This is a genomic window from Pyxidicoccus sp. M15 (assembly GCF_056858435.1).
In genome coordinates this window covers 12869887-12924637 of the sequence record NZ_CM166495.1, presented here as the reverse complement: position 1 = coordinate 12924637, position 54751 = coordinate 12869887, and the positions used below count along the sequence as shown (strand labels likewise).

At 70.9% G+C, this 54751-nt stretch carries 58 protein-coding genes (2 of these 58 running past the window's edge); 34 read left to right on the top strand and 24 right to left on the bottom strand.

Features of this window, described 5'->3' with window-relative positions; translation table 11 throughout:
* Positions 1–231: the beginning of a molybdopterin molybdotransferase MoeA gene (locus ACX9TP_RS48415; RefSeq protein ID WP_482977534.1), read on the bottom strand. 1032 nt of this gene lie to the left of the window's left edge; only the first 231 of its 1263 coding nucleotides appear in the window; it begins with the start codon at positions 229–231; the stop codon falls past the left edge of the window.
* A gap of 95 nt (positions 232–326) precedes the next feature.
* Entirely contained in the window at positions 327–584 is a 258-nt protein-coding gene (locus ACX9TP_RS48410; RefSeq protein ID WP_482977533.1) for a hypothetical protein, read from the bottom strand.
* Positions 585–744: 160 nt separating this feature from the next.
* On the opposite strand from ACX9TP_RS48410, the gene mobA reads away from it, so the two are divergent.
* A complete protein-coding gene (gene mobA, locus ACX9TP_RS48405; RefSeq protein WP_482977532.1) occupies positions 745–1359 on the top strand; it encodes a molybdenum cofactor guanylyltransferase in 615 nt (204 codons plus the stop codon).
* 6 nt (positions 1360–1365) lie between these two features.
* Here mobA and ACX9TP_RS48400 read toward each other — a convergent pair whose 3' ends face one another.
* The 4 genes from ACX9TP_RS48400 to ACX9TP_RS48385 all read right to left on the bottom strand — a co-directional run bounded on the left by ACX9TP_RS48400 (position 1366) and on the right by ACX9TP_RS48385 (position 5567).
* On the bottom strand, positions 1366–1587 hold the full coding sequence (locus tag ACX9TP_RS48400) for a hypothetical protein (protein WP_482977531.1): 222 nt from the start codon (positions 1585–1587) through the stop codon (positions 1366–1368).
* 1164 nt (positions 1588–2751) lie between these two features.
* Positions 2752–3840 (bottom strand): AmmeMemoRadiSam system radical SAM enzyme, encoded by a 1089-nt coding sequence (gene amrS / locus ACX9TP_RS48395; protein ID WP_482977530.1) that lies wholly within the window; start codon positions 3838–3840, stop codon positions 2752–2754.
* 108 nt (positions 3841–3948) lie between these two features.
* Positions 3949–5010 (bottom strand): hypothetical protein, encoded by a 1062-nt coding sequence (locus tag ACX9TP_RS48390; RefSeq protein ID WP_482977529.1) that lies wholly within the window; start codon positions 5008–5010, stop codon positions 3949–3951.
* Between the two features lie 149 nt (positions 5011–5159).
* Entirely contained in the window at positions 5160–5567 is a 408-nt protein-coding gene (locus ACX9TP_RS48385) for a hypothetical protein (RefSeq protein WP_482977528.1), read from the bottom strand.
* Between the two features lie 164 nt (positions 5568–5731).
* Between ACX9TP_RS48385 and ACX9TP_RS48380 the strand changes: the two genes are divergently transcribed.
* Positions 5732–6049, top strand: coding sequence for a DUF3817 domain-containing protein (locus tag ACX9TP_RS48380; RefSeq protein WP_482977527.1), 318 nt, complete (start codon positions 5732–5734; stop codon positions 6047–6049).
* A gap of 127 nt (positions 6050–6176) precedes the next feature.
* A complete protein-coding gene (locus tag ACX9TP_RS48375; protein WP_482977526.1) occupies positions 6177–6791 on the top strand; it encodes a TIGR02265 family protein in 615 nt (204 codons plus the stop codon).
* A 12-nt stretch (positions 6792–6803) separates the two neighbouring features.
* Here ACX9TP_RS48375 and ACX9TP_RS48370 read toward each other — a convergent pair whose 3' ends face one another.
* Positions 6804–8093 carry a PQQ-dependent sugar dehydrogenase gene (locus ACX9TP_RS48370; protein ID WP_482977525.1) on the bottom strand — a complete coding sequence of 430 codons (1290 nt, stop codon included), beginning with the start codon at positions 8091–8093 and terminating at the stop codon, positions 6804–6806.
* A gap of 346 nt (positions 8094–8439) precedes the next feature.
* Entirely contained in the window at positions 8440–9255 is an 816-nt protein-coding gene (amrB, locus tag ACX9TP_RS48365; protein WP_482977524.1) for an AmmeMemoRadiSam system protein B, read from the bottom strand.
* A 586-nt stretch (positions 9256–9841) separates the two neighbouring features.
* On the opposite strand from amrB, the gene ACX9TP_RS48360 reads away from it, so the two are divergent.
* Both ACX9TP_RS48360 and ACX9TP_RS48355 read left to right on the top strand, forming a co-directional pair.
* Positions 9842–10840 carry an SDR family NAD(P)-dependent oxidoreductase gene (locus tag ACX9TP_RS48360; protein WP_482977523.1) on the top strand — a complete coding sequence of 333 codons (999 nt, stop codon included), beginning with the start codon at positions 9842–9844 and terminating at the stop codon, positions 10838–10840.
* Positions 10841–10957: 117 nt separating this feature from the next.
* A complete protein-coding gene (locus tag ACX9TP_RS48355) occupies positions 10958–11527 on the top strand; it encodes a hypothetical protein (protein ID WP_482977522.1) in 570 nt (189 codons plus the stop codon).
* A gap of 196 nt (positions 11528–11723) precedes the next feature.
* On the opposite strand, the gene ACX9TP_RS48350 is transcribed toward ACX9TP_RS48355, so the two are convergent.
* The 8 genes from ACX9TP_RS48350 to ACX9TP_RS48315 all read right to left on the bottom strand — a co-directional run bounded on the left by ACX9TP_RS48350 (position 11724) and on the right by ACX9TP_RS48315 (position 18815).
* Entirely contained in the window at positions 11724–12596 is an 873-nt protein-coding gene (locus tag ACX9TP_RS48350) for a hypothetical protein (RefSeq protein ID WP_482977521.1), read from the bottom strand.
* A 535-nt stretch (positions 12597–13131) separates the two neighbouring features.
* Positions 13132–13578, bottom strand: coding sequence for a hypothetical protein (locus tag ACX9TP_RS48345; protein ID WP_482977520.1), 447 nt, complete (start codon positions 13576–13578; stop codon positions 13132–13134).
* A gap of 176 nt (positions 13579–13754) precedes the next feature.
* Positions 13755–14429 (bottom strand): O-methyltransferase, encoded by a 675-nt coding sequence (locus ACX9TP_RS48340; RefSeq protein WP_482977519.1) that lies wholly within the window; start codon positions 14427–14429, stop codon positions 13755–13757.
* A gap of 132 nt (positions 14430–14561) precedes the next feature.
* On the bottom strand, positions 14562–15452 hold the full coding sequence (locus ACX9TP_RS48335; protein ID WP_482977518.1) for a hypothetical protein: 891 nt from the start codon (positions 15450–15452) through the stop codon (positions 14562–14564).
* 113 nt (positions 15453–15565) lie between these two features.
* Positions 15566–16222: a TlpA family protein disulfide reductase gene (locus ACX9TP_RS48330; RefSeq protein ID WP_482977517.1), complete on the bottom strand. Its 657-nt coding sequence runs from the start codon at positions 16220–16222 to the stop codon at positions 15566–15568.
* 36 nt (positions 16223–16258) lie between these two features.
* On the bottom strand, positions 16259–17197 hold the full coding sequence (locus tag ACX9TP_RS48325; RefSeq protein ID WP_482977516.1) for a proline dehydrogenase family protein: 939 nt from the start codon (positions 17195–17197) through the stop codon (positions 16259–16261).
* A gap of 24 nt (positions 17198–17221) precedes the next feature.
* The gene (locus tag ACX9TP_RS48320) at positions 17222–18100 is read right to left on the bottom strand and encodes an alpha/beta fold hydrolase (RefSeq protein ID WP_482977515.1); all 879 of its coding nucleotides are present in this window, start codon (positions 18098–18100) and stop codon (positions 17222–17224) included.
* A complete protein-coding gene (locus ACX9TP_RS48315) occupies positions 18093–18815 on the bottom strand; it encodes a lysophospholipid acyltransferase family protein (protein ID WP_482977514.1) in 723 nt (240 codons plus the stop codon). The genes ACX9TP_RS48320 and ACX9TP_RS48315 overlap by 8 nt, the downstream gene beginning before the upstream one ends.
* A gap of 190 nt (positions 18816–19005) precedes the next feature.
* Here ACX9TP_RS48315 and ACX9TP_RS48310 point away from each other — a divergent pair, with 190 nt between their 5' ends.
* The 18 genes from ACX9TP_RS48310 (at position 19006) to ACX9TP_RS48225 (ending at position 36494) form a co-directional block, all read left to right on the top strand.
* Positions 19006–19503, top strand: a complete 498-nt coding sequence (locus ACX9TP_RS48310; RefSeq protein WP_482977513.1) for a hemerythrin domain-containing protein — start codon at positions 19006–19008, stop codon at positions 19501–19503.
* A gap of 192 nt (positions 19504–19695) precedes the next feature.
* Entirely contained in the window at positions 19696–20217 is a 522-nt protein-coding gene (locus ACX9TP_RS48305; RefSeq protein ID WP_482977512.1) for a cell wall protein, read from the top strand.
* Positions 20218–20351: 134 nt separating this feature from the next.
* Positions 20352–21230 carry a tryptophan 2,3-dioxygenase gene (locus ACX9TP_RS48300; RefSeq protein ID WP_163999135.1) on the top strand — a complete coding sequence of 293 codons (879 nt, stop codon included), beginning with the start codon at positions 20352–20354 and terminating at the stop codon, positions 21228–21230.
* A 67-nt stretch (positions 21231–21297) separates the two neighbouring features.
* Complete coding sequence (locus ACX9TP_RS48295; RefSeq protein ID WP_482977511.1) at positions 21298–22677, top strand: AAA family ATPase; 1380 nt, start codon at positions 21298–21300, stop codon at positions 22675–22677.
* Complete coding sequence (locus ACX9TP_RS48290; protein ID WP_482977510.1) at positions 22674–23204, top strand: hypothetical protein; 531 nt, start codon at positions 22674–22676, stop codon at positions 23202–23204. Before ACX9TP_RS48295 ends, ACX9TP_RS48290 begins: the two co-directional genes overlap by 4 nt.
* Complete coding sequence (locus ACX9TP_RS48285) at positions 23204–23893, top strand: RNA ligase family protein (RefSeq protein WP_482977509.1); 690 nt, start codon at positions 23204–23206, stop codon at positions 23891–23893. The genes ACX9TP_RS48290 and ACX9TP_RS48285 overlap by 1 nt, the downstream gene beginning before the upstream one ends.
* Positions 23894–24015: 122 nt before the next feature.
* On the top strand, positions 24016–24192 hold the full coding sequence (locus tag ACX9TP_RS48280; RefSeq protein WP_267858036.1) for a hypothetical protein: 177 nt from the start codon (positions 24016–24018) through the stop codon (positions 24190–24192).
* Positions 24193–24321: 129 nt separating this feature from the next.
* A complete protein-coding gene (locus ACX9TP_RS48275; RefSeq protein WP_482977508.1) occupies positions 24322–24876 on the top strand; it encodes a Uma2 family endonuclease in 555 nt (184 codons plus the stop codon).
* 20 nt (positions 24877–24896) lie between these two features.
* Positions 24897–26018 (top strand): hypothetical protein, encoded by a 1122-nt coding sequence (locus tag ACX9TP_RS48270; protein WP_482977507.1) that lies wholly within the window; start codon positions 24897–24899, stop codon positions 26016–26018.
* Between the two features lie 117 nt (positions 26019–26135).
* The gene (locus ACX9TP_RS48265; RefSeq protein WP_482977506.1) at positions 26136–29141 is read left to right on the top strand and encodes a sensor histidine kinase; all 3006 of its coding nucleotides are present in this window, start codon (positions 26136–26138) and stop codon (positions 29139–29141) included.
* 74 nt (positions 29142–29215) lie between these two features.
* A complete protein-coding gene (locus ACX9TP_RS48260) occupies positions 29216–30235 on the top strand; it encodes an OmpA family protein (RefSeq protein WP_482977505.1) in 1020 nt (339 codons plus the stop codon).
* A gap of 80 nt (positions 30236–30315) precedes the next feature.
* A complete protein-coding gene (locus tag ACX9TP_RS48255) occupies positions 30316–31776 on the top strand; it encodes an adenylate/guanylate cyclase domain-containing protein (protein WP_482977504.1) in 1461 nt (486 codons plus the stop codon).
* Positions 31777–31784: 8 nt separating this feature from the next.
* Entirely contained in the window at positions 31785–32198 is a 414-nt protein-coding gene (locus ACX9TP_RS48250) for a type II secretion system protein GspG (protein ID WP_482977503.1), read from the top strand.
* Positions 32199–32319: 121 nt separating this feature from the next.
* The gene (locus ACX9TP_RS48245; protein WP_482977502.1) at positions 32320–33681 is read left to right on the top strand and encodes a universal stress protein; all 1362 of its coding nucleotides are present in this window, start codon (positions 32320–32322) and stop codon (positions 33679–33681) included.
* A 159-nt stretch (positions 33682–33840) separates the two neighbouring features.
* Entirely contained in the window at positions 33841–34425 is a 585-nt protein-coding gene (locus tag ACX9TP_RS48240) for a P-loop NTPase family protein (RefSeq protein ID WP_482977501.1), read from the top strand.
* Positions 34426–34856: 431 nt separating this feature from the next.
* A complete protein-coding gene (locus ACX9TP_RS48235) occupies positions 34857–35390 on the top strand; it encodes an O-acetyl-ADP-ribose deacetylase (protein WP_482977500.1) in 534 nt (177 codons plus the stop codon).
* A 61-nt stretch (positions 35391–35451) separates the two neighbouring features.
* Complete coding sequence (locus tag ACX9TP_RS48230; protein ID WP_482977499.1) at positions 35452–35907, top strand: hypothetical protein; 456 nt, start codon at positions 35452–35454, stop codon at positions 35905–35907.
* A gap of 146 nt (positions 35908–36053) precedes the next feature.
* Positions 36054–36494: a hypothetical protein gene (locus ACX9TP_RS48225; protein ID WP_482977498.1), complete on the top strand. Its 441-nt coding sequence runs from the start codon at positions 36054–36056 to the stop codon at positions 36492–36494.
* 725 nt (positions 36495–37219) lie between these two features.
* On the opposite strand, the gene ACX9TP_RS48220 is transcribed toward ACX9TP_RS48225, so the two are convergent.
* Entirely contained in the window at positions 37220–37879 is a 660-nt protein-coding gene (locus ACX9TP_RS48220) for an SCO family protein (protein ID WP_482977497.1), read from the bottom strand.
* Positions 37880–38221: 342 nt separating this feature from the next.
* Between ACX9TP_RS48220 and ACX9TP_RS48215 the strand changes: the two genes are divergently transcribed.
* The 7 genes from ACX9TP_RS48215 to ACX9TP_RS48185 all read left to right on the top strand — a co-directional run bounded on the left by ACX9TP_RS48215 (position 38222) and on the right by ACX9TP_RS48185 (position 45899).
* Positions 38222–38488 (top strand): hypothetical protein, encoded by a 267-nt coding sequence (locus tag ACX9TP_RS48215; RefSeq protein WP_482977496.1) that lies wholly within the window; start codon positions 38222–38224, stop codon positions 38486–38488.
* 374 nt (positions 38489–38862) lie between these two features.
* Positions 38863–39603, top strand: coding sequence for a cytochrome c oxidase subunit II (locus ACX9TP_RS48210; RefSeq protein ID WP_482977495.1), 741 nt, complete (start codon positions 38863–38865; stop codon positions 39601–39603).
* On the top strand, positions 39600–41354 hold the full coding sequence (locus tag ACX9TP_RS48205; RefSeq protein ID WP_482977494.1) for a cytochrome c oxidase subunit I: 1755 nt from the start codon (positions 39600–39602) through the stop codon (positions 41352–41354). The genes ACX9TP_RS48210 and ACX9TP_RS48205 overlap by 4 nt, the downstream gene beginning before the upstream one ends.
* A 5-nt stretch (positions 41355–41359) precedes the next feature.
* Positions 41360–41923, top strand: a complete 564-nt coding sequence (locus ACX9TP_RS48200) for a cytochrome c oxidase subunit 3 (RefSeq protein ID WP_482982337.1) — start codon at positions 41360–41362, stop codon at positions 41921–41923.
* Positions 41920–42912 (top strand): c-type cytochrome, encoded by a 993-nt coding sequence (locus ACX9TP_RS48195; protein WP_482977493.1) that lies wholly within the window; start codon positions 41920–41922, stop codon positions 42910–42912. Before ACX9TP_RS48200 ends, ACX9TP_RS48195 begins: the two co-directional genes overlap by 4 nt.
* 110 nt (positions 42913–43022) lie before the next feature.
* Entirely contained in the window at positions 43023–44132 is a 1110-nt protein-coding gene (locus tag ACX9TP_RS48190) for a glycoside hydrolase family 19 protein (RefSeq protein ID WP_482977492.1), read from the top strand.
* Between the two features lie 294 nt (positions 44133–44426).
* Positions 44427–45899, top strand: coding sequence for a hypothetical protein (locus tag ACX9TP_RS48185; RefSeq protein ID WP_482977491.1), 1473 nt, complete (start codon positions 44427–44429; stop codon positions 45897–45899).
* A gap of 9 nt (positions 45900–45908) precedes the next feature.
* On the opposite strand, the gene ACX9TP_RS48180 is transcribed toward ACX9TP_RS48185, so the two are convergent.
* Entirely contained in the window at positions 45909–46415 is a 507-nt protein-coding gene (locus tag ACX9TP_RS48180) for an arsinothricin resistance N-acetyltransferase ArsN1 family A (protein ID WP_482977490.1), read from the bottom strand.
* Positions 46412–47107, bottom strand: a complete 696-nt coding sequence (locus ACX9TP_RS48175; RefSeq protein ID WP_482977489.1) for a hypothetical protein — start codon at positions 47105–47107, stop codon at positions 46412–46414. The genes ACX9TP_RS48180 and ACX9TP_RS48175 overlap by 4 nt, the downstream gene beginning before the upstream one ends.
* Positions 47108–47384: 277 nt before the next feature.
* Here ACX9TP_RS48175 and ACX9TP_RS48170 point away from each other — a divergent pair, with 277 nt between their 5' ends.
* The gene (locus ACX9TP_RS48170; RefSeq protein WP_482977488.1) at positions 47385–47810 is read left to right on the top strand and encodes a nuclear transport factor 2 family protein; all 426 of its coding nucleotides are present in this window, start codon (positions 47385–47387) and stop codon (positions 47808–47810) included.
* 7 nt (positions 47811–47817) lie between these two features.
* Here ACX9TP_RS48170 and ACX9TP_RS48165 read toward each other — a convergent pair whose 3' ends face one another.
* On the bottom strand, positions 47818–49614 hold the full coding sequence (locus ACX9TP_RS48165; protein ID WP_482977487.1) for a sensor histidine kinase: 1797 nt from the start codon (positions 49612–49614) through the stop codon (positions 47818–47820).
* Between the two features lie 477 nt (positions 49615–50091).
* Here ACX9TP_RS48165 and ACX9TP_RS48160 point away from each other — a divergent pair, with 477 nt between their 5' ends.
* From ACX9TP_RS48160 to ACX9TP_RS48150, 3 genes are all read left to right on the top strand, one after another.
* Positions 50092–50880: a hypothetical protein gene (locus ACX9TP_RS48160; RefSeq protein WP_482977486.1), complete on the top strand. Its 789-nt coding sequence runs from the start codon at positions 50092–50094 to the stop codon at positions 50878–50880.
* A 64-nt stretch (positions 50881–50944) separates the two neighbouring features.
* Positions 50945–51547: a YceI family protein gene (locus tag ACX9TP_RS48155; RefSeq protein ID WP_482977485.1), complete on the top strand. Its 603-nt coding sequence runs from the start codon at positions 50945–50947 to the stop codon at positions 51545–51547.
* Positions 51544–52362, top strand: a complete 819-nt coding sequence (locus ACX9TP_RS48150; protein ID WP_482977484.1) for a QcrA and Rieske domain-containing protein — start codon at positions 51544–51546, stop codon at positions 52360–52362. The genes ACX9TP_RS48155 and ACX9TP_RS48150 overlap by 4 nt, the downstream gene beginning before the upstream one ends.
* A 59-nt stretch (positions 52363–52421) precedes the next feature.
* On the opposite strand, the gene ACX9TP_RS48145 is transcribed toward ACX9TP_RS48150, so the two are convergent.
* The 4 genes from ACX9TP_RS48145 to ACX9TP_RS48130 form a co-directional block, all read right to left on the bottom strand.
* Entirely contained in the window at positions 52422–53537 is a 1116-nt protein-coding gene (locus ACX9TP_RS48145) for a CBS domain-containing protein (RefSeq protein WP_482977483.1), read from the bottom strand.
* 321 nt (positions 53538–53858) lie between these two features.
* Positions 53859–54029 carry a hypothetical protein gene (locus ACX9TP_RS48140; RefSeq protein WP_482977482.1) on the bottom strand — a complete coding sequence of 57 codons (171 nt, stop codon included), beginning with the start codon at positions 54027–54029 and terminating at the stop codon, positions 53859–53861.
* 213 nt (positions 54030–54242) lie between these two features.
* Entirely contained in the window at positions 54243–54422 is a 180-nt protein-coding gene (locus tag ACX9TP_RS48135) for a hypothetical protein (protein WP_482977481.1), read from the bottom strand.
* 90 nt (positions 54423–54512) lie between these two features.
* A protein-coding gene (locus ACX9TP_RS48130) for an ArsA family ATPase (RefSeq protein WP_482977480.1) crosses the window boundary here: on the bottom strand, positions 54513–54751 show its 3' end. 886 nt of this gene lie beyond the right edge of the window; only the last 239 of its 1125 coding nucleotides appear in the window; its start codon lies beyond the right edge, outside the window; it ends in the stop codon at positions 54513–54515.

Below are 54751 nucleotides of genomic sequence, written 5' to 3'. Positions count from 1 at the left end.
GACGATGCGCAGGCGCGCGGGGCGGTCGCGGTTGGCGCCCCGGGTCTCCTCGGCGCGCACGGCCCACCCGTCCATGGCGGAGTTGTCGCAGCCGGGCAGCGAGCGCGCCGCGGTGACGGCGGCCGCGAGGAAGCGGCCGTGAGCGTCGAGCAGGGACACACGCTCCGGTGCCGCCGGGACCACGGCGTCGAGCGCGACCTGTCGGGCGGTGGGGAGCGGCGTGAGCGGCATGCGGGGCGGCACAGCCTACGCCGTGGGCCCTGGCCGTTGTCCACGGGCCCCCTCCGTCCGTCCGCCTGCTGCCCTCGCGAGGAAGCGACAGGCCGTCAGGCGCTCCTGTGCTCTCCGCGAAGCCCCATGACGAGCAGGGCCACGCCGCCCGCCACGGGCCCGGTGAACAGGCCGAGGAAGAAGCCCAGGTAGGACAGGCGAATCTGGACCCAGCCTGCCGGCGAGGCTCCAAAGAGGAGGTCGAGCACGAATCCCGCCAGGGGAGGAAGCAGCAGGCCGACGAGGATGGCGATGAAGCCGACACGAGCGGCCGTGAGAGGAGGCGAGCGGCGGGGCTTGGACGGTTTGCTCATGGTGGACCGTGTCATGGCAACCCGCGTGCCCGCGGGGACGCGCCGGCATGCGGAGCGGAGGTGGACGGACTCTGGCACAGGAGGTGTGTGTCCGGGCTCATGACACCACGGCGTCCCGGAAGAGGGTACGGTACCCACTTCACGAACAGGAGCGCGCGCGATGGACGCAGCCGGACCTGGGTTCCCCGACGTGACGCTGGCCATCATCGCGGGAGGCCAGGGGCGCAGGCTGTCCGGCGTGCCGAAGGGGCTGCTGACGGTGCAGGGCCGCACGGTGCTGGAGCGGTTGCTGTCGCAGGCGCCGCACTTCGGGGACGTGCTGCTGGTGGCGAACGTGCCGGAGCCCTATGCGCGCTTCGGGCTGCGCACGGTGGCGGACGTGGTACCGGGCAAGGGCGCGCCAGGGGGCGTCCACGCGGCGCTGGTGGCGGCGCGCACGCCGTGGGTGATGGCGGTGGCGTGTGACATGCCCTTCGTCTCGATGGAGGTGCTGCGCGTGCTGCTGGAAGCGCGGGATGAAGCGGTGGACGCGGTGTGCTTCGAGGTCGTGGGCCGGCTGGAGCCGTTGCTCGCGGCCTACCGGACGACGCTTGCGGCCGGGTGGGGTGAGTCGCTGCGGGAGGACCCGTCGCTGCGGCAGCTCCTGTTCCATGCCCGCGCGCGGCTGTTGCCCGAGGAGGCACTGCGCGTGGTGGACCCGAGGCTGCGCTCCCTCGTGAATGTGAACACGCCGGAGGACCTGGCGCGGCACGGTGTCACGCTGCCTCGGGGGTGACGCGATTCAGGGCATGTACGGATAGCGCTCCAGGCGGCCATCTGGGGAGTAGGCGTAGAGCTCGAACCAGTCGAATTCCGCTGTGAAGCCAGGCCCGAACCCAGGGCACTTGTCCACGTGGTGGTTGACCCGGATGAAGTACCACCCAGCCTGGTAGCCGATGATGAGCTCCAGGGCTTTGGGAGAGAAGGCGCACTGTCGCGTGTACTCCTTGGGAAAGCGCTTCATTACCTGCTGTAGCGCGGCGTGTGCGGCGAGGATGGCGGGCCCATCCAGTGTGGCCAGCGGAGCGAACTCCTCTTCCGGCCATGGGACTGCTGATGAGGTACTGGGTTTGGGTGCAGCAGTTCCCGCGTCCGGCGCCTTGCTGCTGGAGGGGAGCGCCGCGGTTCCCGCGTCAGGGCTGGTGGGGCTGCGCTGGACAGGAACGGTGCCGCCATCGGCCATCAGAGCTACGAGAAGGAGCAAGGGGTGCGGACTCAGCATGAGTACTTGACGCCTCTCATTGAAATGACTCTGGGGCACATTTCGGCGGGGACCCCTGAGGCCTGAAAACACTGGGCGACCCGGGGCGGCAGGTTGCCGTGAACCTCCAATGCTGCCTGACGGCATCCCACTTGAATACTTCACCCGCCCGGTTCCATTTGTAGAACCGGGGTGCGCTTCGCTGCCCCGTGGCAAGCCAGCCCCAGGCTGGGACCAACGCACCTTGGGAGTCCCGGGCCAGGCGTCCGCCGGGAGTTGCTCCGTATGTGACCATCACCCAGGCCCCTTCACCCGTTTTCACCGCGGGCCACGCAGTCAGGTCCTTGCTGCTGAGATTGCCAGCGCAGGGGTGATTGTGGGCAAAGCCGAATACAGGCAGGTCCCTCCCGAAGTCCGCATCATCCACGCCGCCATAGGGGGGCCAGCACGAAGCGGATGCACCGGCCACGTTGCGAATGGGCCAGGACACTCGCCAATCCTCGGGCGTTCGATAAACAGCAACGCAGTATTCAGCAGCATCCGGGCGAGGGCGACCGGTGTTCGGGTCGCATGCCTCTGATGCACCGGGGAGGTCCATCAAGGCCGTGAGGGTGGGCAGCACCAGGTCGTCCGGCATGCTGGCCGCATCCGCAATGACAGCGGGCACCTGCGGCCACGGCCCGGGGGCCACGGCCAGAAGCGAGTTGTCCTCCAGGCTCAGCAACTCCGCATGAGCGTAGTATCGGCGGGGGCCCGAGCACGCGAGGGCAAGACCCAATGTGAACAGGTACAACCGGCCACACTTCATCAGTCCCCCCGCGGAGAAGGTGGCACCGGATGGAGGCGTTTCTCTCCACCGACGAGCACTCCGCAGGGCCGAAACGCTATAGGCCGTGCTCGGGACACGTCTACCTGTTGTGTGAAGGGTCAGGAGCCCGCGGCGCCTGAAGGAACCCGCACCGGAACCCGCCGTGCCCCGAACGCTCCCGGCGCCGCGTCGAACCGTCCGGGCACCTCCGCTCCACAGTCCGGACACCGTCCCTCCGGCGTCACGCGGTAGGACAGCAACCGGTACCAGTCCCGGACGATGAGCGCCGTGCCACACCCGGCGCACAGCGTGGTGTCGCCCTCCGCATCGTGCACGTTGCCCGTGTACACGTGGTGCAGCCCCGTGCGTCGCGCAATCCCCCGCGCGCGGCTCAGCGTCTGGGGCGGCGTCGGCGGCACGTCGAGCATCTTGAAGTCCGGATGGAACGCGGTGAAGTGCAGCGGCACGTCCGGGCCCAGGTGCTCCAGCATCCACTCCGACAGCCGTGCCACCTCCGCCTCCGAGTCGTTCTGCCCCGGAATCAGCAGCGTCGTCACCTCGAACCAGACGCGCGTCTCGTGCTTCAGGTACTCCAGCGTCTCCAGCACCGGCTGCAGGTGCGCGAAGGTGACGCGCCGGTAGAAGTCCTCCGTGAAGGCCTTCAGGTCCACGTTGGCCGCGTCCATCTTCGCGTAGAACTCCCGCCGCGGCTCCGCGTGGATGTACCCCGCCGTGACGGCCACCGTCTCCACCCCGAGCGCATGGCACGCATCCGCCACGTCCATGGCGTACTCGGCGAAGATGACCGGGTCGTTGTACGTGAAGGCCACGCTCCGGCAGCCCAGCCGCGCCGCGTACTTCGCAATCGCTTCCGGCGAGGCCTCGTCCGCCAGCGTGTCCTGCTCGCGCGACTTGGAGATGTCCCAGTTCTGGCAGAAGCGGCAGCCCAGGTTGCAGCCAGCCGTGCCGAAAGACAGCACGCTGCTCCCCGGGTGGAAGTGGTTGAGCGGCTTCTTCTCAATCGGGTCCACGCAGAAGCCCGACGAGCGTCCGTACGTGTCCAGCACCATCCCCTCGCCCACGCGCTGGCGCACGAAGCAGAAGCCGCGCTGTCCCTCGTTCAGCTTGCAGTCGCGCGGGCACAAATCACACTGCACACGCCCGTCCTCCAGCCTGTGCCACCAGCGAGCGGGAAACGCGGTGCTCATGGTGATGTCCTCCCCCCGGCCCCCGGCGGGGCCTCGAAGGACAATCGCTAACGCACGTTGCCCCATCGCGCCCGAGCGGCCCGGCCGGCCGCGCGGCGAGCGGACGGGTCACCCCGGCGGCTTCGGCAGCGGCTGGAGCAGCGTCGGCAGGTCAGCGAAGTTCACCGTGAGGCTCGGGTGTATCTGGCCCAGCGCATCGCTCAGGTCCTCTCCGGTGCCCTGCACTCCGAGCCCCACCGTCCAGTTGTCCGCCAGCACGATTCGCGTGGCCGCGATGACGCTCGCGCGCTTCGTGTCCGTGTCCTCCAGCTTCGCGAAGGACTGCGTCGCCTCCACTCGCAGCAGGAAGCGCGGTGAGGCGATGCCCACCGAGAAGCCCACGTCCAGCCACTTGCTCATCGGCACTCCAGGGCTCTGCCGCTCGTACAGCGCTCGCAATTGGAGCGCCGCCTCCACGCTGGCGTCGCCGCTGGACAGCAGCTCCAGCGTGGCCGCGCCGAAGCCGCGCTGGATGGCCACGCCGTCGCCCTCCTGCGCCTTGAGCCCCGGTGTCACCCACCTGCCACCCACCGAGAGGAACAGGGCGCTCGAGGACGCGCGCGCCTGCTTCGTGCACGCGCTCAGGCCCTGTCGAATCTTCTGGATGCCCGCCTGTTTCACGCGCTCCATCTCCGCAGCGGCTTCCACTTTTGCCTTCTGGAACGCCTCGTCGCTGCTGAACTCGGCTGGCAGCGGTTCGTCGGGGAGTTCTTGAGAGATGGAATCATCATTGAGCACCTTGTAGAGGCACTTGCTGTACGCCTCGCCGTAGATGCTCCGCTCGCCGAAGACGTCCACGGACGCGCCGGCCATTACCGTGGCGAAGCGGCCCTCGTCGAAGGTGAGCCCCTCGTACGGCGTCCCGTCCGCAATCGCGAGGGTGAGGGCGCTGTCCTGCAGGTACCGGTTGAGGCGCTGCTTCCGCGCCTCGAGCGCCTCGTTGTAGAGCTGCTCGTAGCCCTTCGTGAGGAGATAGGGATTGAACTGCACCACGAAGGACGTCTGCGTGCCCTCCAGCACGGCGCCCGCGTTGCGCAGGCTGGCCACCAGCGCGGCGGGGTTGGATGGGTGCACCACCTCGCCGGCGGTGGCGATGTCCAGGCCCGCGGCGGCCTCAGAGCCGCCGCGCAAGAAGCTGGGGAAGTCCAGCTCGGCCGTGCCAGCGTCGGGAGTCGTCGTGCTGGGCGTCTTGGGGCCGGGAGTCCCAGAGTTGGGAGTCCCCGCGTCCTGTGCCCGCGCCGCTGTGCAGCAGAGAAGAAGTAGGACCGCGAGCGCTGCTCTCATTCGATTACCGTCCAGGCCAGGTTGATGTAGTCCACCTGCGCGCCCGCGGGCAGGTTGAACTCGTCCCAGAGCTGCTCCTGCTGCCCGTTGGGAAGCACCAGCGTGCCCTTCTGCACGAACGTCGCGCCCAGGCCCGTTGGGTCCGCCACGGTGAAGGTAGCCCGCACCCAGCCCTGCTCGGCGGTGGGCAGGAAGTCGTCGGGCAGCGTGACGGTCTCTTGTTGGCCCGAAAAGATGGCGCTGTGGAACTGCCGACGCGTCTGGCCCAACATCTTCCCGCTCACCGCCAATCGTATGGCGGCGGTGTTGAGCGTCCCCTGCGGCCGTTCCAGCACCAGCTTCGCGCCCTTCCGGTCCGCCCGGGCCACCTTGAGAGTCACCGCCAGCTTGTCGTTGTCCGCCATTGTGTTCCCCCCTCCGTGAGTGGAGTCGCGGGCTTCACTGTCCGCGTGGGCCCAGCATACCGTGAGCGGACACGCATGCCCGAAGAGCATTCGAGCCGGCGGGTGCGTCACCCTGACGCATGGACCCCGGACGCCAGGGGTGAGAAGCAGGGTGGGGAGAGCCCATGCTCAAGACACCCCTTGGACGTTTCCGTGCGGTGGCCCTGCTGGAGGGCCTGTCCTTCCTCCTCCTCCTCTTCGTCGCGATGCCGCTGAAGTACCTCGCGGGCATGCCCCTGGCGGTGCGGGTGGTGGGGATGGCGCACGGGCTGCTCTTCGTGCTGTTCCTCTTCGCGCTCATGGAGGTGGCCATCGCGTACCGCTGGTCGCTCGTGCGCGTGGTGGGCGCGTTCGTCTCGTCGCTGGTGCCCTTCGGCACCTTCGTGCTGGACGCACGGCTCAAGCGCGAGGAGGCCGAGGCCTCCGTCCAGGCCGCGCCCTGAAACACCAGACGTGCTGCATCGGGCCCACCCGGGCGGACCTGTCGGGCCAGGGCCCGCCAGGAGTTCGCACGGGCACGGAAGCCGTGCGAGATTCCGCCCCCGGACATCGCACCGGGGGCTGACGACCATGGAGCGCGGAAGGTGGGAAACGCCGGAGGACGTGGAGCGTGAGCTGAGCTCGCGGCTGGGCCTCGTGGAGCCCACGGAGGGCATTCGCGGCATGCACTTCGCGGCGGTGCTCGACACCGTCCGGTTCCTCGGCGGCGAGCAGGCGGTGGCGCGCATCGTCGAGGGCGGTGACTTCCCGGCCGACATGGACGTCACCGAGCTGTACCCGGTGCCGCCCTTCATGCGCCTGTTCTTCGCGGCGGCGCGGCACCTGGCGCCGCAGCTCGGAGGCTTCGAGGAGGCGATGCGGCAGCTGGGCGTGCAGGGCACGCTGGCCTTCATCAACTCCATGTTCGGCGCCGAGGTGCGGCAGCAGGTGGGCGGAGAGCCGAAGCGGCTCGTGGAGATGCTGCCCGAGGCGTACCGCATGGCCATCAACTTCGGCGAGCTGCAGGTGGCGTGGACCGGCCCGCGCGCCGGCCGCATCCACATGCGGCGCATCTTCACCCCCGTCGCCTACAACGAGGGCATGCTCGAGGGCGCCCTGCAGGCCGTGGGCGCCCAGGACATCCAGGTGCGCGGGTGGCAGACGTCGCTGCTCGACAGCGAGTACACGCTGGCCTGGGACAGCTGAGGCTCGCGCGGGCTACTTCGCGTCGTGGCGCACGCGGTAGATGCGCCCGTTGCCGTCCTCCGTCACGAGCAGGCTCCCGTCCGGCAGCTCCAGCAGGCCCACGGGCCGGCCCCACGTCGTGGGCCCCTTGGGGTCCGAGAGGAAGCCGGTGAGGAAGTCCTCGTAGCTACCCGTCGGCCGGCCCTGCGCGTCGAAGGGGACGAAGACGATTTTGTAGCCGGTGCCCTCGGAGCGGTTCCAGCTGCCGCGCAGGGCCACGAAGGCGCCGGTGCGGTAGCGCTCGGGGAAGGCCGAGCCCCGGTAGAAGGTGACGCCCAGCGCGGCCGAGTGCGAGGTGAAGAGCACGTCCGGCGTCACCGTCTTCGCGGCGAGCTCGGGCGCCTCGCTCTTCCCGTTCTTCAGGCGGCGCGGGTCCAGGTTCTTGGGCGACAGGTACGCGTAGGGCCAGCCGTAGAAGGCACCCTGCTGCACGCGGGTGAAGTAGTCCGGCACCAGGTCGTCCCCCAGGCCGTCGCGCTCGTTGATGGCGGAGTAGGGCTCGCCGGTGCGCGGGTGGAAGTCCAGGCCCACCGGGTTGCGCAGGCCGCTGGCGAAGACCTGCCGCCCGGAGCCGTCCAGCCCCATGACGAGCACCGAGGCGCGCGGTGACTCCTCCACATTCACGTTGCTCTCGCTGCCCACGGTGACGAAGAGGCGCTTGCCGTCCGGCGCCACGCGCACGTTGCGCGTCCAGTGCTGGTTGTAGCCGAGCCCCGGCAGCTTCGTGACTTCCTCGCCCTTGCCGGTGAGCCGGCCCTGCCCGCGCTGGTACGGGTAGCGGCGCACGCCGTTGGTGTTGCCCACGAAGAAGTGCGTGGTGCTGAAGGCCATGCCGAAGGGGAGGTTGAGGGCGTTGGACGTGTCGGCGAAGACTTCACGCGACTCGGCGACGCCGTCACCGTCCGCGTCGCGCAGGCGGTGGATGCGGTTGGCGCGGCTCTCCACGACGAGCACGTCGCCCTCGGGGGTGAGCGTCATCCACCGGGGCTCCTCCAGGCTGTCCGCGTAGAGGTTGACGGCGAAGCCGTCGGGCACGCGCAGGGTGGCGTCCGCGGGCACGGGGATGACGTCCGGGCTCTTGCTCGCGCTCCGCGTGGCGAAGGGCTTCGGCAGGGCGCTCAGCTTGAGGTGGATGGGCGTGGGCTTCAGCGGCTCGGTGCGCAGGCGCGACGCGGGGGGCGGCTCGCGCGAGGCCGTGGGCTGCGGCGTCGACGGCGCGGAGGTACGTGCCGGCGTCGCGGGGGCGGACCGCGCCAGCATCATCGACGGAGGCGCATGCGGTGCGGCCGATGGCTCGGACGCGTGTGCCGGCGCTGTGGGGGCGGACCGCGCCAGCATCATCGACGGAGGCGCATGCGGTGCGGTCGATGGCTCGGATGCGTGTGCCGGCGTCGCGGGGGCGGGCTGCGACGCCTGGGCGAAGGTGGCGCCAGGAAGAATGACGGTGAGGAGCAGGGCGGGCAGCGTCGCGCGGCGGAGCAAGCAGGGCGTCCTTTCAGCACTGGCGGCGGAAGCCGCCAGGGTGGGCGCCCTCGTCATGCGAGGGATGCACCCGGCTCGCAATGACTTGCGTGGCGGAGTGCCCGGGTGTGCACATCTCCCGGAAGGCTCAGGACGGCGCGCCGGAGGAGCCCTCGCCGGGCGGATAGAACGCGAACGCGCCGTAGCCCACCACCTCGTCCTGTCGGCCGGCCGTGTCGCCCGAGCTGCGCAAATCCAGCAGCCGGGGACGGAGGCCACGCTTGCGCGCCGCCAGCATCAACCCGCTGATGGCCGCCGCGCCGCAGGCGCTCCCCGCGTCCAGCGGCCCGTCGAGCGTGAGCACGCGCTCGGCCGTCTCGAGGTCCGCCTCCCGAGCGTCCTGGTAGGGCAGGTAGTGCGACAGGTCCGAGCTGACGACGGGCAACACGTCGGCGTCCCAGAGCGCATCGAGCACCTCCTGCACCTCCTCGCCCCGCGCGCTGCCCACCACCAGGGGAAGCACCCGGAAGCGCCCCAGCACGCGCTGCAGGAAGGGAAGCTGCACCTCCAGCGAGTGCTCCGTCTCATGGGCCTCCGTGGAGGCCGTCACCTGCCGGAGCGCCGCCGCGCGCCGCCGCAGGTCCTCGTCCACCGGCACCTCGCCCAGCGGCGTACACAACACGTCCACGTCTGGATATGCGAGCCCTCGCAGCGGGAGGAAGTGACACGGCCCCAGCAGCAGCACGCGCGGCACCCGGCCCTGATACGCGCGCAGCGTGGCATAGGCGGTCGCCGCCACCGGGCCCGAGTACACATAGCCCGCATGCGGAACCACGAGCGCCGAGGGCCGCTCCGGCGCGGCGACGGCGGCCTGCTCCAGCCACCCGTCCACCTCGGTGGCCAGGGCGGAGGGATTGGCGGGATAGAAGGAGCCCGCCGCGGCGGGAAGTCGCACACGAGACATGGTCCTCCAACCGGTCTGTCCGCTGATGCCTTTTGCCAAGGATGACATGCGGGAGCCCCGCCCTCCCAGCCGGGGCACCACCGGGCGGGCGGGGGTCTGATTGGAATTGCACGAATGTGTGTCTGGGAATGGAACCGACGCCTGTGCCGGACGCATTTCCGCGCGCGCCTCGTGTCTCGCGAGGGCGCCTGACGATGCTGTCCGCTGCTGGGACGTCCGGGTCCCAAACCCGGGAACCAGTGGGCTTCCAGGAAGCGCTAGAACTCCTGAAAATGGCCTCTTCCACGAAGAACTTGCCGTGGCGCGGTGTTTGCTTCATGACATCCCGTGTCACGGAATACGCCCCGAGCACTCCTCCCCGGCGGCAAGCGCCCGTCGGGAGCGCGGGGCGAGCGGGCAGGGGGTCGGCCGGTTTGCTACTCCTCCACCGGCCGTCCCCCTTGTCCGTGTCCTTGAGCCCGCTGCCGGGCACGCCCTCCCCGTGTGGGGCAGGCAGGCGAACGGGCTTGCAGGCGCGGGCCGGTTACCGCCCCGGGCGGTCCGCCGCATCGTCCCAGGAGTCTGACGGAAGAGGGGACGTGCGCACATGGCTCGCCGCGAGCAACTGAAGGGGAAGGTCGCCATCGTCACCGGAGCCTCCAGCGGGGTGGGCTGGCAGTCCGCGGTGCGCCTGGCGGAGCAGGGCGTGAGGCTGTGTGTCACCGCGCGCCGGAGCGAGGCGCTGGAGTCGCTCCGGCAGGGGGTGGAGGCCGTGGGCGGCGAGTGCCTCGCGGTGCCCGGTGACGTGACGGTGGCCGAGGACGTGGACCGCGTGGTGCGCGAGTGCCTGGCGCGCTACGGCCGCATCGACATCCTGGTGAACGCCGCGGCGGTGCAGACCTACGGCTACTTCGACCAGCTCCCGTGGGAGCACGTCCAGCGCACGGTGGACGTCACCTGCCTGGGCTTCCTGCGCTTCGCCCACGCGGTGCTGCCGCACTTCCGGAAGCAGGGCAGCGGCCACGTCCTCAACGTCCAGTCCATGCTGTCCAAGGGCGCCGCGCCGCTCTTGTCCGTGTACACGGCGTCGAAGCACGCGACGCTGGGCTGGGCGAAGGCGCTGACGCTCGAGCTGCACGGCACCGGCATCCAGGTGTCCAACGTGCTGGTGCCCTCGGTGTCCACGCCGATGTTCGACCACGCGCCCACCCAGTTCGACAAGAAGCCCGTGCCGGTGCCGCCCACGTACGACGTGGACCTCGTCGCGCGCGCGGTGGTGAAGTGCGCGCTCAGGCCGGGGCGCACGGAGGTGCCCGCCTTCCTCCAGGGCAAGCTGATGCTGTGGATGGACCGGGTGGCGCCCTTCGTGGGCGACTTCGTCCTGGGCCGCTTCGGCCCGCGGATGCAGATGGAGCAGCAGCCCGTGCACCGTCGCCAGGGCAACCTCTTCCAGCCCGTGCCGCAGGGCGTGGGGGCCTACGGCAGCGTGCCGCCAACGCCCAGGTGGAAGCGCTTCACGGTCGCCGCGGGGCTCGCGGCGCTGGCCGGCGGGGTGCTGGGTGGAGCGGCCCTGGGCGCGCGCGGGCTCGCCCGGGTCGTCCATTGATACGGTATTGCTCACACGGCTGACGAAAAAACAGGTGTTCCTCCGTGTCCTTTCGCTAGAAGGGCCGCCGAGCGCCCGGGATGTATCGGCCGGGCTCACGAAACGGAGGGACGCTTCATGATGACGAACAAGTGGCAGACCCTGGCCGCGGTGGCCGGGCTGATGGTGTCGGTGACGGCGGGCGCGCAGGAGTCCACGTCGATGAGCAGCGGCAGCTTCGGCAATGCCGGGCAGCTGGTCATCAGCACGGACGCTTCCGGCAGCCTCGGCTATTCCACGCAGGGCAGCGGCGCGGGCTTCATCTTCCTGGAGCCGGGCGCGGACTACTTCATCAAGCCGAACCTGTCGGTCGGCAGCGGCCTGCAGCTGCGGGCGATTTTCAGCGATGGCGAGGACCCGGTCGCTTTCGGGCTCAACGTGCGCGCCGGCTACAACATCCCGCTCACCGACAGGGTGTCGGTGTGGCCCAAGGGCATCATCTCCCTGCAGCTGGGCGACCCCCTCCTCCCCTTCGCGAACCCGTATCTCCCCGCCGACGTCACCGTCGTCCTGGAGGGGTACTCGCCCTTCCTGTTCCACGTGACGGACCACTTCTTCGTGGGCGGTGGCCCGCGCCTGGCCTTCGGCCTGGGCGATGACGTGGAAGTGGCGTTCAGCGTCGCCACCACGCTGGGTGGTTACTTCTAGGCCGGACGCAGTCCACGGCCGTGAAGCGCAAGGGCCCCGGGCGTGACGGAAGGACTCCTTCCGCCGCGCGCCGGGGCTCGTCATGTCCGGGGGATTCCAGGAGCACCGGCGGCCGGGCCCCTCCGCGCGCGACTCCGTGCAGGTGCCAGAGCGGAGGCGCGGGCGGGACTCAGCGATGCGGGGCCGTGAGCCCGCCCTACTCCAGCGGCAGGGCCTGGTCCACGCGCGTCTCCTCCACGCCTCCGCTCGCGACGGAGGCGTTGCCCCGGTGGGACAGCCGCACGCCCAGGTGGACGACGCGCTGGCCGGTGCAGGGGGCGTAGAGGAGGATGAGGCGAGCCACTTCGGTGGCGACCTCCGCGGACACCGCGCGCGCCTTTCCGCCCCGGCCGGAGAGGCTGACGTGAGAGCTCGCCAGCTCCACCCCCACCATGCGCCCGTTGCGCACGCGGGCATTGAAGCCCACGCTCACCGTGCCGTCCGCGGGCACCTGCACGGACTTGAGCAGCTCGCGGACGGCCGCGGCCACGTCGTTGGCGTTCTGCTCGGAAGACGGGGCTCCCTGGCGGCCGGGCAGCGTCCGGGCTCCGGCGGGACGGAAGGACTGGACGAAGTCGGTCGCCTCGACGCGCCAGGAGGACTCGCTCCGGCGCAGCGTCAGCGACACCTCACGGCCGGAATGCTTCATCGCCGCCACGAGCGCGTCCGTCACCCGCCGCTGCGTGCCCTCGGCATCCGTCGCGGGCTTCCCCTGACGCCCGCCCCGGTTCTCCGCCACGTAGCCCAGCAGCGTGAGCGCGCCCTGCTCGGACCAGAAGGTGAACTTGAGGTCGGAGTCCACGTCGCGCACGCCGCTGGCCACGGCCCACACGCGCGCGGCGACCTGGGCGGCCTCCTCACGCCCCGCCTTCGTATTCAGGAGCGGCGGACGCACCGGGTCCATGTCGCCCGTCCCCGAGCCGCCCGTGCCCGGAGGGGTGCTCGCGCAGCCCGCAGTCAGGGCGAGCAGCAGCACCGCGCATGCAAGGAATCGAGCCGTGGAAGGACAGCCGACGAAACGCAGCGACATGCCACACCCCCTCCGGGCGAGCCGTGCCCGGGTGACATGAGCCCAATGTCTCAGAGTGGTCTGACAGGGCTCCGTAGAGGTACGGACGCTCACGCAGGTGCCGCACTGACAGTCAGCGACGCGGGTCCCGGGTGATTGTCCATTCCGTCACGCCCGTCCGTGGATGCCGCCGTGGTTGATAGGGATTCGCGGGCGCAAGCGAGGCGCACGGCCGGGAAGCTGTTTGATGATCTTGCGACAACCCACGTCCCTGGAGGACGAGCGGGGCCCCCGAGTAGCCGGCGACTCCCGCCCTTGAAGGGCTTCACCCCGTGCGCCGGAACACCGGGTCCGGCGGGACGTCCCGGCGGCAGCAGGCCATTGCACGCGGCATCGTCGGCCGCGGGGTGCGCGGAAGCGGTCCGGGCCTCGCCCGGCAGCGTCCTGTTCGGAAATGTCGGGACATTTCGCCGCGCAAACCCCCCGACATTTCCGAACAGGACGGGTCAGGCGCCGTCCCGGGGCCCGGCGAAGTCCGAGGTGACGTGCGCCTGGGTCAGCGCAGGAGCGCGGAGAGCGTGGCCTCGGTGGCGAGGCCATAGACGGCGGTCTGCGCCACGAGCCAGACATGCTCCGCGGCGCTCCAGCTCTGGAGTGACTCCGTCGCGCGCAGCAGCGGGAAGCTCGCGAGCTCGAAGCCGAGCACGCCCACGCCGAGCAGCAATCCAGGAGGCAGGGCGCTCCCGGACGCGGTCTCCCGGACGAGCGTCCACGCGACTCCCAGCAGCGGGCCATACCCGGCGCGCAGGGCGTCACCCCAGCGGCGGGCCTGCACGGGAGACAACTCCCGGTGGAGCACGGAGCGCGCGAGCCGCGCGGCGATGTGGCGCGCGGCATACGGCGGCGCCCGTCCGAGCACCCGGTTGCGCAGCGCGACGAAGGCCCGCAGCGCCACGGTGCCAGCGGCTCCAGCAACCAGGGCCTGGGAAAGCGTTGCGCGCATGTTCATGTCCGCGGGGACGAGCCCGGGAGGCTCTCCGTGCGTGGGCTGGTCACACCAACAAGGTGCGGCGTGGGTACGCTCTTCCTCAAGCGAGGACAGGCGGCGAGGCAAGCCTCTGGCACCTCGCTTCCAGTCTCACGCGTCCGGATGACACGACCCGCGAGGTCCGTCTGGCGTTACAGGTCCCCCGTGACGAGCGCCATCGCGAAGCCGTCATACCCCTTGCTGCCCACCGTCTGGACCGCCGTGGTGCTGACGCGCGGCTCGGCGGCGAGCATTTCATACAGCCTGCGCACGCCCTGGATGTTGGGGTCCGTGCTGTTGGCGTCCACCACCGCGCCGTTGCGCACGACGTTGTCGATGATGATGAGGCTGCCCTTGCGCGTGAGCTTCAGCGCCCACTGGAAGTAGTCCGGGTTGCTGCGCTTGTCGGCGTCGATGAAGACGACGTCGAACGGCCCCCGCTTCTCGGCGGCGATGAGCGGCAAGGTATCCAGTGCCTTCCCGACGCGCAGGTCGACCACGTCGGACAGGCCGGCGCGAGCGAAGTTGGCGCGGGCCACTTCGGCGTGTTTCGGGTCCAGCTCCAGCGTCACCAGCCGGCCGCCCGGAGGCAGGGCCCGCGCGAGCCAGAGGGTGCTGTAGCCGCCCAGCGTGCCCACCTCGAGGATGGTGAGAGCGCCCTGGAGCCGCGCCAGCAGGTGCAGGAACTTGCCCTGGTTCGGAGCGACGTGGATGGCAGGTAGCCCGGCCGCGTCGCTGGCCCGGAGCGCCTCCTCCAGCGCCTCGTCATGCGGCGCGAGCTGGTCGGTGATGTAGCGGTCAACCGCCGTCCACTGTTGCTGAGACATGGCGCTCCTCCGGGCGGCGCCGACGCGGCGCACGCGGAGGCAACAGTAACGACGGCCCGAGGCGCCAGGGACCGGAACGAGGACGCTCCGGAGCGCACCTGCTGCCTGCCAACACGCCCGGCGGGGGGCGCGTCACCCGCCGAACACCGTCTCCGCGGTGAGCCCGAGCAGCCCCGGGTAGGTGAGCTGTCCGTGGTGGCCGATGATGTGCTGGTACACGGGCACGCGCACCGTCAGCCCCAGTTGCACGCGGCCCACGGGGTACGTCAGCCCGCCGCCCACGAGGACATCCGTGCGGCCCAGGTTGCCGTCCTGCTGCACGCGCCCGTCCCACCGCTCCGGCTGCTCGTTGGCCACGTCCGCGCCCGCGCTCAGCCGCAGCGCCCCCACCACCGGCACCTCGCCGGACAGGCCCGCCGCGAAGCGATGCCCGCTGCGGTACCCGTGGTGGTTCTCCAGCAGCGACAGCTGCGCCTGGCCCCAGGCCCGCGCGCTCCAGCCGCTGTCCCACCGCCGCTCCGCCTCCAGCGCGAGCAGCGGCTGCACCGTCCCCGCGCCGAACTGGACGTGCTGGTGCGCCTGCCCGGCCTCGCCCAGGGCGAACGGGTTCTCCACCGTCCCACCGAGCGGCACCGAGAAGCCCGCCCGCGCCACCAGGGCCACCTCGCCGAGCCCGAACGCATACCGCGCCCGCACCCACGGGTCCGCGAGGCCGAACAGCGTCTCGTCGCGGTGGTGGATGTTCACGTAGTCGAGCGACACCGGCGTGCCGTCCAGCCGGCGGAACTGCACCGTCGTCGCGTTCAGCCGCACCGGCAGCTGCAGCTCCAGCCCCCATGAGTCCGTGAGCCCGTACTCCACCCGTGCGCGCAGCTCGCCCAGGGAGAAGCGCTGGTCATGCAGCTGCGGCGGCTCGTCGCGCTCCCCGCAGATGGGGCCGATGTCCGGACAGTACGACTCGTGCACCACGCGCACGGAGGTGGCCAGCAGCGCCAGCGACACCGCCGTCTGCCCCGCCTTCAAGCCCGTCTGTGCATTCCCCCCGACCGGGAGGTTGGGATTGCTTCAACCCGCGCACGCGGCGGCCCGGCCCGGCACCGCCAGCGCGAGCAACCCCGCCGCCACCGCCAGCCACTTCATCGCGAGGCCCCCTCGGAAATCGCCTTGTCCAGCGCGTCCAGGTTCAACCCCGTCACCCGCGCCACCTCGCGCCCGTCCTTCCCGTAGACGATGAGGAACGGCAGGTTGGGCACACCGCCCAGGTAGCGCTTCGCCACCGGCGTGTCCCACGAGACGACATTCAGCTTCCGGTACGCCACGTCCGGGCGCCCGTTGAGCAACCCATACATGTGCGCGTCCACCTTGCGGCACGGGGCGCACCACTCCGCGTAGAAGTCGAACACCGTCACCTTGCCCCGCACCGCGTGCGCGCCCAGCTCCGGCACGTCCTCGCCGGCCTCGGACAGCCTGCGCAGGTCCGCGCCTTCCGCGAGCACCGGCAGCGGGTCGAAGGACAGGTCCGGGTGGCAGATGTAGCACTGGGACTCGGGCACGCCGTGCTCGCCGCACCAGTCCTTCGCCGCCTTGAACTTCTCCACGAGGTGCGGGTTGCACCGGGTGCACGTCTCGCGGGGCACGCGGTGCTCGCACAGCTCCGCGTCCGGGCTCGACGCCACGCTCAGCGAGCTGAGCTGCCCGTGCGCGGGCTCCGCCGGCGCCGCGGGGCGGGACGACGCGCACCCGGACGCCATCAGCACCGCGCCACTGATGAAGAGTGATTTCGTGAAGGTCATGGGCGGAGCGGAGGATACCCGCCCCGCGCCCTGGCGCTACCCTCGAACGAGGTTGCGCATGACGAACCAGAGGTTGGCCGGCCGCTCGGCCAGCCGGCGCATGAAATACGGGTACCAGTGCCGCCCATACGGAACGTAGATGCGCACCGGGTGCCCGTCCTTCACCAGCCGCTCCTGCAAGTCGCGCCGGATGCCATAGAGCATCTGGAACTCATACGCGCCGCGCGGCAGGTGCTGCTTCGCCGCGTACTCCAGTGTGGCGTCCACCATGCGCTCATCATGCGTGGCGATGCCATGGTACACGCCGCTGTCGAGCAGCACCTTCATGCAGCGCACGAAGTTGGCGTCCACGTCCGCCTTGTCGGGGAAGGCCACGTCCGGGCCCTCCAGGTACGCGCCCTTGCACAGGCGGATGCGCACCCGCTCCTTGCACAGGGCCTTCGCGTCCGCCTCCGTGCGCCGCAGGTAGCTCTGCAGCACCGCGCCGACCTGCGGCTCGCCGAACTCCGCGTGCAGCTCGCGCACGATGTCCAGCGTCACCTGCGTCACCGCGCTGTGCTCCATGTCGATGCGCACGAACGAGGCGCGCTTCGTCGCGTCCGCCACCACCGAGCGCGCGTTCTCCAGCGCCAGCGCCTTGTCGAACAGCAGGCCGCACTGGGTCAGCTTCAGCGACACGTTGGCCTTCGCGCCCGTCTGGTCGATGCGGGCCAGCAGGCGCTGGTACTGGCGCACCTCGTCGCGCGTCTCCTCCGGCGTCTTCACCGCCTCGTTGAGGTGGTCGAACGACGCCGTCATCCCCCTTTCGTTGAGGGACTTCACCGCGTCCACCGCCTCCTCCAGCGTGTCGCCGGCGATGAAGCGGGACGCCATCTCCCGGAAGGGGCGCAGGCGCGTGGCCAGGTCCTTCAGGTTCTCCTGTTTGGAGAGGTACAGCAGCGCGGAGCGGGACAGGTGGGCGGCGGCGGTGGTCATGGGTGTCTGGCGATGTGGCGGCTTTCAGTCCGCGTGGCTCAGGAGGAAGTCTCCGACGAAGTTGTTGAAGGCCTGCGCGTGGCTCATGTACGGCAGGTGGCTGGCCTCCCGGAGGACCTGCATGCGGGCCCCGGGGATGTGCTCGGCCACGTCCCGCGCGGCGCGCGTGGGCACCAGCAAGTCGCGGCCGCCCTGGATGATGAGCGTGGGCACCCGGATTTCATGGAGCCTGGGCATGAAGTCCGCCGCCAGCACGTCTCGCAGGCGGCGCAGCAACTCCATGGATGACAGCCGCCGCGCCTCGCGGACGATTTCCGCGCGTCCCTCCGGCGGCAGGTGCATGCCGCCCAGCACCCGCGCCACCGTGGGGGCCATGAGGTACGCCAGCGGCTTGGGCGAGCGCACCAGCGTGGACAGCGTCAGCGCCAGCCGGCGGATGCGGTGCACGCTGGCCACCGGCGACACCAGCACCAGCGCCTTCACCCGCTCCGGGTGCGCCAGCGTATAGGCAATGGACAGCAGGCTCCCGTACGAGGAGCCCACCAGCGCGAAGCGCTCGGGCAGCCCCGCCTCGGCATGGTCCAGCACGGCCAGGTTCCACTGGAGCGGCGTGTGCGTGGCCGGGGTGCGCAGGGGCGGCGTCCACAAGAGCAGCCGCAGCTCGTCCGCCAGCGGGCCCATGGGCGCGAAGGAGCGGCCGCTGGCGCCCAGCCCCGGCAGGCACACCACGGTGTGATTCGCGCTCAGGCTGCCGCCGGGAAAGGTGAACAGGCGCACCGGAGTGCCGCGCACCAGGCGCTCCTCGTGGAGCAGGTGCTCGTAGCCGGACTGGATGTCCTCCACGTCCGGGACGAGCGGCGGGGTGCGGTGACTGACGGGGGGAAGCGACGAGGCATCAAGCATGACAGGCCCTCACGAGCAGCCGCCGGACGCTCGCGGCAACGCGGTCCCTGAAGTGGCGCAGGCGGTGCTCGGGCGCGTCCGGAGGGGGCGGCTCGAGCGGCTCTCCCACCGCGAAGGTGAGCTGCACGGGCAGGGGCAGCGGCCCCAGGCCCATCACCAGCGGCATCCGGTACTTGTCTCCCGCCGCCAGCCGCAGGCACAGCCGCTCCTCGCCCGGTGGCCAGAAGAAGGTGTCGTCCACGCCGAAGCCCGCGAAGGGCACCACCGGCACGCCCGCGTGCGCGGCGAGCCGCACGAAGCCCAGCGCCCGCTCCCAGCGCAGCAGGTAGCGCCCCTGGCTGCGCTTGAAGGTCTCATGTGCGCCGCCGGGGTAGCAGACGACCAGCTCCCCCGACTCCAGCGCCGCCAGCGCCTTCTCCCGCGTGCCCTCCACGCCCCCCAGCCAGGGCAGCACCGTGCGCACCAGGGGGATGCGGAAGAAGCCCCGCTCGGCCAGCCCCAGCGGATAGCGACCGGTGGCTTTGTGCAGGAGATGGAAGAAGGCAGGCGTCTCGTAGCCCCACACGCCGTGGTTGCCCACCAGCAGCACCGGCCCGTCCAGCGGCAGGTGCTCGGTGCCCAGGAGCCTGGCGCGGTGGTACAGCGCGGACAGCGCCGCGCCTCTCTCGGCGAAGCGGAACACGGCCTGGCGCAGGCTGGCGAGCGAGGCTTCCACGGGGAAGAAAGATGGCGACGCCCCCGCGCCGCGCCACCCGGGCGCCTCCCGCCGGGCAGCCTGACGGGCGGGCGCCTGCCTCCCGAGACACCACCTGCCAGGGCGGTGTGCATTGCGTGAGCGGTATTAATGGCAGGCTGAAGCCCTGCTCCCGGTTGTCTGCTTCCTCTACAATGTCGAACGTTGGGACATGAGCAACCCGTTCGACATCCTCATCGACCAGCACCGCGAGCTGGAGGAATGCTTCGAGCGGCTGGTCTCTGGAGGGGATTCCGAGGACCTGCGCTCCCAAGTGGCTGAATTATTGGAGCTGCTCCGGCTCCACTCCCGTCTGGAAGAGCGCTGCTTCTATCCGCTGCTCATGCAGGTGGAGGGCCGCTCCCGGGCCCGCGAGGAGGCCGAAGACCACCTCGCCATGCGGGAGCTGATGGACGAATTGGAAGAGCTTCCCCCCGGCCATCCCGAGTGGCAGGCACGCCTTTTCGCCCTCGAAGACCTGGTCGTGGCTCATTTCCAAGAAGAAGAGAGCGCCATGTTGCCAAGGCTGCGGATGGCGCTGGATGCGCAGCAACAGGATGACTTGAGGCGTGATTTATCGGCCACTCGCGAGGAGCTGCTCGCGCGGGCCCACGCCTTCCACGTCCCGGGGCGTGGCCCCCTGCTGGAGACCCTCCGCTGGGATGGCTGACCCCCGGGGTTCGAGCGCCGGGAAACAGGCGAGACCTGCGACAAAGGGGCCGGCCTCCGTTACTCAGTCACAACTTTTATCACTTCCTTTAGACAAATCCTAAATTGGAAGGTAAGGGTATGCCTGCATCACAAGACACCCCTCGTCTTCCATCAGCAACCCCCCTTCGTTTCCCAGGTGAGGATTCAACGAATGTCCGTGGATAAAGCGTTTCGGGACATGATCCGCAACGAGATTGACGCGCAGCTCAAGCCCCTTCGCGACGTGGTGTCGCGCCTGGAGGCGGGCACGGCGGATCTGGACGCGCTTCGCAACGTGGCGGAGCGGCTGGCCCCCCTCGCAGAGGTGGTGGGCCCCCTGTTCGGAGCGCAGGCTCCGGCTGGCAAGGCGGGCCGTCGTGGCCCTGGCCGTCCTCCCTCGCGCGCCGTGGTGGCCGCGCCGGCGGCGGGTGGCAAGCGCCGGGGCCGCAAGCCCGCGGCGGGCAACGAAGGCGCTCGCGAGTGCGCCATCCGCAACTGCGGCAAGCCCAGCCGCACCAAGGGCTACTGCGCGGCCCACTACCAGAAGCTGCGGATGCTGGAGAAGACCAACCGCCGCCCGTCGCAGTGGAAGGACTACGCCGAGCCCAACAGCGTCGAGGACATCAAGCTGCCCCGTGGACGCGCCGCGTCCAAGGCGCTGGCAGCGGCCGCCCAGGCTGGAAACGCAGGCTAGCCTAGCGGCACGCTGCCCCGGCCCGGGCAGAATGTGACCGCGCCCCCGTCTACCGTGCTCCCGTGCCGTCGGGAGGAGGTTCGGGGTATGCCCGTGCGAGAGAGACTTGCTCGCGGGGGCTCGCAGGAGCATGTATGCCCGGGCCCATGAACAAACGAGACCTGGAGCCTGGAATCATCACCGACCTGGCCGGAAGGACCACGTACGGTGACTATCTTCAGCTCGACCGGCTGCTGTCTGCGCAGGTGACGCGCTCGCAGCCTCCCCACCACGACGAGCTACTGTTCATCATCCAGCACCAGACGAGCGAGCTGTGGATGAAGCTGCTCATCCACGAGCTGGGCGCGTGCATCCGCTATGTGCAGGCGGACCGGCTGGAGCCGTCGTTCAAGATTTTCGCGCGCGTGGCGCACATCCAGCGGATGCTCTTCGAGCAGTGGAGCGTGCTGGAGACGCTCACGCCGAACGAGTACCTGGAGTTCCGGGACACGCTCGGCAGCGCGTCGGGGTTCCAGAGCTTCCAGTACCGCCAGGTGGAGTTCCTGCTCGGCAACAAGGACCCGAACGCGCTGGGGCCCTTCAAGCACGTGCCCGCCGTCCATGCGGAGCTGGAGCGGCTGCTGGAGTCGCCCGGCCTCTACGACGAGTTCCTGCGGCACCTGGCGCGCATGGGGCACAAGGTGCCGCAGAGCCACGTGCAGCGCGACTGGCGCCAGCCGTACGAGAAGAGCCCGGAGGTGGTGGAGGTGTTCCGCCGCATCTACGAGGACACCGAGGCGCACTGGGACGCGTATGAGATGTGCGAGAAGCTGGTGGACACGGAGGAGCGGTTCCAGCTCTGGCGCTACCGTCACATGATGACGGTGATGCGCATCATCGGCTTCAAGCAGGGCACGGGGGGCTCGTCGGGCGTGGGCTTCCTGCGCAAGGCGTTGGACCTGCGTTTCTTCCCGGAGCTGTGGGACGTGCGCACGGAGCTGGCGCCGCCGTCGGCGCGGCACCGCGGGCCGTGAGGGGCTGGCTGGAGAGGGGGCTCGGGCGGTGCCCGGGCCCCTGGGAGTGGGATAGAAGGAGTGCCCAATGCTCAGCTCCCTCGGCATCCAGAACTTCAAGGCGTGGAGGGACACGGGGACTGTCCGTCTCGCGCCGCTCACCGTCTTCTTCGGGACGAACAGCTCCGGGAAGACGAGCTTCCACCAGCTCCTGTTGATGTTGAAGCAGACGGCCCAATCCCGCGACAGGCGGCGCGTGCTTCACTTTGGCGACGCGGACTCGCTGGTGGACCTGGGCGTCTGGCCGGAGATGGTGTTCAACCACGACCCGGCGGCGGTGCTCCGCTTCATGGTTGGGTGGAACCACCGGCTGGGCTGGAACGAGAACCTTCTCAAGCTCGGCTACAAGGCGGCCCCGTTCCTCCATTTTGCCGCGGAGGTAGGGCTTGGAAAGGGGCCTCGGGAGAGTCTTGAAGTGAAGCGGTTCGGATACCGTCTCGAGGTCGGTGGCGAGGAAGTGATTCTGGGGATGGCGCGCTCTTCCGAGGGGGAGGGGTATGAAGTGACGGCACAGCCGTCCGAGCTGCTTGGACCCACGGGCTCCGGGAAGGTGCCCGTGCCCGCGCCGATCCACTTCTATGGCTTCCCGGATGAGGTCGGCCCGCACTACCTGCGACCCGGATTGCTGCGTGACCTCGTCTATGACTTCGAGCGGCAGTTGAACGCGTTGGAGTACCTGGGGCCTCTGCGTCAGAAGCCTTCGCGCTCCTACTCGTGGTCAGGTGAGGCTCCGCAGGGAGTAGGGGAAGAGGGCGAGCGGACGGTCGCGGCGTTACTCGCAGCGCAGGACCGGAGGATTGCCTTGCGCGGCAGGCCCGCGCAGCCCTTCATGGCGGTCATCGCCACCTACCTCCTCGAGCTGGGCTTGCTCGAGTCATTCGAGGCCCGGCTCGTCGCGAGGCACCGCAAGGAGTACGAACTGCTCGTGCGGACGCCGGGCAACCCCCGGCAGGTCAGCCTGGCGGACGTGGGGTTTGGTATCTCCCAGGTGCTGCCCGTGCTGGTGCAGTGCTTCTACGCGGACGCAGGCTCCACGCTCATCTTCGAGCAGCCGGAGCTCCACCTCCATCCGCGTGCGCAAAGCGAGCTGGGAGACCTCTTCATCGAGGCGATTCAGGCGGAGGAGGGGGGACGGCCGCGCGGCATCCAGGTGCTCGTAGAAAGCCACTCCGAGCACCTGCTGCGGCGCATCCAGCGGCGCATCGCGGAAGGGAAGCTGAATCGCGAGGACACGGCGCTCTACTTCTGCTCGCCCGGTCCGGAGGGTTCGCGCATCGAGGAGCTGAAGCTCGACGAGGACGGCAACATCACCAACTGGCCGGAGAACTTCTTCGGCGATGAGATGGGAGACCTCGTCGCGATGACCGAGGCCACGATGAAGCGACAGATGGAGCAGGGGAAGAAATGAGGGCGTCAGTTCCTCCCTCCGTCGTCGATACCAACGTCCCGCTCACGGCCAACAAGAAGGACAACCCGAGTCCCAGTCCAGCTTGCGTGCTTGCCTGCATCCAGGCTCTCCAGGCGGTGATGACGACGGGGCACCTCGTGCTGGACGAGCACTGGCACATCATCAACGAGTACAAGCACAAGCTGTCACCCGACGGCCAGCCGGGAATCGGAGACCGCTTCCTCAAGTGGGTGCTGACGAACCACGCCAACACCCAGCGCTGCTCGAAGGTCCGGCTGACGCCGCGCCAGGAAGACCCACGTGACTTCGACGAATTCCCCCGTGACGAAGCGCTCTCCAGCTTCGACCCGATGGACCGTAAGTTCGTCGCGGTGAGCTGCGCCCACCCTCAGCGCCCCGTCATCCTCCAGGCCACGGACAGCAAGTGGTGGGGACTGCGGAAGGCCCTTCAGGATTGCGGTGTTCAGGTCCAGTTCCTCTGCCCGAAGGACATCGAGGAAATCCACGAGCGCAAGGGCGGCCAGTGATGACGGACGGCTTCTTCAAGTTTCCGCACACCCCACACCTCGCCTGGCTCTCGTCCGCGCCCGTGCGCCACGACAAGGTGTTCTCCCCGCCAGAGGCCCGTGAGTTCCTCGGCGGAGAGGTGCTCGTCGAGGAGAAGGTGGATGGCGCCAACCTCGGCATCTCCGTGGGGCCGGGCGGGGAGCTGCGCGCGCAGAACCGCGGCTCCTATCTGGGCACTCGCGCCTCGCCCCAGTTCCAGCCGCTCTGGCCATGGCTGGAGGCCCGGCGCCAGCAGCTTGTCGACGCCCTGGGCGAGCACCTGATGCTCTTCGGCGAGTGGTGCTTCGCCGTCCATAGTGTCCGCTACGACGCACTGCCCGACTGGTTCCTCGCCTTCGACGTCTACGACAAGAGAGAGGGGCGCTTCTGGTCCTCCGCGCGGCGGGATGCGCTGACGGAGTCGCTGGGGCTCGCGCGGGTGCCCGTGGTCGCGAAGGGGCACTTCACGGTGGACGAAGTGATGAAGCTGTTCGGGCGCTCCACCTTCGGCCCCTCGCCCATGGAAGGCGTGTACCTGCGGCGCGACGAAGGGGATTTCCTGCTCGCTCGTGCGAAGCTCGTGCGGTCCGAGTTCGTCCAGTCCATCGAGGAGCACTGGTCCTCCCGGCCGCTGGAGCGCAACACGCTGGCTCCTGGCAGGCCCACCTGAAGGGCTCGCGGCTGGCCGGACGGCAGCCCTGCGTCCGGCTCGTGACGCCTGCCCGTGGCCGTGCCGCTCCCTAGCTTGAAGGGACTGAACCCACCTTCATTCCCTCACGGAAGGAGCGAACCATGGCCGAGCGCGAGACTCCCAAGAAGGACCCACGGCTTCCCCAGGACGAGACGCCTCTCAAGCGCGAGGCGGGAGACCGTCCCCTCCCCACGCCAGGGCATATCGGAAACCTGCCGGATGACAGCCCCGGCCCCGGCAAGCCCGTGGTGTTTCCGCCGCATGAGCCCATCGACTGACAGGCAATGGGCATGAGTGGAGGGCCCGGTTTCCGCCGGCCCCCCGCTCCTGTTACATCGGTTGGCCATGTCGGACCCGCGTGAGAGGGTCCGAGCATGAGCCTACCCCACAGGTTGTATACTCCGTCAATGACCCGGAAGCCCGCCACCTACGCCGATTTGGAAGCGCTCCCGCCCGACAAGATTGGGGAGCTCATTGGCGGCGTGTTGTATGCGAGCCCACGGCCGACGGGACGGCATGGCAGGGCCGCCAGCAGGCTTCACGGCGAGCTGTACAGCCCCTACGAATGGGGGCGCGGCGGAGGCCCGGGAGGGTGGCTCATTCGCTTCGAGCCCGAGCTGCACCTGGGCGATGACGTTCTGGTCCCGGATGTGACGGGTTGGCGGCGCGAGCGGGTTCCAAGTCTTGCGGATGGCCCCTTCATCGAGATTGCCCCCGACTGGGTCTGCGAGGTGCTCTCCCCGTCCACCGCCGCGCTGGACCGTGACAAGAAGCTCACGGTCTACGCGCGTGAGGGTGTCCGCCACGTCTGGCTCGTGGACCCTCGGCCTCGCACCCTGGAGGTCCTGCGGCTCGAAGGGGCGCACTACCTGCGGCTCGCCACGTGGACGGGCGAGGCCACCGTCCGTGCCGAACCCTTCGACGCGCTCGCGCTGGAACTTCGCGTCCTCTGGGAGGACTAGCGGGTTAGGCTTGCCACACCATGGCTGCCGAAGTCCCCCTGCTCTTCGACAAGGCCCACGTCCTCTGCTACCGCACCTTCGACATCGCCGAGGAAATCGACCTCGAGCGTGCGCGCAAGGCCCTCACCGAGGACTCGCGCCGGTTGAAGCTGTCGCGCGAGAACAGTCAGTACATCCAGCTCCCCAACCCGCCCCTGGCCTATGAGCTGGGCCGCAGGCCGCTGGCCCTGCGTGACGGCCCCGTCACCGTGGATGCCACCGCGCGCCTGTTCGACCACGGCGCCGCCTCCATCATCCTCCGCGTCCCCGTCGTCCCCGGAACCACGCTGGAGCACCTCACCCGCGTGGCCGACGAGCTCTATGACAGCCAGGCGCTGGAGGACCTGGCGCTGGAGCTCGTCGAGGGCGTGCGCCGCACCATTGCCCGCGCCGTGCAGGAGCCGCACCTGTGGGACCAGAACGAGAGCTACACCGTCATCTTCGCGGAGAGCATCCGCGGCAACCCCAGCGCGGATGAGCTGTTCGCCCGCATGGACCTCGCCCGGCTGCTCCTGGGGGAGAATGGCGCCGTGCCGCTGTCCTCCGGCGAGAGCGAGTCCGTGACGAAGGCGCGCTTCAGCTACACCGTCAACGACCTGGTCGTCATCGACTGGAACAGCGCCTTCGTCTACGAGCCGTCCGGCTCGGGGGACATCCCGGACCTGCTCGAAATCGCCAACGCGCAGCTCTTGGAGTTCCGCTACTACGACGAGCGGCTGGACGAGCACATCGCCCGCATCCACGACGAGGTGCAGGCCAAGCGCCACCAATGGACGCGGCTGTTCCGCAGCCCGTATCGCAACCTGACGCGGCAGACGCTCGGCACGCTGGTGGACCTCAACGAGTTCATCGAGCGCGTGGAGAACAGCCTCAAGGTCATCGGCGACTTCTACCTGGCCAAGGTCTACGAGGGCGCGGTGCGCCGCATGCGCATCCCCAACTGGCAGGACTCCGTCACGCGCAAGCAGCAGCTGCTGGCCCAGACGTATGCCCTGCTCAAGGGCGACGTGGACATCGACCGCTCCCACACGCTGGAGGCCATCATCATCCTCCTCATCGTCCTGGAAATCCTCTTCGCCATCTTCCGGGTGTTCGACCCCTGAGGTCGAATCCGCACCCCGTACCCTCGGACAGGGTGCGCCGGGTTTCGCGGATTCACCGGACGTGGGAGACTGAGGTCCGAGGCAGGGTGCGGCAGGCCGTGCCGGGGGGAGTGGGGCATGAAGGTGCCCGAAAGCAGCCTGATGGCCGCGGTGGACCGCATGTCGCGGGCCCTGGAGCGGCTCGCGGCGGCACCGCCCGTGGTGGCGGTGCTGGAGGAACTGCTGCGTCAAGCCGCGGCCACGCTGGGCGCGCCCGGCGCCTTCGTCTGCTGGTGGGGCGACGCGGGGCGGCTGTGCACGCTCGTCACACCCGGGGTGGGCGAGGACGCGGCGGCCATCTGCGCGCAGCGGCTGCTGGCCCAGGCGCCGGGGCCCTCGGAGACGCCGGAGCCGTACCTCGCGGAGGCGCTGGCGCGGGACGCGCTGCTGGCGGACGAGCCGGAGGCGCTGCGGGGGCTGGACGCGGGCTCGCTGCTGTCGTTCCCCATCTTCTTCTCGTCGGGGCGGGGCGCGGCGGGCGTGCTGGCGGTGCTCTTCCGCGAGGCGCGGCGGCCGTCCGAGGAGGACGTGAAGCGCTTCGGCCTCTACGCGCGGCTGGCGGGGCTGGCGCTCGAGCGTGAGCGCATGGCCGAGACGACGCGTCAGTCGGTGCTGCACGCGCGCGCGGAGGTGGAGGAGACGGAGGTGCTGCGCCTCAGTCGCTTCCAGGCGGTGACGGAGGCCTTCGGCCGCGCGCTCACCCGCGACGAGGTGGCGCGCGTGGTGCTCGATTTGGGCCTGCCCGCGGTGGGGGCGGCCAACGGCATGGTGCACCTGGTGGACGCGGGCGGGACGGCGGTGGAGCTGACGGCCTCGGTGGGCATTCCGGAGGAGCTGGTGGCCCCCATGCGCGTGCTGCCCAAGGGGGGAAGGGATTTGCCGGGCTACGAGGCGGTGCGCACGGGCGCGCCGGTGTGGCTGGAGGGGCCGGACGAGGTGCGGACACGCTACCCGCGGCTGTCGGGGCTGGTGGCCTCGGGGCGGGCGGGCTCGCTGGTGCTGCTGCCGCTGTACGTGGAGGGGCGCATCTTCGGGACGCTGGGCTTCGGCTTCGCGGAGGCGAAGCGCTTCTCCGCGCTGGAGCGGACGTCCATTGCCGGGCTGGCGCGGCAGTGCGGGCAGGCGCTGGAGCGCTCCCGGCTGTACGAGCGCGAGCGCTCGGCGCGGCTCCAGGCGGAGGCGGCCGGGCAGCGGCTGCGGCTGCTCGCGGACGCGAGCGCCCTGGTGGCCGGCTCGCTGGAGTGGGAGGAGACGGTGGCGGGGGTGGCGCGGCTCGCGCTGGGCAGCTTCGCGGACGGGTGCACGGTGGACTCGTACGAGGACGGCGTGGTGCGGCGGCTGGCGGTGCTGCCCTCGGAGCCCGTGAAGGCGCCGGAGGCGGAGCGGGGCGCGCCGTGGCATGGGGCGCTGCTCGCGGAGGTGCTGGCCTCGGGACGCTCGCGGATGTGGACGCGCTCGGCGGGGAAGTCCGCGGGCGCGAGGGCGGAGCTGTCCGAGCTCGGGGCCGCGGAGCACCCACGGGCGATGGCCTCGGGGTCGCGCTCCCAGGACGTGTCCCATGATGCGCCGCGAGGTGAGTCGACAGGCGCCCTGGCGAAGGTCCTGGTGATGCACGTGGAGCCCGCGCGACAGACGGAAGGCGCCCAGGCGCCCGAGGTGGGCTCGCTCATCGTCACGCCGCTCGTCGCACGCCAGCGCACGCTCGGCGCGCTCACCTTCGTGCGGCGTGAAGCCCGCGCGCCCTTCGACGATGCGGACCTCGCGCTCGCGGAGGAGCTGGCGGGCCGCGCGGCGCTGGCCATCGACAACGCGCGCCTGCTGCGCAAGGCCCGCGCGGCGGAAGATGAGAGCCGCCGCGGCGCCGCGAGGCTCCACGTGCTGGTGCAGGTCAGCCAGCTCATCGCGGAGGCCGGGCTGGACCTGAACAGCGTGCTCGACGTGCTGGCCCGAAAGGTCTCGGAGGCCATCGGCGACGCGTGCGTGCTCCAGCTCCTCGCCGCGGACAAGGAGCACCTGGACGTGGTGTCCGTCCACCATCCGAATCCGGGGGCCCGCGCGGTGCTGGAGGACTCGCTGCACCGCTTCCCCGCGAGGCTGGGAGAGGGGCTGGCGGGCCGGGTGGCCGCCAGCGGCCAGACGCTCTTCGTGCCCCGGCTGAACGCGGCGGAGCTGCACGGCGAGCAGGTTCCCGAGGGCGTGTCCTTCCTGGAGCGCTACGGCCCGCAGAGCGTCATCGTCGTCCCGCTGGGCGCGCGAGGCCGCGTGCTGGGCACGCTGGGCGTCATGCGCGAGGCCCAGGGCCGCGAGTACACCCTGGAGGAGCGCGCCCTGCTGGAGAGCCTCGCGGCGCGCGCGGCGCTCGCCATCGAGGACGCGCGGCTGTACGGCGCGGCCACGCAGGCGGTGAAGGCGCGCGACGAATTGCTGTCGGTGGCGGGGCATGAGCTGAAGTCCCCGCTCAACGCGCTCCAGCTCCAGATTCACCTGCTCGCGCGCATGGCGAAGGAGGCCATGGCGGCGAGCGGGCTGGCGGAGCGCGCGGAGAAGGCGGCGCGCGCGAGCCAGCGGCTGGGGCTGCTCATCGATGACCTGATGGACGTGTCGCGCATCAGCTCCGGGCGCCTGAATCTGCAGCGCGAGGAGGTGGACCTCGCGGCCCTCACGCGCGAGCTGGTGGCGCGCATGTCCGAGGAGCTGGCCCGCGCCGGCAGCGAGGTGCGGCTGTCGATGGACGCCGCGGTGACAGGCCGGTGGGACCGGCTGCGCCTGGAGCAGGTGCTCGTCAACCTGTTGTCCAACGCGGCCAAGTACGGCGCGGGCCGTCCGGTACAGGTGACGGTGGACGTGCAGGGGCCGGTGGCGCGGCTCGCCGTGAGAGACCAGGGCATCGGCGTCGCGCCCGAGGAGCAGGAGCGCATCTTCGAGCGCTTCGAGCGCTCGGCCTCGGTGCAGCACTTCAAGGGGCTGGGCCTGGGGCTGTGGATTACCCGCCGCATCGTCGAGGCCCACGGCGGCTGCATCCGCCTGGAGAGCAAGCCGGGTGAGGGCTCCACCTTCACCGTGGAGCTGCCGCTCGGCACGTAGGCCCGGGCTTCACGGTTCGTCACACCGCACGGCTCCTGGACAGCCCGCGCCCCCTGCGCTCTGTTGCCGCGGACATGACGCCCGCACGCCTCCGTCTGACGCTGCTCACCCTCGTGCTGGGGGCGCTCACCCTCGGGTGCCGCCACGCTCCCGGGGACAGGCCCGCGGCCGACGATGACCGGGACGGCGTGCTCAACGCGGACGATGCCTGCCCGGACGCGCGGGGCGCTTCCGCGACGCGTGGCTGCCCGCCGAAGGACACGGACGGCGACGGCGTGGACGACTCCGTGGACAGGTGCGCGCGCCTCGCCGGGCCCGCGTCCCGTGAGGGCTGCCCCGTGCGCGACGGGGACGGGGACGGCGTGGAGGACGCGAGGGATGCGTGCCCCCGCGTCCTCGGCGTGCTGGAGCGCCAGGGCTGCCCGGTGGAGGACCTGGACCGGGATGGCCTGGAGGGCGAGGCGGACCGGTGCCCCGAAGAGGCCGGCCCCGCCTCCCGCGACGGCTGCCCCGAGCAGGACGCGGACCACGACGGCGTCCCGGATGAGAGCGACGCCTGCCCCGAGCAGGAGGGCTTCGCCTCGCTGCGCGGCTGCCCCGAGCGCGACGCGGATGGGGACTCCGTGGCGGACCACCGCGACAACTGTCCGCGCGAGCCGGGCCCCGCGGACAACCAGGGCTGCGCGTCCAGGCAGAAGCAGCTCGTCCTCATCCGGCATGACCGGCTGGAGCTGCGCGAGCGCCTCGCCTTCGACTCCGGCACGGCGACCCTCCTGCCACGCTCCCTCCCCGTGCTGGACAACGTGGCCCGCGTGCTCCTGGCGCACCCGGAATTGAGCCCCGTCGTCGTGGCGAGCCACACCGACAACCGCGGCGACCCGGACGTCAGCCGCGCCCTGTCCCAGGCCCGGGCGGAGGCCGTGCGCGACTACCTCGTGGCACAGGGCGTGCCCGCGGACCGGCTCGACGCCCAGGGCCACGGGGCCGACAGGCCCATCGCGTCGAACGAGACGTCCCAGGGACGCGAGGCCAACCGCCGCGTGGAGCTGCTCCTCCCCGCGCCCGGGCCCCGCCCGAAGGCTCCCCGCCGCTGACGGCCCGTGTCAGCCGAAACCCCCCGGATACGCCGCGCGTGCGGTCCGTCCGCCGCTCCGGAATGGTAGGCTTCGCAACCATGAGTGCTTCGAGCCCCCTGTTCGGTGACCTGCTGCTCAAGCTGGGCATCGTCACGCCCAGCCAGGTGCAGGAGGCCCTTGCCCTGCAGGCCCTCACCGGCCAGCGCGTGGGCGAGGCCCTCATCTCCCTCGGCTACGTCACGCGCGAGCAGATTCAGGACGCGCTGGGCGAGGCGCTCGGGCTGCACCAGGACAAGAGCCCCCTCCAGCCCGCGCTGGGCGAGCTGCTCGTGGGGCTCAAGTACGTGACGCTCGCGCAGCTGGAAGAGGCGCTCGCCCGCCAGCGCCGCGACGGCCGCAAGCTGGGCGAAATCCTCGTCGAGCTGGGCCACTGCACGTACAAGCAAATCTACGAGGCGCTCGGCCTGCAGAACCGCATCGCCGGACGGCAGGAGGCGCCGCGCCCCTTCATCGACGGCCGCCGCCGCGTGGTGGTGGTGGATGACAGCCCGCTGGCCTGCGCCTTCGTGCAGGAGGGGCTCGTCGCGCTGAACTATGAAGTCCTCTGCTTCCAGGACCCGTTCGAGGCCCTGGAGGGCATGAGCCGCCTGCAGCCCGCCATCGTCCTCAGTGATTTGGAGATGCCCGGCCTGGACGGCGTGGAGCTGTGCCGGCGGCTGAAGGAGGGGCCCAGCCGCGGCGTGCCGGTCATCATCCTCACCGCGAATGACCGCGAGGCGGAGCGCGTGCGCGGCCTGCGCGCGGGCGCGGACGACTACGTCAACAAGTCCGCCTCCATGGACGAGCTGGCCGCGCGAATCGAGAGCGTGGTGCGGCGCACCGGCGAGACGGAGCGCATGCGCAAGCTGTTCGCGCGCTACACGTCCGACGCGGTGGTGGACGAAATCCTCAAGAGCGCGGACGCGGTGGTGCTCACCGGTGAGAAGCGCGAGGTGACGGTGCTGTTCGCGGACATCCGCAACTTCACCGGGCTGGCGGAGAGCCTGCCGCCAGAGCAGGTGGTGGGGGTGCTCAACCAGGTGCTCGGGCGGATGTCGGACGCCGTGTTCACCTGCGGCGGCACGCTGGACAAGTTCCTCGGCGATGGGCTGATGGCCGTCTTCGGCGCGCCGGTGGCCCGCACGGACGACGCGCTGCGCGCGCTCCAGTGCGCGAAGATGATGATGGACGCCATGGCGGACCTGCGCATCGAAGCGGAGGCGGAGTGGGCCGCCAACGGGCGCGAGGGCCGGCCGCTGGTGCTGGAGCTGGGCATCGGCATCAACTCGGGCGTCGTCGTCGCGGGCAACATCGGCAGCACGGTGCGCGCGGAGTACACCTGCATCGGCGACGCGGTGAATGTGGCCGCGCGGCTGTGCGCGCTGGCCGGCCCGGGGGAAATCCTCGTCGGCGAGCGCACCCGCGAGCTGGTCAACGCCAATGACACCGCCTTCGAGGACCTGCCGCCGGTGCGGCTGAAGGGCAAGCAGCAGCCCGTCCCGCTGTACCGCGCGCTATAAGGGCGCCCATGAGCCCCACCCCGGACACCCTGCCGCCGCCGTCCCGCCGCTCCCCCATCCTCTGGGTGGGCCTGGTGTTCGGGCTCGCGCTCATCGGCACGGTGCTGGGCTCGGCCCTCTTCCGCTCCCGGGCCATCCACTCGGACCGCATCCACCAGGACTTCGCGGTGCTGGAGGACGCGCTGGAGCGCTACCGCGCGGATGGGAACACCCTGCCCGAGGAGGCGGACCTCCAGCAGTTGCTGGTGCCCAAGTACCTCCCGTCCCTGCCGGTGGACCCGTGGGGCCATCCGTACCGCTACACCAGCAATGGCGAGCGGGTGATTCTCATCACCCTGGGCCAGGACGACCTGCGGGGCGGCAAGGGCGAGGAGCAGGACCACACCAACTCCGACGGGCACGGCGCGCCGCGCGCGAAGTGACGCCCCGGTCGTCCCTCGAAGCAGGGGGGCGGGCGAGCGAAGGCATCTGCCTCCCGGCGGCGCCGTGTCCATCTGTTCCCTCACGGGGTGGTTCCCGCAACCCCGATGAAGGAGGGCGGCCATGGCCATCGTTTGTGCGACGAACCTCTCCCCCGAGTCGGCCGAGGCAGCGAATGTGGCGGCGTCCCTGGCGGCCAGGCTTGGCGAGCCCCTGCTGCTGCTCGGCATCCTGGACGGCGAGCCGCCCGGCTCCGGAGGGAGGGATGCGGAGGCCGGTGTCCTCCAGCGACTGGAAGCCGAGAGCGCCCGGCTGAGGCCGGTGGCCGGGGTGGTGCGGCCCGTGGTGCGCTCCAGCACCGTGGCGGAGGAGGTGCTCAGCGACGAGGAGTGCCGGCACGCGCGCTGGGTGGTGGTGGCCTCCGGCGGCTGGCGCACCCCGGCGTGGCGGCGCGCCTCCATGCCCGAGCGGCTGGCGAGGCACGGCTGCGCCCCGGTGCTGGCGGTGCGGCGCGAGGCGGCGCTGGTGGACTGGCTGCGCGGGCGCAGGCGGCTGCTGGTGGTGGCGGGGGTGGACCCGTGCTCGGCCACGTCCGACGCGGCCGTGACGTTCCTCCGCGAGCTGCGCCGGGTGGGCCCGTGCGACGTGCTGGCGACCTACGTGTGCTCGCCGCTGGAGGCGCGCGAGCGGCTGGGCATCCACACGCCCGTGCACGTGGAGGTGCTGGAGCCGACGGTGCGGAACATGGAGGCGCTGGACCCCGCGGTGGAGCGGGTGCTGCAGCGCGACGTCTGCGAGCGGTTGGGGACGCTCGAGGGCGAGGGCCGCGTGGAGGTGGTGCTGGAGCCCGGCTTCGGGCGGCCGGCGGACCACCTGCTGCATGTGGCGCACGCGCGGGGGGCGGACCTGGTGGTGGTGGGCACGCACGCGCGCGGGGCGCTGGGGCGGCTGTGGCACGGCTCGGTGTCCGCGGGGGTGCTGCGGCACGCGGAGCAGTCGGTGGTGTGCGTGCCGCCCTCGCTGCGAGAGCCGCGTCCGGCCGTGGCGCCGCGCAGCGTGCTGGTGCCGGTGGACTTCTCGGAGGCCAGCGCGCGAGCCATCTCCCAGGCGCGCTCGCTGGTGGGGCCCGGAGGCCGCGTCCACCTGCTGCACGTCCACCGCCGGCGCTCGGGGGAGGTGGCCTTCTACGACCACTACGGCGTGCTGCCCGAGCCGCCGCGGGAGAAGGACCGGGTGCTCCAGCGGCTGTGGGGACTGGTGCCGCGCGACGCGGGGGCGCAGGCGGTGAACTGGAGTGTGGAGGGCGTCACCGGGGACGACGTGACGCTGGCCATCTGCCAGGCGACGGAGCGCGAAGGGGTGGACCTGGTGTGCGTGGGCACCTCGCCGGAGCCCTCGCGGGAGCCGGACGCCCTCAAGGGCGCGGTGGCCCGTGAGTTGGTGGCCCGCTGCCGCCGGCCCGTCATGGTGGTGCCCATCGCCTGAGGGGCAATTCCTTGCGGCCTACCTTGTCTCACGTGAAAGGGATTTCAGGTGGGACGCGATGTGACATACCTGTGAAGACGCGTCACCCATTGAACGGAGGACCCGGTAGGGCGTTAGACTCCCTCAGACACGATTTTCCAGACAGCAGGGGGTCATCCGGTGACACCGCGCGGGTATCGTGAAGAGGAACTCGTCTGCAACCGTTCGTCGCTGCTCATCCATGGCGGCACGGAGGAGGAGCGCCGCTCCTGGGCACAGGAGGCCGCGCGCAGCTTCGACGTGGAGCTGGTGGAGGTGAGGCAGGCGGCGGACCTGCCCGGAGCGCTCAAGCAGCCCAACGGGGTGGTGTTCATCCCCGACGTGGCGAAGCTGGGGCGTGACGCGCAGTTCGCGCTGCTGCGCTGCCTGCAGATGCAGGAGGAGCGGCCCAAGGTGGTGGTGGGCCTGTCCGGCACGGCGGACGCGGCGCTGACGCGCGGCACGCTGCGCGAGGACCTGCACTACCGGCTGCACCAGGCGCAGGTGGACCTGCAGAAGGAAGGCCTGCGGGACTTGCTGCGGCAGCGGTGGGCGCGGCAGGCGGAGCAGCTCGCGGCGAAGCTGGCCGCGGCGAAGGCCGCCGAGGAGAAGGCCCGCGCGGCGGCCGACGCACGGCGCCCCGGTACGGTGACGCGCATCGCGCCGAAGCGGAAGGTCGTCGCCTCCGTCACGCGCAAGACGGCTTCGAGGAACGCGGTCCGCTGAAGCGCGGGGCGCGGCTCCTCGAGGCGAGGCGCGCGGTTCGCGGAGGCACGGAGCGCGGCTCCTCGAGGCGAGGCGCGTGGTCCGCTGAAGCGTGGCGCGCAGCTCCTCGAGGCGAGGCGCGTGGTCCGCTGAAGTGCGGCGCGCGGTTCCTTGATGCGAGGCGCGTGGTCCGCTGAAGTGCGGCGCGCGGTTCCTTGATGCGAAGCGCGCGGTCCGCTGAGGAGGGAGCCTGTGCTTCACCAGGATGGCGCCCACCCGTGAGGGGGCCCCACGCGGCATCCCGGCGCCCACCCGTGAGGGCGGGCGCCGCCCCCGCGCGTCTGTTCGCGGCTCGAAGCTCGCGGCGGTGCGTCCCGCCATCGTCTCCCTTCCCGTCAGTCGCTGTGCTGGCGTGCCGTCCCCGGTGCGCCGCCATCCACGCGGGAGGGAACGTGAAGCTGGAGCTCGTGCAGGGAGACATCACGAAGGTCGCCGCGGACGCCATCGTCAACGCCGCCAACAGCTCGTTGCTGGGCGGCGGCGGCGTGGACGGCGCCATCCACCGCGCGGCCGGCCCGGAGCTGCTCGCCGAGTGCCGCACCCTGGGCCGCTGTCCTCCGGGCCAGGCGAAGCTGACGCAGGGCTACCGGCTCCCCGCGCGCCACGTCATCCACACCGTGGGCCCGGTGTGGCGGGGTGGCAACGCGGCCGAGGAGGCGGTGCTCGCGCGCTGCTACAAGAGCGTCTTCGCGCTGGTGGAGCAGCACGGACTGCGCTCGGTGGCGTTCCCCTCCATCTCCACCGGCGCCTACGGCTTCCCGATTGAAAAGGCCGCGCCCATCGCACTGCGGGAGATGCAGGCGGCCCTGGCGCGGCTCCCACTCCTTGAGAAAGTCATCGTGGTTCTCTTCTCGCCGTGGGACCTGGAGGTCTACCAGCGCGCGCTCGCCGCGACGCCGGAGTCCAATCCGGGCGGGAATGTGTGAACCAGGAAAACTGGGCTAAGGTTGACGCACTGCCTCTCCCCACCCCATCCCGGAGCAAGACATGACGCAGGAGAACGCCAACAAGCCGAAGCGGGGTCTCAAGCGGCCCGTCGAGGTGGTCCGTGCCGAGCTGCTCAAGGACCCGGAGACGAAGAAGATCGCCGAAGCCGTGAGCATGAAGCTCGAGGACTACGTGGAGCTGGTCCTCAAGTACGCCCAGGACAAGGACAAGGAGCCCGAGCTCGCCGTCGTCTCCGACGAGGAGCTGAAGAAGAACGGCTTCACCCCCATGACCACCGACGAGGTCGCCACCCTCATCGTCAAGGGCATGAAGGGCGAGCTGCCCGGCTCACCCCCGGACTTCGAGGCGTCCAAGTTCACCCAGGGGAAGGCGACTGCCGGCAAGCCCTCGCTGTCGCCGCAGCAGGATCAGGCCGCCGGTCCGCAGGACCCCGCGGCCCAGAAGGCGCTGCAGGATCAGCTCAAGCGGGGCGGGAGCGGCGGTAACCGCGCGTAATGCCGCGCGGGCAGGACGTGCCGGGGATGAAATTCGGCTGATAAATCACGAGGAAACAATTCGGCCGCGGTCCCGAGAATCCTTTCGAGCTTCATCTCCGGCACAAAAATCCTCCTCAACTTTCAAGAAATCCAAGGGGTACTACCATGGGCGGCATCGGCAAGATCGTCAGCAAGGTCACTGAGACGGTTGGTAAGGTCGCGAGCACGGTCAGCAAGGTTGCCGGCGGCATCGCCGACATCGGTGGCAAGGCGCTCGAGTTCCTGAAGAAGCCGGTGAGCGAGCTGGTGGGCCCCATCGCCAAGAAGATTGGCGAGAAGGTCGGCAACCTCCCGTTCGTGGGCAAGTTCCTCGGCCCCATCGCCGAGGGCCTCGTGAAGAAGGGCGCGACGTCGCTGCTGGGCGAGGGTCCCCTGGGCGGCCTCGGCTTCCTGGCGAAGCTGACCCCCAAGCTGGAGGACCTGACCAAGCTCGCGCAGAACGTGAAGACGGCGGCGGACAAGGTCGGCGCGTTCTCGGACAACCCGTTCGGCCTCCAGAACTTCCAGAACATCATCGCGCAGAACCACGCCCGCTTCGTGGAGTGAGCGCTCGCGCCCCTGGCGCGATGAAGCAAACGAGAGGGCCGGCTTCCCGCGAAGGTGCGGGGCCGGCCCTCCGGCTTTGCGGGGTAGCTGTTTCGTGGGGCCGGCTTCGCACGGAGGTGTCGAGTCAGCCCTCCGGCTCTGCGGAGTGCCGTGTTGCGAGGATCTGGCCTCCAACGAGGGCGGACTGTCTCGCGGAATGAGGGTTCCTTCCGCGTGGGCTCAGCCGCCCGGCGAGGCTTGTCCGCGGAATGAGGGTTCCTTCCGAGTGGGCTCAGCCGCCGGACGGGGCTGTCCGCGGAATGAGGGTTCCTTCCGAGTGGGCCCAGCCGCCGGGCGAGGCTTGCCTGCGGAATGAGGGTTCCTTCCGCGTGGGCCCAGCCGCCGGGTGAGGCTTGCCCGTGGAATGAGGGTTCCTTCCGCGTGGGCTCAGCCGCCGGGCGAGGCTTGCCCGCGGAATGAGGGTTCTTTCCGCGCGGGCTGGCCGCCGGGCGGGGCTGCCCGCGGAATGAGGGTTCCTTCCGCGTCGACGAGGCGTCGGGCGAGGCTTCTCCGCGGAATGAGGGTTCCTTCCGCGCGGGCTGGCCGCCGGGCGGGGCTGCCCGCGGAATGAGGGTTCCTTCCACGTAAGCCGGCTGCGGCGCGAGCCCGCCACGCGAAGGGGCAGGGCATGAGCAGTGAGAGCCCCGTTTCAACGGGGCGCCCTGTCGCTGAGATCGCTGCTCCGTTCAGCGCCCGTCGCGGGTCAGCTGCTCGACGTCGCGGAGGAGGCGCTCGGTGGAGTCGCTGTCCGCGCTGTCGTAGTAGCCGCGAATCTGACCGTCGCGGTCCACGAGGACGAAGTGGGTGCCGTGGAAGATGGAGAGCAGGTCGTCCTCGGGCGCACCGGCCTCTCGGCCCATGCTGATCTTGAATCCGTTGACGATGGTGTCCTTGAGCTGCTCGTAGTCGCCGGTGAGGAAGCTCCACCGAGTGAAGTCGGCGCCGTGGCGCTGGCCGTACTCGGCGAGTCGCTCGGGCGTGTCGTACTTCGGGTCTACGGAGAACGAGACGAGCTGGAGCCCCGTTCCAAGTGACGCGGTGCGCTCCTGCACGCCGACCATCTTCCGCGTGAAGGCGGGGCAGATGGTGGGGCAGCGGGTGAAGATGAAGTTGGCCACGAAGGGCCGTCCCCGGAGCTGCGCGCCGCCGAAGGGCTTGCCGTCGTGTCGGGTGAAGGTGAACTCCGGCATGGCGCCGAGCTGGGGCAGCGGCTCGCTCCGGCCGCGCACCAGGGCGACACCGGCCATGAGCGTGATGCCGAGCGCGACGACGGCGATGCCGGCCCAGAAACCGGGACGCTGGGTGAGGCGGGCTGGAGGGGCCGCGAGGGTGGAGTCGGCGGACATGGGCCTCCCAGGTAACGGAAGCCCGGGGCCGGCACAAGCGCGGGCGGCCCCCCTGCGACATCATGACTTCTCACGGAATGTAGGTGGCGCATGGCCGCCTCGGGGGCAGGCAGGCCCGCGGTGAGCAAGCAGGTCCGGCGCTCCCCTGGCGAAGGCGGGTCCAGGCCGCTCCGCGTACACCGGACCTGGGCTTCCTTCGAAGGAGCCACCGCGGGCTTCCGTCCGATATGCGCCCGGCACCACCCTTCCGACGCGCGGTCCGCCAGGCGGCGAAGCAGGGGGAGGGTGGGAGGCGCCGATGCCTTGAGGGGACCGGTTCCGCGTGCTACCCGAGAGGGAGTGATGCCCGCCGAGTGCTCCACCTCCGGCCGTGACACGACACCCCAGGTGAGGGACAGGGCTCCGTTGTCCAGGGCGGCTTCGTTCTTCGCGCTGCTCCTGGGCGTCTTCCCAGCGGAGGTGCTCGCGTGTCCCTCCTGTACGCTGCGGGCTCCTGAATCGACGATGCGCTCGGTGCTGCTTCTCGGGGCGCTGGTGCTCGCGCCGTTCCTGCTCGTGGGAGTCGGAATCTGGGCCGCACGGCGGGCGATGCGCGAGGAGCGCCTGTGAGGGTGCTTCCCGCTGGCGCAATCGCGGACGCGCTGTTCGCGTCGGTGCCGCCGTCGCCCCGGATGGCCGTTGGCGAGGCGGTCCTGCTTGCCGCGTCGCCATCTTCGAGCCGGGAAGAAGGCTCCGCGTCCCGGTCCGCTCATGCCCTGGTGGTTGCAGCCGCCGGACAAGAGCCCGCCTCACTGACTCCGCCCGCTCATGTCCTGGCGGTTGCTGCCCCCGGACAAGAGCCCACCTCACCGACTTCGCCCGCTCCTGCCCTGGCGGTTGCAGCCGCACCTCCTCCCGGACAGGAGCCCAGCTCACCGACTCCACCCGCGCACGTCCCGGCTGCCGCTCCGGGCACGTCGACCCCGGACGCTCCACGCGCCGCCTTGACGCTGTCGCTCCCCGAGGACGCGAGCACGCACGGGCACCGCATCGACACACTGCTCGCGTGGAGCCACCGCTTCGACGCGGTGCTCATCGCCGTGGCGCTCGGCTGGCTGGTGCTGGCCGTCTGGCGATTCCACCAGGCGAAGCAGGCCGCGTCGGACGGAGGAACGCGCCGCTCGCGGGCCTGGGTGCTGGGACTGGCGCTCGGCGCCTTCGTGGTGGTGGACGGGACGTTGCTGCTCGGCTCGGAGGGCTACCTGCGCGATGTACTGTGGAACTTCCACGTGCCCGCGGCGGACCCGCGCACGGTGCGCATCGAAATCAACGCGCACCAGTGGTCCTGGGAGGCGCGGTACGCCGGCACGGACGGCCGCTTCGGCACTCCCGACGACGTGGTGACGTGGAACGACCTGCGCGTCCCGGTGGGCGCTCCCGTCTGGGTGCAGCTCGTGTCCACGGACGTGGTGCACGGCTTCTCGCTGCCGCACTTCCGCGTGAAGCTGGATGCGATTCCGGGCCGCGTGAATCAGACCTGGTTCCAGGCCGCGCGCGAGGGCGCATGGGAAGCCGCCTGCTACCAGCACTGCGGCACCAGCCACTACCGGATGCGCGGCGTGCTCACGGCCATGTCTCCGGAGTCCTACGCCACCTGGCTGCGCGAGGCCTCGAAGCAGGCCACGCAGGCATATGACGCGGAGGACCTCGCGGCCCACTGGGGCTGGGAGTGGAAGGCGCCATGAGCTTCTTCTCCTCGGACCACAAGGCGGTGGCGCGGCGCTACCTGTGGAGCGGGCTGGGCTTCCTGCTGCTCGGAGGGCTGCTGGCGCTGCTCATCCGCTGGCAGTGGGCGTATCCGGGGCAGCCGGTGCCCGGACTGTCGTGGGCGCTCCCCGAGTCGCGCGGCGCGCTGACTCCGCCGGCATACACGGCCGTGTTCACCATGCACGGCCTCATCATGATTTTCTTCGCGGTGACGCCGCTGCTCTTCGGAGCGCTGGGCCACTTCGTCCTCCCGCTGTCCATCGGTGCGCGGGGGCTCGCGTTCCCCCGGCTGTCGGTGGTGGGCTTCTGGCTCTACGCGCTGGGCGGAGCGCTGGTGCTGGCCTCGTTCGCGGTGCGGCTCGGCCCGGCGAGCGCGGGGTGGACGTCGTATCCACCGCTGTCGACGCCGGCCTTCACTCCGGGCCTGGGGCAGACGCTGGTGACGGTCGCCGTGCTGTGCGCGGCAGCGTCGTCGTTCCTCTACGGGCTCAACTTCGTCGTCACCGTGGTGCGCTGCCGCGCGCCGGGGATGACGTGGGGGCGGCTGACGCTGACGGTGTGGGGGCTGTTCTTCGCCTCGGTGCTGAACGTGCTGTTCGTGCCGGTGCTGGCGGCGGCCACGGCGCTGCTGCTGATGGACCGGCTGCTGGGCACGCAGTTCTTCATCGCGGGAGCGGCGGCGGTGGGCGGTGGCGGCGACCCGGTGGTATACCAGCACCTCTTCTGGCTGTTCGGCCACCCGGAGGTCTACATCCTGATTCTCCCCGCGTGGGGGATGGTGGGTGACTTCGTCGCCTTCTTCAGTCGCAAGCCCGCGCATGGCTACCGGCTGACGGCGGGGGCCATGGGCACGGTGACGGCGCTGAGCGGGCTCGTCTATGCGCACCACCTCTTCACGAGCGGGATGTCGCCGTTGCTCGGGCGCACATTCATGGTGCTGACGCTGCTCATCTCCCTGCCCGCGGAGGTGATGTTCCTCAACTGGCTGATGACGCTGTGGCGGGGCAGCGTGCGGCTGACGGCGCCGATGCTCGCGGCGCTGTCCACGATGATTGTCTTCGGCCTGGGCGGGATTACCGGCCTGGCGCTGGGCGCGGTGGCCACGGACGTGCCGCTGCACGGGACGCTGTGGGTGGTGGGGCACTTCCACCTGACCATGGGCGCGGCGAGCTTCCTCGCCGTCTTCGCGGGGCTCTACTTCTGGTTCCCGAAGATGTTCGGGCGGGCACTGCACGAGGGGCTCGCGAAGGCGCACGTGCTGTCGAGCGCGGTGCTGTTCCTCGGCGTGTTCGGCGGGCAGCTCGCGGCGGGCTACGCGGGCCAGTTGCGGCGGCTGTATGACCCGTACCAGTACACGTACCTGAAGCACCTGCTGCCGCTGAACCAGTGGACGTCGGCGTGCGCGTTCCTGCTCGGCGCGGCGCAGGTGCTGTTCATCGTGAACCTCGTCTGGACGCTGGCGAGGGGCCGGGTGGTGGGGGCGAACCCGTGGAAGGTGGGGACACTCGAGTGGACGTGCACCCCGAGCCCTCCGCCCGCGTGGAACTATGACCCCGTGCCCGAGGTGCTGTGGGGGCCGCATGCGCTGTCCCAGCCGGAGGTGCTCGCGCAGCTGGGGCGGGACTGGATTGGTCAGGCGGAGCGGCTGCCGGACGCCGCCGGGACGGAGCCGGCCCCGGTGGATGCGGAGGGCATGGACCGCGTGTCCACGTCGGGAGGTGCCGCGTGAAGCCCATGATGTCCATGCGTGCGCCGCACGAGGCGGAGGCCTCGCCGGAGGACGTGGCGACGCGGTGGCTCGGCACGGTGCTGGGGCTCGCGGCGTGGACGATGTTCTTCGTCTCGCTGACCTTCGCGGTCGGCTGGTACCGGATGCGCGAGCCGTGGCCGCCGCTGCCCCTGTCTCCGTGGCTGCTCGCGCTGCCGGGCCTGCCGCTCCTCCTGGGGAGCGCGCTGCTCTGGAGACGTCGCGACGACGCACGGCGGCTGTTTCGCACCCTGAAGGCGGCGCTGGTGCTGGGCGCGGTCTTCGTCGCCATGCAGGCGGCGTGGACGCACCTCGCCTGGTGGAACCACCACCTGCGCATTCCCGAGGATGGCGTGTCCGCCTCCGCCTTCTACGGGCTCACGGCGCTGCATGGGCTGCACGTGCTCGCCGTCCTCGCGGGCGTGCTCTTGTGCGCCGTGCGCCTCAAGCGGGGCAGGGACGTGCGGGACTCCGTGCGGCGTCAGGCGCTCGGCTGGCACTTCGTGGCGGTGATGTGGCTGCTCCTCTTCCTGGCGGTGTACCTCCCATGAAGCCTCACGCTCCTCGCGCGGGCCTCGCGGCCCTGCTGCTCACCGTGGCCGCCTGTCGCTCGAAGCCCGCGCCCACCTTCGAGCCGCTGAAGCTCGCCGACGGGCGCACCGTGCCCGCGCAGACGCTGTCTCGTGGGCACGCGGTGTACACGCACTACTGCGCGTCCTGTCACGGCGAGCAGGGTGACGGGCAGGGCCCGGCGGGGCGGGGGATGCGGCCGGTGCCCCGCAGCTTCCGCCAGGGCCTCTTCAAGTTCGGCGGAGTCTCCGCGGGAGAGCTGCCCACCGACGACGCGCTGAAGCGCACGCTGCGCCGCGGGCTGCACGGCACGCCGATGTTCGCGTGGGACGTGCCCGAGTCGGACCTGGACGCGGTGGTGCAGTACCTCAAGACCTTCAGCCCGCGCTGGAAGGACGAGGCGCCGGGGCAGCCGCTCACTCCCTCTCCGGACCCGTGGAAGGGCCGCGAGTCGGAGGCCGTGGCGCGCGGCAGGGTCGCGTACCACGTGGCGGGCTCGGGGAACGCGGGCTGCGCGAGCTGCCATGTGGCGTACCTGCCTCGTGCGGAATTGGCCGTGCTGATGGAGCAGGCGCTGGGCCGCAAGGTGGACCTGTCCCGGATGGACCCGTACACCGCGCAGCCGAGGGACTCCGAGCACCCAGTGACGGTGGACGCGCAGGGCGAGCCCACCCAGACGGAGAAGCTGCTGCCGCCGGACTTCCTCTTCCACCCGCTGCGCACCGTCTGGCAGGAGGGCGACACGGTGGAGGGCACCCCCTACACCGCCGAGCGGCAGCGCGAGGACCTCTACCGCGTCATCGCCGCGGGCGTGGGCGGCGCGGCCATGCCGACGTGGAAGGGCGCCATCCCCGAGGAGAACCTCTGGGCGCTCGCGTACTACGTGCAGACCCTGGTCCGCCTGAGGGACACCGACGAGGCCCGGGCCCTCAAGGAGCGCCTCCGCACCTCCTCCGCGTCCGTCCAGTGAGAACGGACTGATTCGGGAATCAAATAAGTTCGGCCCGGACGAAACACTTTCTCAGCTCCGCCGAAAATGTTGGCACGGTTCATTTCTCCTCCCCCCAGGAGCCCCTTCTCGTGACGACCTACTCCGTTCGCAGCGGCGACACCCTCGGTGCCCTGGCCCGGCGCTTCAACACCACGACGGACAAGCTGGCGAAGGCCAACGGCATCGCCAACCCGAACAAGATCTTCGTCGGCCAGAAGCTCGTGGTGGATGGGTTCGACGCGCCCCGCGCCACGGGTGGGGGCTCGAAGGGCTCCAGCTACACGGTGAAGTCCGGCGACACGCTGAGTGGAATCGCGGGCCGGCACGGCACGACGGTGGGCGCGCTGCAGAAGGCGAACAACATCGCCAACCCGAACAAGATCTACGCCGGCCAGAAGCTCACGATTCCGGGCAGCGGCGGCGCGGCGCCGAGCAAGCCGTCCTCCGGCGGAGGCGGCTCGTACACGGTGAAGTCGGGTGACACGCTGAGCGGAATCGCGGGCCGGCACGGCACGACGGTGGGCGCGCTGCAGAAGGCGAACAACATCTCCAACCCGAACCTCATCCACGTGGGCCAGAAGCTCACGATTCCGGGTGGCGGCGCGGCGCCGGGCAAGCCGTCGAACCCGCCGCCGGTGGGCGGGGTGAACGGGCCGAAGCCGGCGCCGGGCGGGTCTGCCGGGGTGACGGTGGCGCAGCTGCGCGGGGTGATGCCGAACCTGTCGGAGGCGAAGGCCAAGCAGTACCTGCCGTACCTGAACCAGGCGATGGCCGAGGCGAACATCACCACGCCCCAGCGCAAGGCGATGTTCCTGGCGCAGCTGGCGCACGAGAGCGGCCAGCTCCGTTACATGGAGGAGATTGCCTCGGGCGCGGCGTACGAGGGCCGCAAGGACCTGGGCAACACGCAGCCGGGCGACGGCGTGCGCTACAAGGGCCGCGGCCCCATCCAGCTCACCGGCCGCGCCAACTACCGGGCCGCGGGCAAGGCGCTGGGCATCGACCTGGAGGGCAACCCCTCGCGCGCCAAGGACCCGGACGTCGCCTTCCGCATCGCCGGCTGGTACTGGCAGTCGCGCAACCTCAACACCTACGCGGACCAGGGCAACTTCCGCGAGGTCACCCGCCGCATCAACGGCGGCTACAACGGCATGGCGGACCGCGAGGCCTACTACCGCCGCGCGCAGAACGTGTTCTGAGCCGTCCCGCCTGACATGACACGGCAGTGACGCGAGGACCGTGGGCCTGTAGGGCCGCGGTCCTCGTCGCGTTTGCGGGGGCGCGTCGTGGAGCCACGCGCCCAGGGGGGCTCGAGCCGACGACGGCTTCGCGAGCCCGGAGCCGGAAGCCTCCGGCGCATCCTCCCGCGCCTCACCGGGTCTCGCTCGCGGGACGGAGGCGTCCGGTGGATGCGATGCCCCGCCGCCCCGTAGGCCCGGGAAGGCGTTGGTCCGTCCACTGCACCGGGCAGGCGTTCCCACAGGAGCGCGCCCATGTCCCGAATCGACCCGTCCAGCAGCACCCCCGTCCCCATCGACACTCCCACGGAGCCCGGCCCGACGCCGCCCCCGTCGCGAGCGAAGGACACCCCCGCTCCCGCCGCCCGCAACGAGGTGCGCGCCTATGATGGGCCCTCCGCCCGCGCACCCCGGGCCCCGGCCTCCCAGCCGGCACCCGCCTCCTCCGGCCCGGCCATCTCCGCGGGAGAGCTGACGGCACGGGGCGGCAGGATGGGTCCGCCTCCCGCGTCCCCGTCCGAGGTGCCGGACACCGTGTACTCGGACGTCCGCTCGCACCTGACGCGCAACCTCCAGAACTGGTTCATCAACGGGAGCGACGTGAAGGCGGTGCACGCGGCGCTGGGGACGCTGCAGCCGGGGGCTTACCGCGCGGCGCTGGAGCGGATGGAGCGCGATGGCCTGCTCGGCGAGTACGTGAAGGCGCAGGACCCGGCCACGCGGACGGCCTTCCTGGAGCAGGCCGAGTCCAAGGGCATGCTCGAGCGCCGCAAGGGCACGGCGCCCGCGGGCCCGCTGGGCTACCCGGCCGAGCCGGACTTCTTCCGCAACGACGCGAAGCTGCCCCAGTCCCTGCGCGGCGCGGTGAACGAGCACGCCATGGACGTGGGCTCCGCCTTCTACCGGGCCCACACCGAGTACCTCGGCCGCTACGTGGACGCCGTCAACGGGGCGAAGAGTCTCCGGGAGCTGAGGGCGCTCGGGCCGCCCCGGCAGGCGCAGCTCCAGGACAACGTCCTCGGCATCGGCCGGAGGGACGCGGCGGGAGAAGCGTACGCGGCGCAGTGGCGGCGCGCCCTCGGTCCGCCGGACTCGGTGAACCGCGCGTACCAGACGGTCAACGCCCGGATGCGGGAGCTGACCGGTGAGCGGGCTGGAGGAAGCATGCAGCTCCATGGCAAGGGCTCGCTCACGGCCCACGGCGTCAAGCTGAGCGAGGAAGTGCGCGTGGATACCCGGGGGAAGGTGGGCCACAAGGAGGAGGCGGGGGTGGTGCTCAAGGGCGGGGCGCTGAGCCTGGAGCTGATGCAGAGCGCGTCGGGCAAGCAGAAGGTGGAGACGAAGCTGGACCTGGGCGTCCTCAAGCTCGGCGTGGACTCGGACGGGCGGGCGAAGGTGGAGCTGGGCGCGGGGAAGCTCGCCAGGGGGTTCGTGACGCTCAACGAGCAGAAGGCGGAGTTCGGCGGCGGCATCTCCACCGAGCTGAAGTACGGTGACAACAAGCTCGCCGCCGAGTCCGGCTTCAACATGAAGGGCCTGTCAGCCGCCCGGGTGGGCGAGTCCTTCGACAAGGACCACCGCGGCCTCTTCGACCCTCCGCGCGAAATGGAGGCGGGGACGTCCTGGGACGCCCTCACCCCGAAGCAACGCGCGGGCTACGAGGCGCGGGACTGGAGTCGCGAGGAGTGGACGCAGCGCCTGGCCCACGAGCAGCGCAAGTCCCGGTAGCGCGCACCCTCACCGGACGTTCGCGGGCAGCAGCTTCTCCACCACGACGATGTCCTGCCACACGCCCTCGAGCGGGGCGTGCTTCTCATGCAGGCCCACCTCTCGGAAGCCGAGGCTCGCGAGCAGGGCGCGGCTGCGCGTGTTGGTGGCGAAGACGCGCGAGGTGAGCTTGTGGAAACCGGCGGCCTCGACGGCCTCCAGCAGCGCCTCCATGGCGAGCCGTCCGGCCCCGAATCCTCGCGCCTCCGGGGCGACGTAGACGCTGAAGTCGGCGATGCCCGCGTAGCACTCGCGCGGGCTGTACGTGCCGCTGGAGGCGAAGGCGACGACGCGGCCCTCGTCCTCCACCACGATGACGGGGTGGCGTCCTCCCAGCCAGCCGGCGATGTCCCCGGGCGTGCGCGGCCGGGTCTCGAAGGTGGAGCGGCGCTCGGCGATGCCGGCGTTGTAGATGCTCGCGATGGCCGCGCAGTCCTCGCGCGTGGCGGCCCGGGCGTTCAGCCGGGGGCGGCTCATGACGGCTCCGTCGTCGTCGGCGGTGCGAGGGCGGGCGCCTCGTTCCCGGGCTCGGACTTCGCGCGCATGGAGTACGCGGCCGCCAGCGGCAGGTACCAGGGAACCACCAGCAGGGTCAGCAGTCCGCTGGAAGAAGAGGACCCCAGGGCCATGAGCCCGCTGAAGGCCAGCCACGCCAGCCCCTGGAGCGTCATGCCCCGGGCTCCCAGAGAGCGCAGGCCCTTCGAATCCGCCAGCTGTCCGAAGAGGGCCAGCAGCGGCGGGCCGGCCACCAGTCCCAGGCGGACCAGGTGGAACAGCTCCCAGCCCGAGTTGTAGACGCTGGACGAGGAGAGCAACACCATCAGGACGACCTGGACGACCAGGGCCAGCAGCGTGAGGACCACGCCCGCCGTCGAGCCTCCCTCCTTCGCGTCCCGCCTGCGCCCTCCGGCCTGCTGCCGCACGTCCTCCAGCACGTCCGGGTGCACCTCCAGCGCGTACGGGTAGCCCAGCTCCAGCAGGGCCTCCAGCGCCGCGGCGCGCACCGTCTTCCCGTTGCTCCCCGTCCTGTCTCGCGCCTCCTCGGGCAGGTCCATCAGCGCCAGCAGCAGGTCCGCCCGGGCGCGCGGCGTCTCGTCGTCGGCGGGCGGCCGGGCCATCGCCGCGAGGAGCGCATCCACCTCGGCCTGGATGACGCCGGGCGAGCTCATGGCCTCCTTCAGCTCGGCCAGGGACTGCGCGGGCGCCCAGGGGGCAAGCGAGGTTTCTTCCGGCGGGACGGAGGCTGTGGCCGCTGCGGCGGAACGGGTTCGGGATGAGGCCATGGTGGGCGCGGGGTGGTGGAGGACAGTCTACCGCCGGGGCGCCCGGCCGGTGCTCGCTGCCGTCGGCCGTGGGGCAGGGGAGCGGGCTCCCGGAGGAGCAACGCCTGAACCGCATGTGCACCCTACCCCCGTGTAACCCCTTTCATGACGAGCGAGGAAGCGCATGGCGACGGAGCGAGCGCAGCGGTTCGTGGACGCGCTGTTGAAGCTGGAGGAGCACGGCGACCTGGAGGGCATCGTCGCCCTCTTCAGCGACGACGCGCAGGTGAGCAACGCGGCCTCTGCCCGGGTGTTCCGAGGACCGGACGGGGCCCGGCAGTTCTGGAAGGAATACAAGGGCACGCTGTCGCAGGTGCGGTCCACCTTCCGGAACATGATTGAGGCCGGGGACCGCGTGGCCCTCGAGTGGGAGACACAGGGCACCGCGGAAAACGGCGCGGCCGTGTCGTACGAGGGCGTGTCCATCGTCGAGTGGGATGGGGACCGCATCCGCCGGTTCTACGCGTACTTCGACCCGCACGCGCTCGGCCAGGAGCTGTCGCAGAACATCGGGCCCCGCTCGCAGGTGCCCAGCACCACGCCGGCCTGAGCGCGCCTCACGCGGGCGCGCGGGGCAGCTCCACGGTGACGGTGGTGCCCTCGCCGGGCGCGCTCTCCAGGTGGATGCGCCCGCCATGGGCCTCCACCACCTGCCGGGAGAACCACAGCCCCAGCCCGAAGCCGCCGTAGTGGCGCAGGGGCACCGCGCGCCCGAAGCGCTGGAAGAGGTGGGCCTGCTGCTCGGGAGGAATCCCGATGCCCCGGTCCCTCACCACCAGCCGCGCGACGTCCTCCGGCGCGGCCGTCAACTCCAGCTCCACCGGCTGGCCCTGGCCGTACTTCAGCGCGTTGGACACCAGGTGTGTCACCACGCCGTCCACGCGCGCGCGGTCCCACCGGCCGGGCAGGGCGGCGGGGGCGTGCAGGTGGACGGCGGTGCTCGCGCGCAGCATCTCGTGCTCGAAGCGGCCCAGCACCTCGCGGCACAGCTCCACCAGGTCCACCGGCTCGGGGTCCAGGTGCAGCCGGCCCTCGGACAGGCGGGACACCTCCAGCAGCTCGCGCACCAGCCGGCCCAGCCGGTCCACCTGCTGCACCGCGGCCGAGGCGCGCGTGCGCACGTCCGCGTCCGGCACGCCCCGCTGCAGGCACGCGAGCTGGAGCTTGAGGGACGTCAGCGGCGTGTTCAGCTCGTGGCTGGCGACGGAGAGGAAGTCGTCGCGCAGCTGCAGCGCCTGCTGCGTCTGGTGGAAGAGGTGCGCGTTGCGCACCGCCGCGGTGGCGCGCCGGGCCAGCTCCAGGGCCAGCGCCAGGTCCTCCTCCGTGTGGTGGCGGCCGGACAGCGAGTGGCCCAGCGTCAGCGCGCCCAGCACGCCCTCCGGCGTCGCCAGCGGCACGGACAGCCACGAGCACGGCGCCAGCGCCCGCGGCAGCGCGCCCTGGGCCGCGGCGCCCTCCGCCCACGCGGCGTCCACGTGCGGGTGGAAGGCGGGCTGTCCGGAGTCGAGCGCCCAGACGGAAGAATGGGTGGGCTCGGCCGGCTGCCAGCGGCTGGCGGCGAGCAGCGCGGCGGACTCGGGCGCAATCGCGTGGAAGGTGCGGCGCACCTCCAGGTCCGGCCCGCGCACGTCGATGATGCAGAAGTCGCCCAGCGAGGGCACCAGCGCCAGGGCCACGCCGCGCAGGCTCTGCCCCACGTCCAGCGAGGCGGCCAGCATGGCGGTGGCGTGCTGGAGCAGCCCGGCGCGCTCGGCCTGGCGGCGCTCGGCGGCGAGCAGCCGCGCCCGCTCCAGCGCCATGGCGGCCTGCTGCGCCAGCATGTCCATGAAGGCGCGCTCCTCGGTGTCGAAGCCGCGCGACTCCAGCCAGGTGAGCGCGAGCACGCCCACCACGCGCCCTCGCGCCAGCAGCGGCAGGGACGCGGAGGAGTAGCTCCCGGAGTAGACGGTGCGCACGAGGGCCTCCGCCTCGGGGGCCTCCTCCGGTGGCAGGGAGGGCCCGGCCTGCCAGACGGGAGCGCCGGTGCGCGCCGCCTCGGTCACCGGCATGCGCACCGTCAGCGGCACGCGGGCCAGGGCGGGCAGCACGGCGCTGTCGTACCGCACGGTGTGTGCGAGCTCCAGCGTGGAGCCCGTCGCGTCCAGCAGGAAGAGGATGCCGGCATCCGCGGGCAGCGCGCGCACGGCCTCCTCCACCACGGCGCGCGCCACGTCGTCCGCCGTGAGCGCGCCGGACAGCGCGAGCGTCAGGGCCTGGAGGCTCTGCATGCGCGCGGTGGCCAGCTCCGCCCGGGCGCGAGCCCGGCGCTCGTGGGTCGGGAACTCCAACAGCGTGCCCTGCCAGCGCTTCTCCATATGCAGTGCCCACGCCGCGCATGGGGCGGGTGGTCCGAAGACGACTGAAACGCATCCGGAGCCGAATTGCCGGCCCCGGAGGCGACGACTGTCCTGCGCACGTCAGTCCCGGACCGTCAGTGAACAGACCGTTCAGGTGGGGTGGGCGCGCGCGCAGCCCGCTGTGCGACAGAAGGTCGTGACTCGCATGCGGCTTCCGTCCCGCGCTGTGGGGCGCTACCGTCGCTCGACGCGCCCCGGTGCAGGCATGCCGGGCTTCATGGGCAGGAAGGTCATGCGCCGGTCTCCCGAAGCCGCCCTCCGGTGGCTCCATCCATTGCGTTGCGTTTCCGACACCCCCCTGCCCCCCGGGGACGGGGTAGCCTGCGGGACGCCGTGGGATGCGGGGGACGGGATGGGCCCGGAAGCCCGCACCGCCCTGGATGACCTGACCGCCTGGACCCGGATGCCTGCCTCGAGCTCACACGGAAACAACTGATGACCCGCATCGTCGCCCTCACCGTCATCCTGTCCCTGTCGTTCTCCTCCACCGCCTGGGCCCAGCGGAGCACCGAGCCCACGAAGAGGAGCCAGTCCTCCAAGAAGAAGTCCGCGAAGCGCACGAAGGCCGCGCCCGCGGCCCCCGTCCCCTCGGCCGCGGACGAGGAGCAGGTCGCGCCCACGCCCATGCAGGCCGAGCCGGCGCCCGCGCGGGACGCGCCGACGCAGCCGCGGGAGGAGACGCAGTCCACGCCGCCGTCCGCGGGGGACTCCTCGTCGATGGACTTCGACCTGCTGGGGGACGAGGAGTCGGCCCTGGCTCCGCAGGTGAACCCGGAGCTGGAGAAGAAAATCAGCCGCCGCCGCACCATGCTCAAGCTGCACCAGGGGCTGGGCTTCGCGCTGACGGCGAGCCTGCTCACCACCACGGTGGTGGGCCAGTTCCAGTTCAACGACTCGTTCCGGGGCGGCGGAGATGACCGCAACCTGCTGGGGCTGCACCGGGGCCTGGCCATCGGCACCTCGGCGCTCTTCGCCTCCGTGGGCCTGCTGGGCCTGCTGGCGCCCGAGCCCTTCGAGAAGAAGTTCCAATGGGACACCATCACCGTCCACAAGCTGCTGATGTCCGTGGCCACCGTGGGGATGATCGCCCAGGTCATCCTGGGCATCATGTCCACGCACCGGTACGGCCGGCTGTCGGAGCGGGACTACGCCATCGCGCACCAGGTGGTCGGCTACACGACGCTGGGCGCGGTGTCGGCCGGTGTCGTCACCCTGTTCTTCTGAATCTTTTCGCGCCGCCGCCGTTCGGCTCCGCGAGGCCCTGAATCGAAGGTTCCTGGAGGTTGACGTGATTGCTCGACGACTTGCCCTGCTTGCCACCCTGCTGCTCGCGCTGCCCGCCGCCGCGCAGGCCCCGGCGCCCGTCGCGAGGGCCCCGGTGCTTGCCGCCTATTCGGTGAAGAAGGACGCCAGCTCGCTGACCTACAAGTTGATTCACAAGCTGCACGAGGTGGTGGGAACGGCGAAGCCCAGCATCGGCAAGGCCGTGCTGCTGACGGACGGCACGCTGCAGGTGGCGGTGCGCGCCAACGTGAAGGACTTCGACTCGCAGAACTCCAACCGCGACGCGCACATGCAGGAGGTGACGGAGGCAGCGAAGTACCCCATCATCGAATTCAAGGGCATGGCCGACGGTGTGAAGTTGCCGGCGAGCTATCCGGCCACGGTTCCGGTGACGCTCAAGGGGAAGCTCACCTTCCACGGCGTGGCGCAGGACGTGAGCGTGCCCATGAAGGTGACGTTCACCTCCGAGAAGGAGGCCACCGCCGAGGGCGCCTTCGACATCAGCCTGGAGTCGTACAAAATCGAGCGTCCGTCGCTGCTGATGGTGAAGGTGGACGACAAGCTGGTCCTGGAGCCGAAGCTGGTTTTCGTGGTGGAGGGTAAGTGAGCACGTCGCGTCGAGGTTTTCTCAAGGGAGTCCTGGGCACGGGCGCGGCGGGCGCGGCCTCCGCGGCGCTGCCCGCGTGCGCGCCGGACATCAGCCCCGCGCCGGTGACGGACGTGACGGCGAGCGCCGCCGGCACGGTGGACCTGCTGGTGACGCGCTACCCGGACCTGGAGCCGGTGGGCGGCGCCATCACCGTGCGAGTGCCGGGGCAGCCGGTGCCCCTGCTGGTGGTGCACACCAAGAACGAGGGCGGGCGCGACGACTTCTCCACCGTGTCGTCCATCTGCACGCACGTGGGCTGCCCGCTCGGCTTCGACGGCAAGGACGTGGTGTGTCCGTGCCACCTGTCGCGCTTCAACCCGAAGGACGGCGCGGTGCTGCAGCGGCCGGCCACGGTGGGACTGCGCAGCTTCCAGACGGACTACAACCCGGGCACCCGGGTGGTGAGCGTCAACGTGCTGGGCGGTGACATCGACTTCCCGTCGGTGGTGAACGGACAGCTGACGCTGCCCTTCAGCCAGTTCCCGGACCTGCGCAACAACGGGTCCTCGGTGACGGGAGTGCCCTCCGGCTACGGCGAGCGAATCTTCGTCTTCCGGCTGGAGGACGGGACGCTGTCGGCGGTGGACTCCATCTGCACGCACCAGCAGTGCCCGGTGGAGTTCCGCGCGCAGGAGGCGGACCTCTTCTGCCCCTGCCACCAGTCCACCTTCACGCGGCAGGGCGCGGTGACGGTGGGGCCGGCCACGCTGCCCCTCAAGAAGTTCACCGTGTCCGAGACGGCCGACGCCGTCATCGTCAGCGGCGTGCGGTAGGCCCCTCGCGGGACGGGAGGGGCCTCTCGTGAGGGCCCTTCCCTCCGCGGGCGCGCGAGCTAGCCGAGCCGGCTCCAGAAGGAGCGCTTGGACGAAACGCGGTCCAGCGCCTCCTGCAGCTCCTCGTCGTAGTCGGCGCGGTTGGCGATGTCTCCCATGGAGATGATGCCGACGACGCGGTCATCGCGCTCCACCACGGGGATGCGGCGAATCTGCTTGCGGCCCATCAGGGCGATGACGTCGTGGATGTTTTCGTCGGGCGTGACGGCCTCCACGTCGTCCGTCATCACATCCGAGACGCGGAGCTGGTCCGGCGACTTGCCTCCCGTGAAGCCGCGCACCACCAGGTCCCGGTCCGTGACGATGCCCACCAGCGCGCCATGCTCGTTGACCACGGGGACGACGCCGCAGTCCTCGTCCTTCATGATGTGGGCGACGTCGCGCACGGGGCTGTCGAGCCGCGCGGTGCGCACGTTGCGCGTCATCACCTCGCGCGCGATGAGCGGCTCGCGCTGCCAGCGGCGGCGCCCGGTGCCCGTCTCCGTGCCCGCGCGGACGGTGGGGCCGGGCGGGTAGCCCCGTCCGAGGTCCTCGCGGAGGCCGCCGCCCATGCGCTGGCGCTCCTCGCGGTAGTGCTCCCCGCCGCGCGCGCCGCCCTCGTGGTAGCGCTCGCGGTACGGCTCCGTGCGCGGGCCCTGCGCCTCCCGGCGCTCCTCTCCGCCATGGCCGTAGCGGTCCCACGGGCGGTAGTCCGCGCGCTGCGGAGGCAACTCGTTCTCCTGCATGCCCATGTCGCGCCGGTCGCCGCGGCCGGTGGCGCTGCGGCCATCGCGGTTGTCGCGGCCGTAGGGGCCGGTGCCGTACTCGGTGCCCTCCCAGCCGGCGTCGCGGTCATCCATGCCCACCATGCCCGTGCGCCGGGTGCCGAAGCCGGTGTCGTCCACGTTGGTGCGGGGCTGGGCCATGCGCAGGGCCGCGGCACGGTGGAAGCGGCCCTGGCGCACGGCGGGCTCCTCGTCGCGGGCGGGATTCCACCCGGTGAGGTCGGACTCACCGCGCTCGCGCGAGCCGGGCGGAGCCACGTCGGCGCTCCGGTGCGTGCCGGGCTCCGGCGGTGGGGAGCGCTGCGCGGTGCGGTTGTCGTCCTTGCCGTTGTCCAGGGTTCTCTGGGCCATGCCATTGCCTCCGGCGACGTCGGGTTGGGGCGCGAAGGGTGGAGATGTCCCTGGAGGTAACCAAGGGGCCCGGCCGCCAGGCCCGCGGGCACTGTCCTGTCCCGGGCGGGACGAGGCGCCGGCCGCTCGCGAGCGGACACCGGGCGTGCCGCGTGGCCGACACTGCGCGCGGAGCACCGCCTGGAAAAAGACGAAGCGCGTGCTCCCCGGCTGGGAAGCACGCGCCTCGTTCACGCCTGGCTGGCCGGGCGAAGACACCCCTACGTCAGCGCTTTCCCCCGAAGGCGAAGACGGCCCGACCCGCCCCGTGCGTGGACGGAATCAGTCGACCGAGCAGCAGGGGTCGCCGGCCTCCTCGCAGCACGCGAGGGTGGTGTTGGGAGGCATCGGCTTCTGGGGCTCACACGTCTCGGTGGAACCCTCGCCGCCACGAACGCGGGCCAGGTCCTTCACGAACAGCTCCTTGATGGTCTTCGCCTTGGTGGTCTTCATGGTGCTCCCCCTCGTCGGGTGGTGGGTGCCGGCCGACCGCGTGTCGCAGGTCAGCGGTGAGTTGAAACAGATACGTCTGAAGCTGATTTTTCTGGTCGTTTCACTCCACCGGCGCGGGGGCGGTGAGACATGGGGTGTGGGGCGTGAGACATGAAAAAGCGCGCGTCCTCGAGCGAGGACACGCGCCGGTTCAGCCACGGCGTGAGCCGGGACTCAGTAGCAGCAGGTGTCGTTGACCTCCTCGCAGCAGGCCTGCGTGGTGGGAGGAGCGCTACACGTCTGCGTCTCGGGGTTGGTCGTGGTGGTGGTGGGCGTGGTGCCCTCGCCGCCACGAACGCGGGCCAGGTCCTTCACGAACAGCTCCTTGATGGACTTCACCTTGGTGGTCTTCATCGTGCGGCTCCTGTGTGGGGGGAAACCGGTCGCCGATTCGACCGGCACCGAAGAGCGTATGCATTTGTGACAAGCGCGGAAAGGAGGGCGTCATCCCACCGCCAGCGCGTCGCCCAATCGTACGAGCCCGCTGAACTCTTCCAGCTCCGCACCCGCATCCGGCGCTGCAACGGCGATGGCGCCGGTGGGAAGCCCCTCGGTGAGGCGGGCGAGCAGGGCGCGGTGGGACTCGGCGCGTGCGTGCTCGGTGGCGGCGAGGCGGGACAGCGCGGCCACGCCGTGCTCCGCGTGGGCGTCGTCTCGCACATGCTCCAGCAGGGCCTCCGGGT

Excerpts from the sequence above, each read along its gene's own strand:
- ACX9TP_RS48185 (WP_482977491.1), top strand. The coding sequence starts at position 44,427 with ATGTCCCGAATCGACCCGTCCAGCAGCACCCCCGTCCCCATCGACACT.
- ACX9TP_RS48200 (WP_482982337.1), top strand. The coding sequence starts at position 41,360 with ATGATGTCCATGCGTGCGCCGCACGAGGCGGAGGCCTCGCCGGAGGAC.
- ACX9TP_RS48330 (WP_482977517.1), bottom strand. The coding sequence starts at position 16,222 with ATGACCTTCACGAAATCACTCTTCATCAGTGGCGCGGTGCTGATGGCG.
- ACX9TP_RS48165 (WP_482977487.1), bottom strand. The coding sequence starts at position 49,614 with ATGGAGAAGCGCTGGCAGGGCACGCTGTTGGAGTTCCCGACCCACGAG.
- ACX9TP_RS48225 (WP_482977498.1), top strand. The coding sequence starts at position 36,054 with ATGGGCGGCATCGGCAAGATCGTCAGCAAGGTCACTGAGACGGTTGGT.
- ACX9TP_RS48345 (WP_482977520.1), bottom strand. The coding sequence starts at position 13,578 with ATGCGCGCAACGCTTTCCCAGGCCCTGGTTGCTGGAGCCGCTGGCACC.
- ACX9TP_RS48145 (WP_482977483.1), bottom strand. The coding sequence starts at position 53,537 with ATGGCCCAGAGAACCCTGGACAACGGCAAGGACGACAACCGCACCGCG.
- ACX9TP_RS48220 (WP_482977497.1), bottom strand. The coding sequence starts at position 37,879 with ATGTCCGCCGACTCCACCCTCGCGGCCCCTCCAGCCCGCCTCACCCAG.
- ACX9TP_RS48350 (WP_482977521.1), bottom strand. The coding sequence starts at position 12,596 with ATGTCGCTGCGTTTCGTCGGCTGTCCTTCCACGGCTCGATTCCTTGCA.
- ACX9TP_RS48360 (WP_482977523.1), top strand. The coding sequence starts at position 9,842 with ATGGCTCGCCGCGAGCAACTGAAGGGGAAGGTCGCCATCGTCACCGGA.
- ACX9TP_RS48340 (WP_482977519.1), bottom strand. The coding sequence starts at position 14,429 with ATGTCTCAGCAACAGTGGACGGCGGTTGACCGCTACATCACCGACCAG.
- ACX9TP_RS48230 (WP_482977499.1), top strand. The coding sequence starts at position 35,452 with ATGACGCAGGAGAACGCCAACAAGCCGAAGCGGGGTCTCAAGCGGCCC.
- ACX9TP_RS48180 (WP_482977490.1), bottom strand. The coding sequence starts at position 46,415 with ATGAGCCGCCCCCGGCTGAACGCCCGGGCCGCCACGCGCGAGGACTGC.
- amrB (WP_482977524.1), bottom strand. The coding sequence starts at position 9,255 with ATGTCTCGTGTGCGACTTCCCGCCGCGGCGGGCTCCTTCTATCCCGCC.
- amrS (WP_482977530.1), bottom strand. The coding sequence starts at position 3,840 with ATGAGCACCGCGTTTCCCGCTCGCTGGTGGCACAGGCTGGAGGACGGG.
- ACX9TP_RS48325 (WP_482977516.1), bottom strand. The coding sequence starts at position 17,197 with ATGACCACCGCCGCCGCCCACCTGTCCCGCTCCGCGCTGCTGTACCTC.
- ACX9TP_RS48205 (WP_482977494.1), top strand. The coding sequence starts at position 39,600 with ATGAGCTTCTTCTCCTCGGACCACAAGGCGGTGGCGCGGCGCTACCTG.
- ACX9TP_RS48305 (WP_482977512.1), top strand. The coding sequence starts at position 19,696 with ATGTCCGTGGATAAAGCGTTTCGGGACATGATCCGCAACGAGATTGAC.
- ACX9TP_RS48380 (WP_482977527.1), top strand. The coding sequence starts at position 5,732 with ATGCTCAAGACACCCCTTGGACGTTTCCGTGCGGTGGCCCTGCTGGAG.
- ACX9TP_RS48300 (WP_163999135.1), top strand. The coding sequence starts at position 20,352 with ATGCCCGGGCCCATGAACAAACGAGACCTGGAGCCTGGAATCATCACC.
- ACX9TP_RS48310 (WP_482977513.1), top strand. The coding sequence starts at position 19,006 with ATGAGCAACCCGTTCGACATCCTCATCGACCAGCACCGCGAGCTGGAG.
- ACX9TP_RS48355 (WP_482977522.1), top strand. The coding sequence starts at position 10,958 with ATGATGACGAACAAGTGGCAGACCCTGGCCGCGGTGGCCGGGCTGATG.
- ACX9TP_RS48255 (WP_482977504.1), top strand. The coding sequence starts at position 30,316 with ATGAGTGCTTCGAGCCCCCTGTTCGGTGACCTGCTGCTCAAGCTGGGC.
- ACX9TP_RS48290 (WP_482977510.1), top strand. The coding sequence starts at position 22,674 with ATGAGGGCGTCAGTTCCTCCCTCCGTCGTCGATACCAACGTCCCGCTC.
- ACX9TP_RS48410 (WP_482977533.1), bottom strand. The coding sequence starts at position 584 with ATGAGCAAACCGTCCAAGCCCCGCCGCTCGCCTCCTCTCACGGCCGCT.
- ACX9TP_RS48370 (WP_482977525.1), bottom strand. The coding sequence starts at position 8,093 with ATGATGCTGGCGCGGTCCGCCCCCGCGACGCCGGCACGTACCTCCGCG.
- ACX9TP_RS48320 (WP_482977515.1), bottom strand. The coding sequence starts at position 18,100 with ATGCTTGATGCCTCGTCGCTTCCCCCCGTCAGTCACCGCACCCCGCCG.
- ACX9TP_RS48260 (WP_482977505.1), top strand. The coding sequence starts at position 29,216 with ATGACGCCCGCACGCCTCCGTCTGACGCTGCTCACCCTCGTGCTGGGG.
- ACX9TP_RS48215 (WP_482977496.1), top strand. The coding sequence starts at position 38,222 with ATGCCCGCCGAGTGCTCCACCTCCGGCCGTGACACGACACCCCAGGTG.
- ACX9TP_RS48275 (WP_482977508.1), top strand. The coding sequence starts at position 24,322 with ATGACCCGGAAGCCCGCCACCTACGCCGATTTGGAAGCGCTCCCGCCC.
- ACX9TP_RS48280 (WP_267858036.1), top strand. The coding sequence starts at position 24,016 with ATGGCCGAGCGCGAGACTCCCAAGAAGGACCCACGGCTTCCCCAGGAC.
- ACX9TP_RS48175 (WP_482977489.1), bottom strand. The coding sequence starts at position 47,107 with ATGAGCTCGCCCGGCGTCATCCAGGCCGAGGTGGATGCGCTCCTCGCG.
- ACX9TP_RS48295 (WP_482977511.1), top strand. The coding sequence starts at position 21,298 with ATGCTCAGCTCCCTCGGCATCCAGAACTTCAAGGCGTGGAGGGACACG.
- ACX9TP_RS48140 (WP_482977482.1), bottom strand. The coding sequence starts at position 54,029 with ATGAAGACCACCAAGGCGAAGACCATCAAGGAGCTGTTCGTGAAGGAC.
- ACX9TP_RS48250 (WP_482977503.1), top strand. The coding sequence starts at position 31,785 with ATGAGCCCCACCCCGGACACCCTGCCGCCGCCGTCCCGCCGCTCCCCC.
- mobA (WP_482977532.1), top strand. The coding sequence starts at position 745 with ATGGACGCAGCCGGACCTGGGTTCCCCGACGTGACGCTGGCCATCATC.
- ACX9TP_RS48285 (WP_482977509.1), top strand. The coding sequence starts at position 23,204 with ATGACGGACGGCTTCTTCAAGTTTCCGCACACCCCACACCTCGCCTGG.
- ACX9TP_RS48270 (WP_482977507.1), top strand. The coding sequence starts at position 24,897 with ATGGCTGCCGAAGTCCCCCTGCTCTTCGACAAGGCCCACGTCCTCTGC.
- ACX9TP_RS48385 (WP_482977528.1), bottom strand. The coding sequence starts at position 5,567 with ATGGCGGACAACGACAAGCTGGCGGTGACTCTCAAGGTGGCCCGGGCG.
- ACX9TP_RS48170 (WP_482977488.1), top strand. The coding sequence starts at position 47,385 with ATGGCGACGGAGCGAGCGCAGCGGTTCGTGGACGCGCTGTTGAAGCTG.
- ACX9TP_RS48375 (WP_482977526.1), top strand. The coding sequence starts at position 6,177 with ATGGAGCGCGGAAGGTGGGAAACGCCGGAGGACGTGGAGCGTGAGCTG.
- ACX9TP_RS48135 (WP_482977481.1), bottom strand. The coding sequence starts at position 54,422 with ATGAAGACCACCAAGGTGAAGTCCATCAAGGAGCTGTTCGTGAAGGAC.
- ACX9TP_RS48265 (WP_482977506.1), top strand. The coding sequence starts at position 26,136 with ATGAAGGTGCCCGAAAGCAGCCTGATGGCCGCGGTGGACCGCATGTCG.
- ACX9TP_RS48160 (WP_482977486.1), top strand. The coding sequence starts at position 50,092 with ATGACCCGCATCGTCGCCCTCACCGTCATCCTGTCCCTGTCGTTCTCC.
- ACX9TP_RS48245 (WP_482977502.1), top strand. The coding sequence starts at position 32,320 with ATGGCCATCGTTTGTGCGACGAACCTCTCCCCCGAGTCGGCCGAGGCA.
- ACX9TP_RS48400 (WP_482977531.1), bottom strand. The coding sequence starts at position 1,587 with ATGAAGCGCTTTCCCAAGGAGTACACGCGACAGTGCGCCTTCTCTCCC.
- ACX9TP_RS48195 (WP_482977493.1), top strand. The coding sequence starts at position 41,920 with ATGAAGCCTCACGCTCCTCGCGCGGGCCTCGCGGCCCTGCTGCTCACC.